This window comes from Marinobacter sp. 1-3A (assembly GCF_016597775.1).
GTDB classification, from domain to species: domain Bacteria; phylum Pseudomonadota; class Gammaproteobacteria; order Pseudomonadales; family Oleiphilaceae; genus Marinobacter; species Marinobacter xiaoshiensis.
The window spans coordinates 1-56,628 of sequence record NZ_VCGZ01000007.1 but is presented as its reverse complement, the minus strand read 5'-3'; the positions used below and the strand labels follow the sequence as shown (position 1 = coordinate 56,628).

Below are 56,628 nucleotides of genomic sequence, written 5' to 3'. Positions count from 1 at the left end.
GCAAGACGGTAGGAACAGCCTTCCGGCGGCAAATAGAAATCCACGATCTCCGGAAACTGCTTTTGCAATATGGGGATAAATACTTCGTTCAGCGCCACACCCAGAATCGCCGGCTCATCGGGCGGCCTGCCCGTATAGGTACTGTGGTATATCGGGTCTTTGCGGTGGGTAATCCGCTCAACGGTGAACACCGGGAACTCGTCTACTTCGTTGTAATAACCGGTATGGTCCCCAAATGGGCCTTCCGGGGCGTTGTCATCCGGGTAAATAAAGCCTTCCAGAACTATTTCGGCACTGGCTGGCACCTGCAAATCACTGAGGCCGCACTGCACCAGCTCGGTCCGACTACCCCGCAACAAGCCTGCAAACGCATACTCGGAAAGAGAATCAGGAACAGGCGTCACAGCACCCAGAATGGTTGCCGGGTCGGCGCCAAGGGCGACGGCAACGGGATAAGGTTTGCCAGGGTTCTGTTTCTGGAACTCCTGAAAATCCAATGCACCACCACGATGGCTCAACCAGCGCATAATGAGTCGGTTACGGCCAATCACCTGCTGCCGGTAAATCCCCAGATTCTGCCGTTCTTTGTGGGGCCCACGGGTAATCACCAGCGGCCATGTCACCAGCGGCCCGGCATCCCCAGGCCAGCAATGCTGTACCGGGATTTGGTAAAGGTCGACTTTATCTTTTTCTATGACCACTTCCTGACAGGGCGCTGACCTGAGCACTTTGGGGCTCATGCGCATTACTTGCCGTAGCAGTGGCAGTTTTTCGATGGCGTCTTTGAATCCCTTGGGGGGATCAGGCTCTTTCAGGTAGGCCAGCAGTTTGCCGACTTCCCGGAGCGCAGTTACGTCTTCTTGCCCCATGCCCAGCGCCACTCTTCGGGTAGTGCCAAAGAGGTTGGCAAGCACAGGGATGTCGTAGCCTTTGGGGTTTTCGAACAACAACGCAGGACCACCTGCCCGCAGCGTGCGGTCGCAGATTTCGGTCATTTCCAAATGGGGGTCTACTTCAACTGAGATGCGTTTCAGCTCGCCCAGCTTCTCCAACTGGTCAATGAAGTCCCGCAGATCGTTGTATTTCATCGTTGGCTCCGGTTAGTTCCGGCAATATACGTGGGTTCAAAGAGATTGGTTCTGACTGAGTGCAAGAACAGGATGTGCGCGCACAAAGCTTGATCGGCAGTACCGGGGACACCCTCCCCGGACCGTGCATTGCCAGGGATGGCAATGCCGAGCCCCCAGGGATGGGTTTACGGCGTGTCCGGGGAGGGTGTCCCCGGTACTGCCAACCCCAAAATCCAGAGGCGCAGAGTTTCCAACTATTACCGGCGCTTCATCGACTGGAAGAACTCGTCGTTGGTCTTGGACTCTTTGAGCTTGTCCAGCAAGAACTCGATGGCCGCAGTGTCGTCGTCCATGGAGTGCAGCAGCTTACGCAGAATCCACACACGCTGAATATCCGCCTCGGTCATCAGCAGGTCTTCACGGCGCGTGCCGGAGCTGCGGATATTGATGGCAGGATACACACGCTTTTCAGCAATTTTGCGGTCCAGGTGAATCTCCATGTTGCCTGTACCCTTGAACTCCTCGTAGATCACTTCGTCCATTTTGGAACCCGTGTTCACCAGAGCCGTTGCAAGAATTGTCAGGCTGCCACCTTCTTCCACATTACGGGCCGCACCGAAGAAGCGCTTGGGCTTTTCCAGAGCGTGGGCATCTACACCACCGGTCAACACCTTGCCTGAGGATGGAATAACTGTGTTGTAGGCGCGAGCAAGACGAGTGATGGAATCCAGAAGAATTACCACGTCCTTTTTGTGCTCGACCAGACGCTTGGCCTTCTCGATGACCATTTCAGCAACCTGAACGTGACGCGCAGGTGGCTCATCAAAGGTGGAAGCAATCACTTCGCCGCGCACCGTGCGCTGCATTTCGGTAACTTCTTCCGGGCGCTCATCAATCAACAGAACAATGATGTGACACTCAGGATGATTACGCGCAATAGACTGGGCAATACTCTGCATCAGCAGGGTTTTACCAGCCTTGGGTGGCGATACAATCAAACCTCGCTGGCCTTTACCGATAGGCGCAACCAGATCCAACACGCGGGAGGACAGATCCTCGGTGCTACCGTTACCGGTTTCCAGTTGCATGCGCTCGTCAGGAAACAGCGGTGTCAGGTTTTCAAACAGGATCTTGTTACGGGCGTTGTCCGGCTTGTCGAAGTTGATCTCGCTAACCTTCAACAGGGCAAAGTAACGCTCACCATCCTTCGGTGGGCGGATTTTGCCGGCAACAGTATCACCGGTGCGCAGGTTGAAGCGGCGGATCTGGCTTGGGGAGACGTAAATGTCGTCTGGTCCCGCCAGGTAGGAGGCATCGGCAGAGCGAAGAAAGCCGAAACCGTCCTGCAGAATTTCCAGTACGCCGTCGCCAGATATGTCTTCGCCGCTTTTCGCATGCTTCTTCAATATAGTGAAGATAACATCCTGTTTCCGCGAACGTGCCAGGTTATCGAGGCCCATCTCTTGCGCGATTTCGAGCAATTCGGGCATGGAGTTCTGCTTGAGTTCAGTAAGATTCATAGGTTATTAGATTTTCAGGAATGGAATTAAACGGAAGTTGGTATGACAGGGGCGCCCCTGAACTGATTGTGTAATTCATTGTCGAAACAGATGCTGGCCAGATGAAACAACCGGTGCGAATGAAAGCCGGAAAAAAACAGAAGCCAGTATAGAGTGGGTACAAACGTTCGTAGGGCGAGACCGATAATCATCTACCTTGCTGGCCAATGTCAAGGCCACTGTCCAAATTAAAGCCAATTTTTCGGACGAAATGCCTTCACGCACCGCCCTGAGCCTCCCCCTGATGGGTTACTCCCTTCCATTCACCGCTTCTGAAAGGGATACTGGCAGTCAATATTTTTCCTGTGATTTTCGGAGCAGATTCTCATGAGTAGTGAACTCACCAGCAAACTCAAACCTCTCAATATCGCGATTCTTACAGTCTCCGATACCCGCGGGTTTGATGAAGATTCCTCCGGTCAGTTTCTTGAAGACAGTGTTGTTGAGGCCGGGCACAAGCTGATATCAAGGCGCATACTGCCAGATGACATCTACCTGGTTCGGGCGGCTATGTCGTCCTGGATTGCAGATGCGGATGTTCACGTGGTGATCATCACCGGTGGCACCGGATTTTACGAGCGTGACAGCACCCCGGAAGCGGTTGCTCCACTGCTGGACAAGCGTATTGAAGGATTTGGCGAAGAGTTCCGGCGCCTCTCGGCATCTGAAATCGGCTCCTCGACGATCCAATCCAGAGCTTTTGGCGGCCTTGCGAATCACACGGCTATTTTCTGCTTGCCCGGTTCCACTGGAGCCTGTCGCACGGGCTGGAATGGCATTCTGAGCTCCCAACTCGACAGTCGCCACGGCCCCTGCAACTTTTCATCACTGGTCGGCCGTAAACCAGAGCGCGCTATTGAGCGCCTCCAGGAAGTCATTGGTAATCGCGCCGAACGCTAATCTGAACACGGAGAGAAAACCATGGCAGGCAATCTGACACCGGTTGATGAGGCTATCGCTCACCTACTGAGCAAAGCGCCGGTGATTACGGAAACCGAGCTTTTGCCCCTCACAGAGAGCCTGGGCAGAATACTGGCACAGGATTATCGAGTGCCGGCGGATGTGCCGCCAGCGGATAACAGTGCGGTAGACGGCTACGCTCTGCGGGCTGAGGATTATGTGCAAGGGCAGGCTATTTCAGTATCTGACCGCATCCCCGCTGGCTCAGCTCCCAGCCCTCTGCAACCCGGGACTGCTGTTCGCATCTTCACCGGCTCCGAAATTCCAGCTGGTGCGGACACAGTTGTCATGCAGGAGCGGGTCGAGGTTACAGATAGTGGCATTCTCATCGACGGTGAAGTAAAGGCAGACCAGAATATACGCAGGCGTGGCCAGGATCTGGCCCAAGGCAGCCTGGGCCTGGAACAAGGCATTAAGATCCGACCCCAGGAAATGGGTCTCCTGGCCTCCATCGGTGTCGCCGAAGTAACTGTGGTGAAAAAACTGCGGGTGGCGATTCTGTCAACAGGTGATGAACTTGTAGAGCCGGGGCTTCCCCTGGGCCCAGGCCAGATTTACAACTCCAACCGCTTCACCCTACTCGGTCTTTTGGCAGAAGCCGGCTGTGAGGTGGTGCTGTGCGAAACCCTCCGGGATACTCGCTCTGCTACCCGGGAAACCCTAGAACGCGCAGCTGCAGCGTCGGATCTCGTTATTACGAGTGGCGGTGTCTCTGTCGGTGAGGAAGACCACGTGCGAGCCGTGCTGGAAGAATCCGGCCAACTGTCTCTGTGGCGTATGGCGATCAAACCTGGCAAGCCGCTGGCATTTGGCTCGATCAAAGGTACGCCTGTATTCGGCCTGCCAGGAAACCCGGCTTCAGTGCTGGTGACCTTTATGATGGTGGGGATGCCTTACATCCGTACCTGCCAGGGGCGTCTGCAAATTCACCCGGTGGGTCAGCAGGTACCTGCTGCATTTAATATTACTTCACCCTCGGCGCGCAGAGAGTTCTTGCGTGCGCGTACAGAATCCGTTGACGGCAAAGTTCAGATCGCCGCGTATGCAAATCAGAGTTCTGGCATGTTGAGCTCTGCCTGCTGGTCCGCTGGGCTTGCGGTGGTTCCGGAACACGCCTTGGTTGCAGAGGGCGACTTGCTGACTTATTACCCATTCACTGAATTGTTGAGCTGACATGACTGACCAGACCCTGACCGTTCGTTTTTTTGCCCGCCTCCGGGAAGAGTTGGGCACTGAACAACTCACGCTGCCGGCAGAAAAGAATCAGACAGCTGGCGACCTGCTTGCAGTGCTGGCAAGCCGCGGCGGTCCCTGGGCACAACTGCAAGGCAACCAGCCGGTGATGATTGCAATCAATCAGGCTATGGCTAAGCCCGCCGCAGCCGTGAAGGCCGGCGATGAGGTTGCTTTTTTCCCACCGGTAACCGGGGGTTAATATGATAAGCATCCAGACTGACGATTTTGATGCTGGATCTGAATATGCCGCACTGCGCGACAGTGGCGCGGGCACTGGAGCTATTGCTACGTTTACCGGGCTAGTGCGGGACCACGGCGACACACCGGATGTATCGGGGTTGTTTCTGGAGCACTACCCGGGCATGACAGAACAGGTGATTGCCGGCCTTATTGAAGAAGCCTCCCTGCGCTGGGATGTGCGTAAAGCGCGGGTAATTCATCGGGTTGGCAGGCTGTTACTGCAGGAGCAAATTGTGTTCGTCGGTGTGTGTAGCGCTCACAGGGCAGATGCATTTGCAGCTTGCGAGTTTATTATGGATGCCCTGAAAACTTCGGCGCCTTTCTGGAAAAAAGAGCTTGCTGAGGCTGGCGAACATTGGGTAGAGCAAAAAGCTTCAGATGTTGCTCGTGGTGAGGCTTGGGACAAGTAGTCCCGAACCTCGCTCAAGCCAGACAGATACAATAACGGATAACCCCCGCATCCTCTTCCCGAACCCATTCGATCCTGTGGCCTGCGATATCGCACAGCGCCTGCAAATCCTTGCGCGCCGTGGGATCATCCGCAAGGAATTCGACCAGTGTCCCGCAAGACAAACCCTGAACCCGCTTTTTAAAGCGTAAAACAGGAAGGGGGCACACCAAACCGATAGCATCGATTTGGTGTACTTCTGATCGCTCAGTCAAGGCGCACGCTCGTTGCGCTGCTGCCCTGCTCAGCCGATGACCACCCAAACTGACCGAGCACCATCGGGGCAGCGGTGGCAATCAACAGCGAGGCGACAAATGCAGAAATCATAACCTTCACGACGCTTCTCCTTTACTTTGCTTGGCCTCCACCTCAGCCACCCACAAATCGTGATGCTGGCGCGCCCATTCCACATCAACCTGGCCGCTACCCATCGCGTCGAATGCACCTTCCATGCCTACGGTACCAATGTAGATGTGAGCAATAATGGCTAGCATCATTGCGAATGCCACGACCGAGTGCCAGATGTTGGCAAACTGCATCTCTTCATGCGGTGTCAGAACCGTAGCGAACTCTGTCCCCAGGACACTGTTTATCACACCAAAGGTATCGGCAAACATGGGTAACTGAAATGGGAACAGCAACGACAGGCCCGTCAGTGAAACCGAGAAACCCAGCACCATAACGGTCCAGAAAACAATTTTCTGCCCAGCGTTGAATTTCTTTGCAGAAGGGTGGGTTTTGGTGAAAATACCGCCGCCCGCCTTGATCCACTGCCAATCAAGCTTGTCAGGAATATTGTGAGCTACCCACATAACAAACGTCATCACCAGACCAATCATAAAGGCCCAGGAAATATTGTTGTGAACCCACTTGGAGCCAGCGGCCAAAGTTGCAAATACCTCGGGGCCCAGTACAGGGATCAGGAAGCTCCGCCCCATCAAAGTGATGAGCCCGGTTATAGCCAGCGCAATAAATGAGCCCGCCAATAACCAGTGGCCAAACCGTTCGACAGCTTTGAATCGCTGAATCGTGGTACCTGCAGGGCCGCCATCGATCATGATTTTGCCGCGAATAAAGTAAAACACCACAAGCAAGGCAAGAAAACACAAAAGCGCGCCGCCACCATAATTGATGACAGGCCCTTCGCGAAGCTTCAGCCAGGTCATGCCACCATCCTGGATCATAACGTCAGCTGCAGGCCCTCGAGCCTGTGTGCGGGCGTCAAAATTGTTATAGCGAATGGCACGATATGTGTCTGACCTGGAAACCCCGCCGCGCGTACCTAAATGATCGCTGATCGGCGCCGCATTGGCCGGGTTACCCAGATTTTCAGACCGGAAAGCCCCGTCAACTTTCAGCTTCTGCTGACGAGCCATAATATCTTCCAGGGTTTGAGCACCCCCGGTTGCAGAGCGGTCAATCCCCGGGCTCTCTTGTGCCCAGGCATGACCGAACGAAAGCGTCACCAATACCAGAAAGGCGGCGCCCAATAATTTTATATTCATCAGAGCACTCCAGCGAAAGCCACAAGAAGAAGTTCGTGCCTCAAGAAGTTCCAGGGCCCTTTCGGGCCCTGAACACTCAGGCCAGTTTATGCACCCTTCTTCTCATAGGCTGTGCCCCATCCCCAGGCGCCGGAGCCAAAACCACGGCTCACGACACGCTGGCGATAGATGTCCGCCACCTCGTTACCGTCACCGGCCAGCAGGGCTTTGGTCGAACACATTTCCGCGCAGAGGGGAAGTTTGCCCTCGGCAATACGGTTGCTTCCGTACTTGGCGAACTCGGCTGCCGAATTGTCTTCTTCAGGACCGCCTGCACAGAAGGTGCATTTATCCATCTTGCCCCGGCTGCCGAAATTACCCGCTTGCGGGAATTGAGGCGCACCAAAGGGGCATGCGTAGAAGCAATACCCACAACCGATACAAAGATCCTTGGAGTGCAAAACAATTCCGTCTTCGGTCTGGTAGAAGCAGTCAACCGGGCAGACAGCCATACAAGGCGCGTCTGAGCAGTGCATGCAGGCAACCGAGATCGAACGCTCGCCCGGCTTACCATCTTCGATGGTTACCACGCGTCGACGGTTAATACCCCAAGGGACTTCATTCTCATTCTTACAGGCCGTTACGCAGGCATTACATTCGATGCAGCGTTCGGCGTCGCAAAGGAATTTTGCGCGTGCTTGTCCTTCAAGTGCCATGGTCTACACCTCTTGTTATGCCGGCATGATCGAACACAGGGTGGCTTTGGTCTCTTGCATCTGCGTGACCGAGTCATACCCGTATGTTTGAACAACGTTTGTAGATTCACCCAGAACGTAGGGGTCAGCGCCTTTGGGATACTTATCCCTCAGGGATTTACCCTCCAGGTGTCCGCCGAAGTGGAACGGCATGAACGCTACGCCTTCGCCGACACGCTCAGTTACCAAGGCCTTGACCTTGATACGACCGCCCTCCGGCCCGGATACCCAAACGTCGTTACCATCACGAATGTTCAGGTTATTCGCATCACGCGGATTCACCTCAATGAACATGTCCTGTTGCAATTCGGCCAGCCATGGGTTGGAGCGCGTCTCATCGCCACCACCTTCGTACTCGACCAGTCGGCCGGAAGTCAGAATGATGGGGAAGTCCTTACTGAAGTCCTTCTTCTGAATGGACTCATACAAGGTCGGCACGCGCCAGAACGTCTTGTCCTCATAGGTTGGATAGTCAGCCACCAGGTCGCGACGTGTTGTGTACAGTGGCTCGCGATGCACCGGCACCGGATCCGGGAAGTTCCAGACCACGGTGCGCGCTTTGGCATTACCGAAAGGCGCACATTCGTGCTTGATGGCCACGCGCTGGATACCGCCAGACAAGTCGGTCTTCCAGTTGGTTTCAGGACCGGCCACAGCATCAATGCTGGCCCGCTCTTCAGCGGTCAGATCACCGTCCCAACCCAGATCCATCAACATCTGCATGGTGAACTCGGGATAGCCGTCCTTGATGCCCGAATTTTTCGAGTAAACGCCTTCAGCCAGCAGGCTCTCACCGTTGCGCTCTACACCAAACCGGGCGCGGAAAGTGAGGCCACCCTCGGACACCGGCAGGGACATATCGTAAAGGTTCGGTGTTCCCGGATGATTCATCTCTGCTGTACCCCAGCATGGCCAGGGCAAACCATAGATATCCCCATCACAAGGCCCACCATTTGCACGGAGGGTGGTCCTGTCGAAGTGATGCTGGTACTTCATGTGCTTCTTGAGACGCTCAGGCGATTGGCCTGTGTAGCCGATGGTCCACATGCCACGGTTGAATTCACGAGTGATGTCTTCAATAACTGGCTCATCACCTTCAATCGCAATGTTACGAAACAGGCGATCGGTGAACCCGAACTTGTCTGCAAACAGCTTTATGATTTCGTGATCAACCTTCGAGTCGAACAGTGGTTCAACCACTTTTTCGCGCCACTGGAGCGAGCGGTTGGATGCGGTTACAGAACCACGGGTCTCGAACTGAGTAGTTGTTGGAAGCAGGTAGGCGCCGTCTTTGCGATCGTGCAACACCGCTGAAACGGTCGGGAAAGGGTCCACTACAACCAGCAGGTCGAGCTTCTCCATAGCCTCCTTCATTTCCAGCATACGAGTCTGTGAGTTTGGCGCATGGCCCCAGAGCACCATGGCCCGGGTGTTGTCCGGCTGCTCGAGGTTTTCCTTTGCCTCCAGAACACCGTCGATCCAGCGAGACACCGGAATACCCTTCTCGTTCATCATGGCTCTGGATTTGCCGTTTTTGTCCCACACAGCAAATCGGCCTTTCAGCCAATCCTTATCTTCTTCCCAGACTCGCGCCCAGTGGGCCCAGGCACCAGCGCTCAGGCCGTAATAGCCAGGTAAGGTGTCGGCCAGTACACCAACATCGGTGGCGCCCTGAACGTTATCGTGACCGCGAAAAATGTTAGTGCCGCCGCCAGAAGTGCCCATGTTGCCCAATGCCAACTGCAGAATGCAGTAAGCACGCGTGTTGTTATTACCGTTACTGTGCTGGGTACCACCCATACACCAGATCACTGTGCCAGGGCGGTTATTAGCCAGGGTGCGGGCTACACGCTCAAGCTGCGCGCCCCGGACGCCAGTAACGCGTTCAACCTCTTCCGGATCCCAGCGTTTCACTTCTTTGCGGATTTCGTCCATACCCCAGACGCGGGTGCGGATAAACTCTCTGTCTTCCCACTTATTCTCGAAGATGTGCCAGAGGAGACCCCAGACCAACGCCACGTCTGAACCAGGGCGGAAACGCACAAACTCATCAGCATGAGCTGCGGTACGTGTGAAGCGCGGGTCGCAAACGATCAGCGGTGCGTTGTTTTCTTCCTTAGCTTTCAGGATATGCAGCAACGACACAGGGTGCGCTTCGGCGGGATTACCCCCAATGATGAAAATCGCTTTCGATTTGTGAATATCATTGTAGGAGTTGGTCATCGCGCCGTAACCCCAGGTATTGGCTACGCCGGCGACCGTTGTCGAGTGGCAAATCCGGGCCTGGTGATCAACGTTATTGGTGCCCCAGTACGCCGCGAATTTGCGGAAAAGATAGGCTTGCTCATTATTGAACTTGGCGCTGCCAAGCCAGTAGACAGAGTCGGGTCCGCTTTCCTCGCGGATCTGAAGCATCTTGTCGCCAATTTCGTTGATTGCCTGGTCCCAGGGAATTTTCTGCCACTGGCCATTGACCATTTTCATGGGGGACTTGAGGCGGCGTTCGCCATGGGCATGCTCACGCACTGAAGCACCTTTCGCACAGTGTGCACCCAAATTGAAGGGGCTGTCCCAGCCAGGTTCCTGACCGATCCATACGCCACTTTGAACTTCAGCTTCGACGGTGCAGCCTACCGAGCAGTGCGTACATACCGATTTTTTACGAACGACTTCGCTGCCACTGGTCGATGGAGCTGCAGCTTCAACTCTCCCCGACGTCAGCGATAAAGCCGCCATGCCACCCACCGCAACACCGGAAGCCGTCAAGAATTGACGGCGATCCAACGTCTTCGCAGCGAGAGATGAAAGCAAAGAGCCTGCACGGGAGCGTTTCGCTACCCCGTTGGTCTTCTTCCTTAACATGTCTCTTACCTCTCTCTTTATTATTCTCGTTTTCTCTGGAGGTGTGGTCATTCAAGAGCATCACGCAACCTTGAATGATTCACGCATCCTTAAAAGCGAGCCGATTCGAAATACTTACGTGTGTGTTCAGTGCTACGCAGGCCGCGGCTTTTCGGTACGTTTTGGTTAACGACCTCGGCTGCGGCATTCGGTGCAACCGCCATTGCAACGGCAGCCGGAGCTGCAACTGCTGCCATTTTCAGGAAATGGCGACGGCTGTTTTCACGCTTCGGGTTGTCCATAGGACACCTCCCCACGGGTTAAGGAATCGCTCAGATTCCGGTTACTGAATTGCAAAAGCATCTGCTTCTATAGCCATAAAGGCCCGCCCGAGCGAGCCCACAGGACCATAGAAGATGGCGCTTTGCGCTTCTTCCAAATCCGTAAAAAATAGTTCCGCCCACTTTGCCAGGTGTGCGTCAAAAAAAGCTTTTTGCGATGGCAGGTCACTGTCGCAGGGAAACTCGCCGGTAATGATACCGGCCATGATTTCGCACAGGGTTCCGATATGATCTTCAGGCTCTTTTACATCGCTGCGGGCTTTGATACCCCTTGCCATGAGGTCAGCACGCAGTTCCGCAAGCGGCTTTTCGTTCAAAAAGCCAGTCAGATAGTAACTGGTGTAAGGAAGTAATTCACCGCGGCCAAGCCCGACAAAAAGATTATTGTACTCACGTTCAGCGTCATAGGGATTTGTCCGCTCCGCAAGCACTGCCAGGTTTTTGGAAGCCCCGCCCAAAGGGGTGTCATCACCCTGCAATGACGCCAACCCTTTCAGTAGCTCACTCGAGGGTGGGCCGGAAAGCAAAACCCCAAGCAACTGATAAATCTGAGCGCGGGCACGATCTTCATCAGTTATCGAACGCGGGCACTGTATTTCTGCAGTGTTAGTCAAATCGTGTTCCTTTAATTTTTATCTGCAATCTGCACTATCAGTCTAGTACACACAATGAGCTAGTGGAGAATTTTGCTGTAGCTCGCCAATAACTGAAATCTTTGCCGTTAATCGTCGAAACGCATTCGGGGCCGAAAGCGTGGCGTTTGACTCTCATCCAATTGATTCGGTTCGTTTTTCACCTGTCGCGCCACAGCAACCTCTGATTGAGCAGAAGCGTTCCCGGTTTCAAGGCGAACGTCTGGCTTAGGGGGTTTGACAACCTCTGGAGGTCTGACATTATCCACAATGCCAGCCGGCTCTTCAGCCTGATCCTCAATTGATTCGTCGGCTTTTTTGGCTCTATCGATGAACCCCTGTCCAACCTTGTACAGGGTCTTCGCGCCTTTTATCGTAGGACCTGATGCAGTGAAGTCTTCATCGTAATCATTAAGGCCATCCAGCACCGCAAGCACAGGGTTGGATTTCCATAGCGCCCGGAGGGCTTTGCGACGCAAGAGATCGGGGATTTCTTTTCGCATGAATCCGGTGATGTCGGTGCCCAGCTTGATGGCGTCCGGGTCTGGCAATCCGTACTTCGCAAGCACTTCATGCTCTGGCAGGGCCTCATTGATAGCGAGTTCCTGCGCCTCTGGTGATGGCTCGGTTGCAACGACCGGAGTAGCCGAAGACTCCGGTTGCCTGGCAGCTTCTGCTTTTTGACGCGACCAACGCTGTAAACGTGACTCGGCCATTACTGAAGCCTCGGTTTTTTGATGTTGGCAGGTGCGCGATAGACATCACTCTGCTGACGGATACGTGGATCGCCTTTCGCATCTTCAGACCCATCAACACGAACCTCGTCTCGGCGGCGTTTCTTGAAAGGCTCCTCTATATAGTGCATGTCGACAAACTCCATAATCCAGGCCGCAAGAGACTCTGGAATGGGAACTGCTTCGACAATACTTTCGCCACTATCGAGAGAATCCAGCGCTTCATGGGCACTGGCGGTGACGGTACTGACAACCCAGCCAGATGGCGATTGGCTCGTGACATCCCTGTCCATTACGATCCACACAGAAGGAGTCGCCATATTCAGGGATACCAGGTAACCCTCAACATCGGCGCGAAACAGCTCCATCGTGACTGTGCCAGCGTGATAATCGACCACTTCCCCTTCGCGCACCAGCTCCTTCCAGAAGGCTTCCGGCGCACCCGGGATCACAGCTACCGGTTTCCAGATCTCTCGCACCCAGCGCGTCACCCCCGGTGACCTGCGAACAACGGCGCCTACCTGTAATTCGCGTCTCCAATGACCTGTCCGACTACTCATGGCAATTCTCATTGTTTTCTTGTAAGCCCAAAATAGCAGGGCCCCAGCGATTATCCAACTGTCCAAAAGTAAATGGCTGTGGCATGCTCGATTAGCAAATTCGGTGAGAGCATGTAAAAAACAACGAGAGAGTCAAACTCCTGATGACGGCATACAAGACCCTACTTTTATGTAGTTGTGACAAGACACAGTCTTTTGATCCAAAGGCACTTCAGAAGGCCGCCGCTGCGACGCAGGTGATTGCAGTGGATCAACTGTGTGGCACAGAATTAGGCGTCGCCGCTGAACATCTCGGTGCAGACAATGAGGTGCTCATTGCATGCAGCCAGCAGTCAGCCCTGTTCGAACGCCTGTCTGAAGACCTGTTCGCCGAACATAATCATGCCGCGCCTTTCCATACTATTGATATCAGGGACAGAGCCGGCTGGAGCGCCTCCAATGCAAAGCCAGAGCGCCAGCATGCCAAGCAGGCCGCTCTGATTGCCGCTGCCCAACTGCCGTCGCCCATAGCACCGTCGAAAACCATTGAGTCCAACGGCATCTGCTGCATTGTCGGCCCCACCGAGCAGGCCATCAGAATGGCCGAACTGGTTCAGGACGAGCTGGGAGTTACCTGCATTGTTAATGATGCCGGTCCGATTCAACTGCCCTCCGCGGCTTACGATGTTGCAAAGGGTCAACTGACGAGCGCCTACGGCGCACTTGGCAATTTCAAACTGGAGTTTGCCCGCTTGCAAACCCTGAACCCGGCCGGGCGGGGTGAATTGGGTTATGGCCAAACAAAGCCTACCGCCCGCAGCGAATGCGATGTATTTATCGACCTGAGGGGCGGTGCCCCGGCATTTCCGAGTCATGAGAAACGCAACGGCTATTTCTGGGCTGACCCTAAGAAGACTGGCGAACTGGAGCGCATAGCCCTGACAGCCCGGGAACGGGTTGGTGAATTCGAAAAGACCGTATATTTCAGATTGGAAGAATCCCTGTGCGCCCACTCCCGGGCCAGCAAACCCGGTTGTACACGCTGCCTGGATGTGTGCTGCACAGAAGCCATTTTTTCTGCAGGCGACCATATCCAGATCGATTCGGATATTTGCGCCGGCTGCGGAGCCTGCGCTGCCGTTTGCCCCACTTCCGCAATTACCATGAACGAAACCTCATTCGAGGCGATCACCAAGGTCGCGGAGGTGATGGCAAAGGTCTATCGGGAACATACCAGCGAATCTCCGCGACTGGTGTTTCATTCCCTGGATGCTGGAACAGAAGCCATTGCCAACCTGGCGCGATACGATGACGGGCTGGCAGATGACCTGCTGCCGATTGGGCTGGAGCATATAGACCGGATTGGCCATGCTGAAATAATGGCGGCATTCGGCGCCGGCTATGCCGAGGTGCTCATCCTGGCGGACAACGAACTGGATGAGCGGATGGTGGCTGCGGAAGTCGAACTGGCCCAGGCGCTGCTTCAGGGCACTCACAACTCGCCAAGCCGGGCACGGGTTATCTCCGCAATTGAACTTTGTGATGCCGGTGCCAATGCGGGGCGGGTGAGTGATCCTGTATTGCTGGTCGGCGGTCGCCGTGACATCACGCGAGTGACGGTCGCAGCCATGTCAGACAAAATTGAAGAGCCGATTCCGCTCCCGGCGGGCGCACCTTATGGAGCAATCGAAATTGATTCGGATAAGTGCACGCTCTGTCTGGCCTGCGTATCACTGTGCCCGACCGGCGCACTTGGCGATCACGGGGGCCGCCCGGAGGTTCAGTTTACGGAAAACGCCTGTGTTCAGTGTGGTATCTGCGACAGCACCTGCCCGGAAACGGCTATTACCCTGCAGCCCCGGCTGGATGTGTCCAAGGCAGCATTGAGCGCCCGGGTTTTGCACGGAGAAGATCCTTTCGAGTGCATTAAATGTGGCACTCCATTTGGCGTTGCAAGCACCATCAACCGAATCATCGAGAAGCTGGAAAACCAGCACTGGATGTACAAGAACTCTGACAATGTCCAGCTCATCAAGATGTGTGACGACTGCCGGGTCAAGGCTCAGTTCCATGGAGACAGCGCTCCCATGGCGGGCGGTGAGCGGCCGCGAATCCGAACCAGCGATGACTATCTGGACAGTTGATAACAACGGGATACACCATGGTCGAGTACACCGAAGTTGGTAAAAAACCGAATCTGATTGGAACGGACGCACCCCGGCCTCAGGACAAAAATCCCAGAGGCGTTGATCGCATCATCGCCATTGCTTCAGGCAAGGGTGGTGTTGGCAAGTCCACGGTTTCGTCCAATCTGGCCGTTGCCCTGGCGTCAAAAGGTCTCAAGGTTGGCCTTCTGGACGCCGACGTATACGGCCCCAGCCAACCCCGTATGCTGGGTGTTTCCGGTCGTCCTTCCAGCCCGGATGGGAGCACCATTCTGCCTTTGAGAAATCACGGGGTTACCCTGATGTCCCTGGGACTGATGGCACCAGAGGATGAAGCCATAGTCTGGCGGGGGCCCATGTTGATGGGTGCGCTGCAACAGATGATGAACCAGGTAGAGTGGGGGCGACTCGATGTGCTGTTAGTCGATCTGCCGCCGGGTACCGGCGATGTTCAGATGACTCTGAGCCAAAAGTTTTTCGTTGCCGGCGCGGTTGTCGTATCAACACCCCAGGATATTGCACTGATGGACGCTCGCAAGGGCATTGATATGTTCAAGCGAATGGACGTGCCGCTATTTGGCTTGATCGAAAACATGGCCTCTTTCATCTGTGACGGGTGCAATAAAGAGCACCATCCATTCGGACATGGTGGTGCGCGGGCAGAGGCTGAAAAACTGGGTGCGCCTTTCCTTGGCGAGATTCCATTGGATCTGGATATCCGAATCGGTTCGGACGGCGGCGTTCCGATTGTGGTATCAAAGCCAAATAGTCCTCAAGCGATGAGTTTCCAGCGCATCGCGGATGAAATTGTTGCCTCCGAATTATACGCCCGGGCTATCCAATGACTGTATCACCCCAGTTCCCTCCTTTGCTCACCGGAGAAGTAGTGCCCAGGCATATCGATCCCTTTAACAAGGCGGTCAGCCGGGCCATCGCAGGTGTTGATTCAGGCATGGTATTTTACTCTGAGGCAGCCGACACCTTGCGGGCGGCGTTGGTGCTGGCACCGGAAACGACCCTGGAAGAGGCCGTTCAAGCAGTCTACGTTGCCCAGATAGGCCTTGCCGAGAGCCTTGGCGCTCTGGCACCACCTGAAGTACCGGTGCATTTTCAATGGCCTGACCGAATCAAGGTCAATGGCGCCCTCTGTGGCAGCATTCGATTCGCTGCGGATGTTTCAGACCCTTTGGCTCATCCAAACTGGCTGGTCATCGGCATCACTGTGCCTTTCATTCAGGAGGCTAACGAGCCTGGAGATAATCCGGACGAAACCTGTCTTTACGAGGAAGGCTGCGTTGATATGACGCCCATGGCATTGCTGGAGAGCTGGTCCAAGCACACGCTTTTATGGTTGACGTATTTCATGGACAGTGGCTTTGAGCGCGTGCACAAGGAATGGCGGCCGCGTTGCGACACGCTGGGCAAGTCGGTCGAGCGGCCAAGGCCGGGCCTCTTTGTTGGCCTGGATGAAAAAGGCCGGATGCTGTTGCGTCAGGATGTGATGACCGAAACATTGAGCTTGATTGAATTCGCGGAGCACGTATGAAACTGGCCAGAACCCTGCAGCTGGATATATCCGACGAAAACGTATTTGAGAAACCTGCACCCAGCGGCGAATGGGCGATCTCCGGCGGCTTTGAGTTCTCTAACTGGTCTGAAGCGGAACTGAAGGGCAAAGCGCGCCAGGCCTTCAGTAATGGCTGGTACAGCATTGAGTCTGGCGGTCGCGCCAGCTTTGTTGGCGTGTGTAATATTACTGACGCGGAGCTTGAGCAGATTCGGGCCGCCCTGGCCCAGACATTTGTTGACCACTACGGAGCACCGGATTTTGACGCGGCCTACACTGTGGCCTGTGATGAGATCGATCAGATGCGAGCTATGTGCGAGGACTTCGAGGACAACACTCTGCTGATGGTCAGCCGCACGCTGACCGAGCTGGGTGTAGAGGAAACCTACCGTTCCCGAGCACCGCAAGATGCCTCACTCGAGGCATTTGCGGTCCATGGCAGCGTTGACTGATTAAAGCCCGAAGCTGCCGTATGGAATAAACCGTACAGGGGTGCCCGGCTCAATTTGCATGGCGGCCTCATCCAGCTCTACCAGGCCTTCAGACCAAGCCAGTCCGGTTACCCGACCAGAGCCTTCAGATCCGAATACCTCAACCTGCCCTTCCCGAATCCGGGCCCGCAGCATCTCACTGCGGCCTCGTTTTTTGTTCTTCGAAAAATTGGCCGGCACAAGATAACCCTGGGGTTCAAACCACTCCGCCCCTGCCAGCAAAGCCATCGCCGGTGCGCCAAACCTCAGCGCACAAACCCAGGCAGCCACAGGGTTACCCGGCAAGCCTACCACAGGTGTTCCTTGGTACATGGCAAGTGCCAGCGGTCTTCCGGGCTTGATAGCGATGCGCCAGTTGCTGATTTCGCCGTGCTCTTTCAGGGCTTCAGAAACCCGGTCTTCGTCACCGGCAGACACTCCCCCGCTGGTCAGGACCAGATCGCACTCCTCCGCTCCCCGCACCAACGCGGCCTTCACTTCTTCCGGGCGGTCAAGCACATGGCCAAGATCAACCAACTCATAACCAAGCTGCGTAATCAAAGCGCTCAGCATCGGGCGGTTGGCGTCGTATATCTGCCAGTCCGTAACCGCTGCGCCTACCGGCTTTACCTCATCACCCGTTGATAGCACGCCAACCCGTAGCCGGTTATACACATCAACTGATTCGACCCCCACACTTGCGAGCACCGAAATATGGGTTGGGTTCAGTCGGGTTCCCGCAGTGAGAATCTTGTCCTGAACCTTGATGTCCTCACCCGCTCTGCGGGCATTGGCACCGGCTTTCAAGGTGCCGTTCAGGTGCAACCGGCCATCGGTGATTTCGCTGTCTTCCTCCAGGACGACCGTATCCGTACCGTCCGGAATGACCGCGCCGGTCAGAATCCGTATAGCATACCCCTCGGGCACTCGCTCCTTATAAGGCTCTCCGGCGGCACTGCGACCTTCCACGAGAGGCAGAATGCTGGGCACCTCCGTTAGCGGGCCGGCAAAGGCATAGCCATCAACCGCAGAGTTATCACTTGGGGGGTGAGCTCGCGGCGCATAAACGTCGCTTGCCAGAATACGTCCATTAATTTCTGCCAGCGGAACTGAGCGTTGCACATCCACTACGGGGTGCAAGCGTGACCGCAGCCGCTCCAGCGCCTCTTCGACCGGCGTCCAGTTAACTCCAGGGGGGAGTGCAAAACAGTCGTTACGAAGCATACTCATGGATTTTGTGCATCCGATGGTTTGGTATCCGAGGATACCGACGGTGGCTTTTCACGGCTCAGAACAAAGTCTGCAATAGCGGTTACATCGTTTACGTCGAGCACGGGTCCCTGAAAGTCAGCCGGGTAGTCTGCAGCAACAGCCACAATGCTTTTATCTTCTCTAAAAAGAGGCGAGCCCGAACTTTCCCGGCGATGAACCTCGATTTTAGGGTGTGTGTGTGTTTTGAAACCCTCTACTACTACCCAGTCACACGGCCCCAGGCGAGCCAGCAATACATCCAGCGTAGGCTCTTTGGCTCCCCGGAGTTCGTGCATGATGGCGAAACGCTGACCACCGGCCAGGATGACCTCCCGGGCGCCAGCTTCGCGGTGTTTGTAGCTGTCAGTACCAGGCTGATCCACGTCCACCATGTGATGGGCGTGCTTGATCGAGTTGACGGTTAACCCTCTGCCGGAAAGCTCACGAATTAATGCACTGGCCAGAGTGGTTTTTCCGGAGTTTTTCCAGCCCACGATGCCGATAACATTCACTTGAGATTTTTCTCCGCCCAGGCCAGGTCTTCTGGCGTATTGATGTTGAAAAAGTCGCCTTCATTAAAAACCACCAGAGTTTCGCCCTGGGTTTGAGTCCACTGACGGATCTTGCGCACTCCGTCGTTCAGCGCTGCTCGCAATTCATCCCGCAACGAGACCCGCCAGCGGCCAAAGGTCGGCTGGGGCAGTCGACCGCGCACCGGGTCTGGCGTGGCAGCCAGCACCACAGGCGTATCGTACGCGGCCAGCCGGTCTGCCAGATTCCTGGGGAACGAAGGAGTATCAGCTGCAACGCTGATCAGCCATTCATGGCCCTGCTCCGCTGCCCAATCCATTCCCGCGAGAACTCCGGCCAAAGGCCCCGGAAAGTCGCCGATAGAGTCGGGCACCACAGGTAAATTCAGGTCGTCGAACCGGCTCAGATCCCCGTTGGCATTCAGCACAATAGCCTCAACCTGCGGAGAAATTCGCTCAATGACACGGTCAATTAATGACTTGTCGCCCAGCATCAGGCGACCTTTGTCGCCACCGCCCATCCGATTTGCCTGGCCACCTGCCAGAATAACCGCGCACTCAGTCATGCACTGCCCCTTTTCGACGCTGTTTTTTGTCTTCGTCCGGCACCAGGGACAAATCCTGGTCAAACACCAAGCGATGCTGGCCACTGAGGCAGGTAAATTTCTTGCCTCGCATCCGCCCGATCAGCGTCAACCCGACCTGCTGTGCAATATCGACACCCCAGGCCGTAAAGCCCGACCGGCTGATCAGGGTCGGGATGCCCATCAGCGCCGTTTTGATCACCATTTCAGAGGTTAAGCGCCCGGTGGTGTAGAGAACTTTGTCTGCTGCCGGGACACCGCTCAGGTACATCCAGCCTGCGATCTTGTCGACCGCATTGTGGCGCCCCACGTCTTCCATGTAGGCAAGGACTTTGCGGCCCTGACACAAAGCCGTGCCATGAATGGCGCCGGTTTCCATGTACAGGCTGGGCGTGTGGTTAATCTGGTAGGACAGATCGTAAAAGGTGCTGGTGTGTACTGGCGTGTCCGGCAGTGTCAGCCCCTCGAGCCCAGCCATCATGTCACCAAAAACCGTACCCACAGCGCAACCCGAGGTACGGGTTTTCTTTTCCAGCTTATCCTCGACATCGGTAACGCCCGCCGTACGAACCACGACAACTTCAAGTTCTTCGTCGAAATCAATCCCGGTGATCTGGTCGCTCTTTTTCAGCATACCCTGATTCAACAAAAAGCCGAGCGCCAGATACTCCGGGTGATCGCCGATGGTCATGGCCGTGACGATTTCCTGGCTATTCAGGTAGATAGTCAGGGGCCGCTCTTCTATTACCCTGATTGATTTGCCCTGGCCGTTTTCATCAACACCCTCAACGGCACGGGACAGGCGAGGATCTTCAGGATCTGGAAGTATGAGGTCAATCGTCATGTTTGCTAAAGCCGCCTCATGGACGGCCCCGAGTGGAATGTGTTCGGATAATGCCAGAGATTAGCCTATTTGGCATTCGGGAAAAACAGCTGCTGCCCGTCCACCTTGAAGTCGGCAATCGCCTGCTGGCCGTCTTCGGAGATCAGCCAGTTATGCCACTGTTGTGCAAGGTCATGCTTGAGATGGGGATGTTTCTCTTCAGACATCAGCAAGCTGCCATACTGATTGAACAACACCTTATCACCTTCGAAAAGCAGGGTCAGGTTCTGGCGGTTACCAAAAGCCACCCATGTAGCGCGATCCGACATTACATAAGCATCCATTGCAGCTGCAGTATTGAGCGTTGGCCCCATTCCACTGCCCAGTTCGCGGTACCAGTCGCCGTCAGGATCAACGCCGGCGTTTTTCCAGTGCCTCAACTCGGCACGGTTGGTGCCGCTGTCATCACCGCGTGACGCAAACGGTGCCTCGGCCTTGGCGATCGCTGCAAAAGCCTCCTTTGCGCTCTGGGCCTGCCTGATATTGGCAGGATCATTGGCGGGGCCAATCAATACGAAGTCGTTGTACATGACATCGGCCCGCTCGGTGGCAAAGCCATTCTCGACAAAGCGTTTTTCGCCTGCGGTGTCGTGCACCAGAAGGCTATCGGCATCACCGCGACGAGCAATTTCAAAAGCCTGACCAGTACCCACGGCAACCACGCGAACCTGAATGCCAGTGGTGTCTTCAAACTTCGGCAAAATGGATGCGAACAGCCCTGAATTCTCGGTTGATGTGGTTGATGCCAGAGTGATGTAATCCTCAGCGCAAGCGGCAAACGCGAGGCCCATGCTGGCTACACCCGCGAGCAACAAATTTAACGTCTTCTTCATCTTGTTTTCTCCTTTTTTATTGAAGGGCCGAATTATTCGACCAGTTCTCCTGCCATGTACGCCTGCGCCTCTCGCGAGACGGGTTTTTCAAAAAATGCTTCGGCCGGGCTGTGCTCACGCACCTTCCCGCCCGACAGAAAAAGGATGTCCCCGGCGAGTCGCTTTGCCTGATGCAGATCATGGGTGGTCATCACAATGCGGGTTCCTCGCTGATGAAACTCATGTACGGCCGCCTCCACGGCTTTAATCGCCGCCGGGTCGAGCGCGGAGGTGGGTTCATCCAAAAACAGCACCTGTGGTGAAAGTACCCAGGCCCGCGCCAGTGTCAGGCGCTGTTGCTCACCGCCAGAAAGTACCCGAGCCGGCGTATTACAGCAGGCGGTGAGGCCGAAACGCTCAAGCGCATCGTGCGCCAGCTTTACGCGCTCTCTGCGGGGCACGTTATTAACTGCCAAAGCGTGAATCAGATTAGCAACAGCCGAACGACGCAAAAGCACAGGTTGCTGAAAGACCATCGCCTGACGAGGCCGAATCTCACCTGACCATGTAATCTGCCCCTGGGTCGGCAGAAGCAGGCCATGTGACAGCCGCAACAGAAGACTTTTGCCCGCTCCATTAGGACCCATCACAAGAGTGGGACCGGCGCCTTTGAGGGTAAATGAGCAAGGCCCCAACAGCACCTTGTCCTCATGGCTGAAGCTGACATCCTTAAAGCAGAGCTCCGGTGACGGAGACAGGATGGACGACGCGAGACGTGGAACCTGAAAGGCCGTCACCCTACCCGCCTCCTGGTCAACTCACCCACCAGATAGGCGCCAGCATTGATCAGCATCACCAGCGTGAGCAGGACAATGCCCAGACCCAGTGCAAGAGGCAGGTTACCCTTGCCGGTTTCCAGGACGATGGAGGTGGTCATTACCCGAGTAACGCCATCAATATTGCCGCCCACCATCATTACAGCACCCACCTCGGCACTGGCGCGGCCAAAGCCGGCAAGCAGTACGGTTAGCAGCGCAAAACGTGCGTCCCACAACAGAGTGGGCATCATGCGTGAGTGTGACATGCCCAGTGAAACAAACTGCTCCCTGTATTCACCCAGAAGCTCCTCCACTTTCTGCCGGGAAAGTGCTGCCAGAATAGGTAATACCAGCACCACCTGCGCAAATATCATAGCGCCTGGAGTAAACAGCAGCCCCCACTCTCCAAGCGGGCCAGCGCGCGATAGCAGCAAGTACACCATAAGCCCGGCCACAACCGGTGGCAGTCCCATCAGTGCGTTGAGGGCAACAATCATTCCGCCGCGCCCGGGGAAACGCCATATCGCCACCGCAGCCCCCAAAGGGAAACCCAGCACTGCCGCAATCAGCACTGCGAGAAGTGAAATCTGAAGTGAGAGCGCCACGATCTGAAAGAGCGAAGCGTCGAGATTTAACAGTAGCGATAGTGCTACGTAAAACGCATTATTTTCCACAGCTGCGACTCCTTGATCTTGAGCATCGTGGCGCTTATGGATACGCTTTGCACAGCGTATTGAAAAATATGCAGCCCAAAACAGCCTTACGCTGTATTTATCCTGCAGGAGAGATAGATGCCCCTCCCCGCCTACCTCACCACGGCTGAAGCTGCCGAGTACTTGCGCCTGAAAGAACGCAAGGTCTATGACCTGGTCAGTCAGGGCGTTATCCCCTGTGTGCGTGTAACGGGGAAGCTTCTGTTCCCACGGCAGCGGATTGATTTATGGCTGATGAACCATCTGGAGGGCGACGATGCTGTCAGCTCTCCCATCCCTCCCGTTCTTGCCGGTAGCCAGGATCCATTGCTGGAATGGGCTTTAAAGGAGAGCAACGCAGAACTGGCTTTGTTATGCCAGGGCAGCGGCGATGGCGTGCAAAGACTGGTTGACGGGCGGGCAATGCTCGCGGGCATGCACATCTGGCATGCTGACAGTCAGAATTACAACGATCCTGACACCTTGGGCTTGAGCGGTATGCGTGATCTGGTGCTGATTCGCTGGGCAAAGCGCCAACAAGGGCTCCTGCTGGCAGCCGATAACCCACATGGACTCGAGCGGCTTGGGGATATAGCACGCCCAGGCATACGCGTAGCGCACCGACAGCCAGACGCGGGCGTCAGTCACTTGCTGCAAAGCCTGCTGACTCAACACCGCATCGATGCCCGCCAACTTACATGGGCCCCTCACCCATCACTCAGTGAGGACGATCTGGCCTTGGCTATTCGTCAGGGCGAGGCAGATATCGGGATAGGGATAGAAGCAGCGGCGCGGCGCCAGGGATTGGCATTTATTCCCCTGCAACAAGAGCACTTTGACCTGGCGATGCGTCGACGCCATTATTTTGAATCGGCGATCCAACATTTGCTGGCGTTTGCCCGCAGTGCCCGCTTCAGACAACGCGCTGAAACACTCGGTGGTTACGATATCAGTGAACTGGGGAAAGTCGTCTATAACGCTTGAACAGCGCCCATAACAACAATACAGGCGGATTAATCATGCCTTCCGTGCATAAAAACCTGGTGAAAAACGCCAGTGGAGCCTTGGGGGATCTTGGCACTCTGATTCCCTTGGGTCTCGGAGCTGTTGGGGTGGCGGGGCTGGCACCGGTTCCAGTGCTGCTGGGTTTTGCCATTTTCTATATCGCGACGGGACTGTATTACCGCCTGCCGGTACCTGTGCAGCCTATGAAAGCAGTTGCTGCGCTGTTATTAACCACTCAGGTGAGCCCCCAGAGCCTGGTAGCCAGCGGTGTTCTCATAGGGGGCATATTGCTGATTCTCGGTGTGACCGGCTGGATTAACGGGGCCGCGCGCCTGATACCTCGATCAGTATTGAGCGGGCTTCAGTTGGGTCTGGGGCTGATGCTGGCCCACATGAGCGTCGGCCTGATGGCCACATCCTTGCCCTTGGGCATCGTCACGCTGGCATTACTGGGTGCTACTCTCAAGCTGTTGCCACATTGGCCTGCAGCGCTGATAGGGTTAATTGGTTCTGTTGCGCTCGGTACTTTGCTGGGCGCCCAAGGACTCATTTTTCCTGCGGCAGATTCGGTTGCTTTTTCATTACCGGAACTACCGGGCTTTAAAGATTGGCAGCAAGGGCTCTCAACGCTGGTCCTGCCGCAATTGGCCCTTACGTTAACCAACGCCATCGTTCTGACGGCTTTGGTGGTTGGGGATTACTTCGGTGAGCAATCCCATCGCGTCACGCCCGCCCGGCTATCCATCTCTACCGGCCTGGCCAATCTCTTTCTGGTCCCCTTCGGCGCTTTACCCATGTGTCATGGAGCCGGCGGCGTGGCAGCTCACCACCGCTTCGGCGCTCGAACCGGCATGGCGCCGGTACTGCTGGGCACAAGTTTGCTCCTGATTGCCTTGATACCAGGCGGCCTCGCAATGATTGCGGCGATTCCGATGGCAGGTCTTGGGGCTTTGTTGTTCGTGGCAGCCGCTGAACTAGCCTTGTCCAAGCGCCTGTGGACGGCGAAACCCTCCTGCTGGCCGGTTATCGCCATAACAGCCGTGATAACCGTATGGACCGACCCGTTTTTCGGGCTTCTGGCCGGAGTCGCTGCGGAAACTGTTCGGACTGCCTTGCTGCGCAGGCGAAAGATTGCCTAGACGAAAAAACCGCCCAGGAACATAGCTCCGGGGCGGTTTTTGGCAACCAGGATGCAAATCAGAGATTGCTGTCCAGGAATGCCGCCAGCTGGGATTTGGACAGTGCGCCCACTTTCGTAGCGTCGACGTTGCCGTTTTTGAACAACATCAGGGTCGGGATACCACGGATATTGAACTTGGGCGGAGTCTGCTCGTTTTCGTCGATGTTGAGCTTGCAGACTTTCAGCTTACCAGCGTATTCGTCGGCAATTTCTTCGAGTACAGGCGCTATCATTTTGCAAGGTCCGCACCACTCCGCCCAGTAATCTACCAGCACGGGCACGTCAGACTGAAGTACGTCCTGCTCAAAAGATGCATCCGTTACGTTTACAATATTTCCGCTCATTTCATTTTCCTGATTCATGCACTACAACAGGCTTTCGGCGGTTACACCGGCACCTGAATGCTCGTGCAGTTGACTGTTTTTAGGGGTGCCGTTGTTCGAAAAACACCCTTTCATCCCCATCACTTTATCGACTACTTTACGCGATTGGTCCCGCGTATGTGAAGCAGTAGATCCACAGGCTTGAATCCCTAATCTTCTGACCTCAATCAAATTGATCACCTTTCCGCTTGTGGCGCAACAGTGTATTGACTGACATATCCCGGAATTATCGCTTATAGTACGCGCAAGTTCTTACCAAAGGATCCTGATCACCGTGACGGACACTTCTTCCGCCGAAAACCTGGCCGCGCAACCAGACATGCTTGCGTCCATTGATATGGGCTCAAACAGTTTCCATATGGTTGTGGCCCGGCTAGTACAGGGCGAAATCCGAACCATGGAAAGAATGGGCGAGAAAGTTCAGCTGGGCGACGGCCTTGATGCCGACAACTATCTGACGGAAGAAGCCCAGCAACGCGGCCTCGACTGCCTGCGGCGCTTTGCCCAACGACTTAACGGTACGCCCCCTGAGGGAGTTCAGATTGTAGGTACAAATGCGCTCCGGGTGGCACGCAATGCCAATCAGTTTATCGCACGGGCAGAGGAGGTTCTGGGCTATCCGGCGGAGATCATTGCGGGGCGGGAAGAAGCTCGCCTTATCTATCTGGGGGTTTCGCACACACTCTCTGACGACGCCGGGCGGCGCCTTGTGGTCGACATAGGTGGCGGCAGTACCGAGCTGATAATTGGCGAACGCTTTGAGCCCCAGGAGCTGGAAAGCCTGCACATGGGCTGCGTATCCTTCCGGAACCGGTATTTTGCCGACGGCCGAATTACCCGCAAGCAAATGGATAATGCTATTACCCATGCCGAGCAGGAACTACTGGGAATTCGCAGGCGTTTTCGCTCAGTGGGATGGGAAAGCTCTGTCGGTGCATCCGGCTCAATCAAAGCCATTTGCAACGTACTGGCAACCCTGAAAATCACCGATGGCACCGTCACCTGGAGTGCCATGGAGGAGCTGCGTCGGCGATTGGTGGATATGGGCAGCGTCGAAAAACTCGGCGAATTGGGATTACGGCCTGATCGACAAAATATTTTCCCTGCCGGCTTTGCCATTCTCATGGGTGTGTTCCAGTCCCTTAACATTCAGGAAATGACCTATACCGACGGTGCCCTTCGGGAAGGCCTGTTGTACGGAATTGCCGGTAGAATCAAGCATGAAGATGTGCGGGAGCGCAGCATCTCAGCACTGCAAGAGCGGTATCAAGCTGACCAGAGCCACGGGGCTGCTGTGGAGGCAACGGCCGTTGCTGCATGGGGGCAGATTGCCGAGCATTGGGGGCTGAACACCCCTGCCGATGAAGAGGCACTGCGCTGGGCCTGCCGGCTGCACGAAATTGGCCTGGCCATTTCCCACAGCCAATACCATAAACATGGTGCCTATCTGCTGCGCTACTCTGACCTGGCGGGCTTCACACAACAGGCACAAATGGAGCTGGCGATTCTGGTGCGCGGCCATAGACGCAAATTCAGCTCATCCATTTTTGACGGGGTCGACCCCGGTGATCTGGAGCGACTCAGGCATCTCTGTATTCTTGTGCGGTTGGCCGTGCTGATCCAGCATTCACGAAATCTGGAGCCGCCACCCGCCTTCACGCTGGAGCCACGAGAAAACGGCCTGCTGCTGACGTTCCCGGAATGCTGGTTTGATGAGCGCCCGCTCACCTATGCCGATCTGATGAACGAACAGGAATATCTCGCAAAGCAGAACTTTGTACTCGAACTGGCGGGCGGCTAACCTGTTGCTGGGAGAGGTACAGCTACCCTCCCAGCTCCTCTTCCATAGCCTCGACCGTTTCACTAACCTCCAGCCATTCTGCTTCTGTGTCTTCGAGTTTGCCTTTCGCATCTGACTGTTTGGCCAGTAACTCCTTCAAACGGGCTTTCGAGGCATCACTGTACACTGCAGGACCGGCAAGCTCCGCTTCAAGATTGCTCAGCACCTCATTCAGGGAATCCATCTGCTTTTCCAGTGCAGTCTGGCGCTTGCGGTATGGACTCAGTTTTTGCCGCAAGGCTGCTTCTGCACGCTTGCGGGCTTTCCTGTCGTCGGCACTTTCTCCCACAGCAGCGTCTGGCTCAGCCCCTGCAATACCTCCAGGGTTCATGGTGCCGGCCGACTGCCGCTTTGGTGCTTCAGTATCGTCTTTTCGGCGATCTGCCAGCCAGCCTTCGTAATCTTCAAGGTCGCCCTGGTACTCCACAACGCGGCCATCATTCACCAACCAGAATTCATCAACTGTGTTACGCAGCAAGTGCCTGTCGTGGGATACCACCACGATGGCACCCTCAAAGTTCTGCAAGGCCATGGTCAATGCCTGGCGCATTTCCAGATCAAGGTGGTTGGTGGGCTCATCCAGCAAGAGCAGGTTAGGCTTTTGCCAGGCAATAACCGCCAGGGCCACCCGGGCCTTTTCACCACCGGAGAAGGAGCGAATAGGGCTTAGCGCCTCATCTCCGTGAAAATCGAAGCCACCCAAAAAATTACGAATGCTCTGTTCAGAGGCTTTCGGGGACAGGCGCTGCAAGTGCAGAAAGGGGCTGGCATCAAGATCCAGGGATTCCAGTTGGTGCTGAGCAAAGTAGCCTATCGCCAGATGCTCACCGCAGGTTCGCTCGCCCGACATCAGGGTGCTTGAACCGCCCTGCTCACCCTGCCCCAGCAAGGCATCCATCAAGGTGGACTTACCGGCACCGTTTGGTCCCAGAAGCCCTATGCGGCTGCCCGGCAACAAAGTCAGATTGATGTTGCTGAGAATGGTGGTGTCACCGTGCCCCGCCTGCCCGTGCCTGATCGATAGCAGAGGGTTAGATACTTTGTCTGCCATTGGAAATTCGAAACTGAACGGCGAATCGATATGCGCAGGGGCAATCTTCTCCATCCGCTCCAACGATTTAACCCGGCTTTGCGCCTGACGGGCTTTGGTGGCCTTGGCCTTAAAGCGATCAATGAAACGCTGTATCTCCGCAATTCTCGCTTGCTGCTTTTCAAAACCTGCTTGTTGTTGCGCCAGCCTTTCGCTGCGCTGAAGCTCAAACCCGGAGTAATTACCCGTATACACCTCCAGCTTACGCTGATCAAAATGCACCACGTGGGTGGCAACCCGGTCCATAAAGTCCCGGTCGTGAGATATGAACAACAGGGTGCCATCGTAGCGGCGCAGCCAGTTTTCGAGCCAGAGGCAGGCATCGAGGTCCAGGTGGTTGGTGGGCTCATCAAGCAACAGAAGGTCTGAGGGGCGCATCAGCGCCTGTGCAAGGTTCAGGCGAATGCGCCAACCGCCAGAAAACGCGGATACAGGTCGGTCTGCGTCTTCATTCTGAAAGCCCAGGCCCCGCAAAAGGGCTTCTGCGCGTCTTGCTGCTGACCAGGCTTCATGTATATCCAGCTCGCCGTGGATGTGCGCAACGGCATTGTCGTCGCCGCGGGCTTCAGCCTGCTCAAGTTCTCGTTCAAGCCGGCGCAGATCAATGTCGCCATCAAGAACAAAGTCTCTGGCGCTTCGCCCTGTCGCTTCAACTTCCTGCGCCATGTGGGCAATACGGGTACCGCCAGGGAGTGACACATTACCCTGCTCGGGTGACAACTGACCCAGTAATAACTGAAACAGACTGGATTTACCGGCACCATTGGCCCCGACAATTGCTACGCGCTGGCCGGATTGCACTGTCAGAGCGACAGAATCTAGCAACCAGACGCCACCCCGTTGTAAACTGAGATCGGTTATCGTTAACATGCTGTCATATAATCAACGTGAAATTGTCAGAGTCGGTTCATTGCCCATGCCAGCCAGTTTTCAAGCCAGCCAGGGTTTATCTATACAAACCATGGAGTTGCCGGCAGACCTGGAGCCAGACAACCCGCTTTGGCGATTTGCGCTGGCATTCTGGCAGCACTCGCTGGCGCAAGAAACGTGTCTGGCCTTACAAAATGAGGGCTGGAGCGTAACACGAATTTTATGCGCGGGATGGCTTGCACTCAACGGCAGGGCATATACCGGTATCGAAGAGGCTACGGTAACAGAGTGGCGCGATCGTGTAACCGGCAGCTTGCGAGCCATTCGCATGTCGGTACCCAAGGCGCAGATAGCCTACAAGATCCTGCGCACAAACCTTGCCAGCCTTGAATTGGAGGCTGAGCGCATCGAACTGGCTTTAGCCTGGCGGTCTTTTGCGGACCCGAAACCGGAACAACGCAACATGTACGTATGTGACGAGCTCATCCAGTCCAACCTTGCCGCTGCAGCACCGGCTCCCGGTGTAATTCCGGAGTCCAGGCAGTTAATTAACGCGTTAGGCGACATTATGTCTGCCTTTGCCTCGGGAGATACTCAGCCATGCTGATCAAATGGCTTGTCCGGCTGGCTTTCCCTGCCCTTGGGCTGCTGATGCTGCTTATGTTCTTTGGCCTGAATGAAGCAGAGCAAGCATCGGAGCCTGTCGCCAAAGAAACGCAGTCAGGAATACCTGCATTTGAAGGCCTGGTTCCCTCTCCAATACCAACAGAAGGCCCCGACATTGTATTCAAGTGGAAGGATACCGATGGCAATTGGCATTACGCCGACCAACCACCGGAACAGGGTCCCTGGAACACGCTGGCCATTGAAAGAATAGACAAGCAAAGATCACCCTCGAGAATCTCCAATCCTGAGACCGACTGGCAATCTCCTTACAGCGCGCCCTTCTCTCTGAGCCCTCCTGGCGCTGTTAACAATGAAAGTTGAGGGCCTACAGGCTCCAACAAAGAACAATCTGTAGCGCCTTAACATATGTTCAGTGGAATCTGCGCCCAGAACCCGCTACCTTTTCTCACCTGATTAAGCACAACTGCTGGGCCGCTGCCCACTGCGCCACAAAACTGTCACAACCCAAAAGGATGATGTAATGAAAAAGACGCTGCTTGCATTGGCGATAACCGGCTTGGTTGCCGGCTGCTCAACGCCTCCTGAAACTCCGGCGGACCCACAGCTGGAATCCACCGACCAGAAAGTCAGCTACGGCATGGGCCTGGTGCTGGGCGAGCGCATGGGCAATGACCTGCCCAGCCTGCAAATGGATCAATTCCTCCAGGGTATTCAGCATGGACACGCTGGCGATGAAGAAGCGAAGCGCATGAGCCGCGAAGAAATCCAGCAAGCGCTGATGGAGTACCAGCAGACACTGCAGGAAGAGCAGAGCAAGCAAATTGAAGAGCTGGCCCAGAAAAACCGCGAAGCCGGCGATACCTTCCTTGCCGAAAATGCTGAGCGCGACGGCATCGAAACAACCGAATCCGGCCTTCAGTACGAAATTCTGGAAGAAGGCAATGGCACAAAACCAGGCGCAACCGATATGGTGCAAGTGCACTACACCGGCGAACTGCTCTCTGGTGAGGTTTTTGATAGTTCCCGTGAGCGGGGCGAGCCTGTGACCTTTGGTCTGAACCAGGTCATTCCCGGATGGACCGAAGGCCTGCAGCTAATGAGCGAAGGTGCCCGCTACAAGCTGTATATCCCTTCTGACCTGGCTTACGGCCCGGGCGGAAGCCGCGCAATCGGCCCCAACGAGACCTTGGTGTTCGATGTGGAGCTACTGGCCATTAACCCGGATGAAAGCGAAGAAGACTCTGCTTCCGAGTAATATGGCAAGCCGTCTTCAGCTGGGCTGAAGCCACAAAAAAGCCTCAGAGCGCTAACGCTACTGAGGCTTTTTTTATCCCTTTCTATTACCTGATCAAATCAGGCCGATGCTACTTTGTCTGCATGCACCGTGTGGAGATGCTGTATCAGGAAGTCTTCCATTTCAAACCGGCTTTCCAGCGTTTCGCCCAGATGAGAAAGCTGCTCAAAAAGGGCAGCGATGTCCTGTTCGGATAAATCACCCTCCCCCAGCTGATCGTTAAAATTGAGCGCTACTTCTGTGGTTTGCTCAATACGGGGGTATACCTTGCCGGCCAACTCCAGACCTCCATCATTGAACTCTCGGGCCTCCCTGACGAGCTGCTCGTATATTTCAAAGTGACCGGTCGAAACATAGTCCACCAATACTTCACACAAGCGGACAAACTTTTGCTTCAGGGCTTCTGTTTGCGAGAAGTCGCTTTCTCCGGACAACTCGCAGTAATGAACCAGCAACTCCTGACGATCCTTGAGCCAGCGGTCAATAAGTTCGCTGACACCACCCCAGCGCTCCCTGGCATTTCGGCAATTTTCCAACATGACACCTGCTCTCCGCTTGGAAATCCTGACATTCAGCCCCGGCGCTGATATTGGTTAAGTCCACGTCAAGTTACCCCATGCTGGCTGCCGCTCGCAACCGTTTCAGCCCACCAGCCAGTTTTTCACGCGACCCCGGTGAAAGAGCATCGTCAGACCCATAATCACCAACAGGACGAAAAACACAGCGCTCCATCCCGGAATGCTCAAACCAAGGAAGCGCCAAACCACGGCGGCGCAGTCTCCTGTGCCTTTGAGAGCCGTAGACAAGACTTCCATAAACGGCAGCACCTCAAGCATATAGTCCACAGAGGGACCACAGGCAGGCACCTGATCAGCAGGCAAGTTCTGCAGCCACAACTGTCGACCCGCCACGCCCAACCCGGCACCTGCCGTTACTGCCAACAGCAAGCCGTATACACGCACCCCCACTTCTCCGGGGCCATGTAACGCCGCCAGCAAGCTCACCAGACCCACACCCATAAAGCCAAAGCGCTGGAGCCAACACAAAGGACAGGGCTCAAGCCCCATTACGTGCTCCATATAAAACGCCACACCCAACAACCCGGCGCAGACAATAAAAACGAGTGCAAAGATTGCTCTTACTTTCACAAAGTTTCCTCAGTTTTACACAAATACGTTGTCCGGCCTGCTATTCTCGGATTATCCGGCGGAAACGCTGCTGATTTTGTCACTAAACCCTAAACCATAACGAACTGCAAGCCTATGACACCTCAGCCAAAATTCGTTCTACTCAGTATCTTCCTACTATTTTCAGTATGTTCTACAGCCTCAGCTGAAGAAGCTGCCAATGGAGAAGGGGACGCCACAGACAAAGCGGGTATCACCGATTATATTGCCATGGATCCACCGTTTGTAACCCACGTTGGCAGCCCGGGTGGCAAGCTGACCTATCTGAAGGCAGCGGTAAGCCTCAGGGCCTCTCAGCAGACAACTCGACCCGCAGTAGAAGCGCACATGCCACGGCTTCGGCATGAGCTTGTGATGCTTTTTGGCGAACAGACAGATACGGATAAGCTGACCACCATGGACGGCCAGCAGGCACTACGGGAAGAAGCTAAATCAAGAATAAACGGGGTACTGGAAGAGCAGCAAACCGGTGAGGCTATTACCGGCGTGCTGTTTACGGAATTTGTTGTACAGAAATAGTAAAAGTAAAGCGCGAACTGGCACGGGACCAGTGCGCTTCAGGCAATCCGGGAATACAGGCCACTATCCACGTTGGCGTTTTCTTCCTGGATAACCTCACCGGCATCCTCCCAACCAGACTCCCAGGCGGCTACAACAACTTCGCCACGATAGGGGCAACGGGTTTTATCCATTCCCATGGACGCTGCCATATACCCCTGACGATAGGCTTTGTTCAGCGCCTCAACATCCCAGCCGAGCTTTATATCCCTTGCCATGCCAATTCTCCCTTAAGCCAATGCTAATGAATTTAGCACCAGCGTCAGAAAGTGACAAACATTTGCACACCTTCTGTGAAGCAGGCCCGCGGATTTTACAATTCTGTAAAATCCGCCTGATTCAAAACAATAGCCTATTCCGGTCAGGAGCGCAGATACTGCTCCAGAAAATCACTGAACGCCACGGTGTCTGACGCTTCAATCTGTTGTTGCTGCGCCAGCGAGTCCTTGGCCGCGGCAATAAATGAAGCATTTACAGCAGCGTCCATGCCTTCCTTGCGAAGTGTATTCTGGTGTTTGAGCGCCATCTCCATTGTCCAGTCCCGGTGGCCAAGCCCAGACGCCTGCATCGCATCAACAACCCTGGCAGACGGCACCTGGCCATCACCCGACAGAACACCTCTCTGGGCTGAAAGAGCCTTGCGGTAAACCTCTCCGCCACTCCAGCCGTCCAGTATTTCTGCCAACGGCTCAAGGCCATCCAGTATTGCCGTTGCAGCATCACCAATAGGCGTACGCTTGCCAGCCTGGCAAAGCGTTAGCGCATGATCTCGCCCTTTAGCGACAACATCTTTGTAGTTGTCATCCAACATGATGCACTCCTCATCACCGATACGCGGCGACTCGGATAGCAGACAGTCCAGCAGGAAGAGATCAAGGAAGTCGACCTGAGCCTCACTGACCCCTACTGGAGAGAATGGGTCGAGATCCAGACAGCGCACCTCGATGTATTCCACACCACGGGATTCCAGCGCGTGAATCGGCTTCTCTCCACTTCGGGCAGTACGCTTGGGGCGCACCGCACTGTAGTACTCATTCTCAATCTGCAAAATGCTGGTGTTGATTTGAATAAACTCGCCATCACGCTGAGTACCAATCGCCTCATAAGCCGGCCAATTGGTGTGAATGGCTCTATCCAATGTCTGGGTATAGGTGCTGAGCTTGTTGAAACAGATATTCAACGACGACTGGGCGTTGTTGTGGTATCCCAGATCGCTCATGCGCAGGGAGGTGGCATTTTCGCCAAACCAGCTCCGCTCACCCAGCCGGGTCAGGTCATGACGGACTCCGTCTACAAAACTCGCATCCAGGGCCGGCGAGGCACCGAACAAAAGTATCAGCATCCAGCTTCTACGGCGAAAATTGCGAATCAGCCAAAAATACTGATCAGACTTGAAGTCTTTCATGCTTTGCTGGTCACCCAGCGCGCGCTGCCAGATTTCCATAAAGCTGTCAGGTAACGAGAGGTTGTAGTGGGTGCCGGCGATGCTTTGCATCATGCGCCCGTACCGCACTGCCAACCCCTGACGATATACATGCTTCATCCGGCCGGTATTGGACGAGCCATATTCCGCAATAGGGATACTGGCGTCGCCATTTAGCTCGCAAGGCATGCTGGCCGGCCAAAAAACCTCATCGCCCAGGTTCTGTTGTACGAACCGATGGGTATTGCGAAGAGACTCCATCATCTCGGACGTGCTGCTGCACACAGGCGTTATAAGTTCCAGCAAGGCTTCGGAATAGTCCGTTGTAATGCTCGGATGCGTTAGCGCAGAGCCCAGGGCCTCCGGATGTGGTGTTTGTGCAATGAAACCGTTGCGGTCAACGCGCAAACCTTCTTTCTCTACCCCTTTCAGAAATCCGTTCCAGTCGCTGGCTGCGAACTGGCGGAATACAGAGTGGCGGGATTCGGCCATGATTGACTCCTGCTGCAACCGGCTGTGCCTTGTGGGCGGTGCCGGCTGTTGAAAATAGTTGAAACGGCTTAACGCTTGTCTTTGCGAGCCGATGCAAATGCCTGGGCCAGTGCGCCTCCCATGGCACTCTGCCCGGCACCCGAACCTGCATTTTTATTCTGACCCTGCGGCGCAGAACGACCTGCCGACTGACCGCCACGATTATCAGCGGACTTGCCCGAAGCCGAGCGTTTCGAATCTGCCTTTTCACCTGGCTGGTCGTCCATCCGCATGGACAGGGCGATCCGTTTACGGGGGATATCCACTTCCATCACTTTGACCTTGACAATGTCCCCGGCTTTGACGACTTCCCGGGGGTCTTTGATAAAGGTATGGGAAAGTGCCGATATATGCACCAGCCCGTCCTGATGGACGCCAATGTCTACAAACGCCCCAAAATTGGTCACGTTGGTAACAGAACCTTCCAGAATCATGCCTGGCACGAGATCACCCAGTGTTTCCACGCCTTCTTCAAAGCTTGCGGAACGGAATTCGGGGCGCGGATCGCGACCAGGCTTTTCAAGCTCGGAGAGAATATCCCGAATGGTCGGCACACCGAACTGATCTGTTACGTAATCCTGGGGATTCAGACCACGCAGAAACGCGGAATCCCCAACAATATTCTCAACTTTCCGATTGTTCTTTGCCGCGATGCGCTCAACCACCCCGTATGCTTCCGGGTGCACAGATGAGCGGTCCAGCGGGTTCTCACCGCTGGCAATACGCAGAAAGCCTGCGGCCTGCTCGAACGTGCGTGCGCCAAGGCGGGGTACTTTCAGCAGCTGCTTGCGGTTGCGGAACATGCCGTTCTGGTTGCGGTATTCGATGATGTTCTGCGCAATGGTCTGATTCAGTCCTGACACTCGCGCCAACAAAGGCGTAGAGGCCGTATTCAAATCAACACCAACACCGTTAACGCAATCTTCAACAACGGCATCCAGGCTACGGGAAAGCTGAACCTGGGATACGTCGTGCTGATACTGACCAACACCAATGGACTTGGGTTCAATTTTTACCAGCTCGGCCAGTGGGTCCTGCAACCGTCTGGCGATGGAAACAGCACCACGGATGGTCACATCCAGGTCAGGCAGTTCTTTGGAGGCAAACTCTGAAGCGGAATAAATAGAAGCACCGGACTCACTTACAACTATTCGCGCCAGCTTGAGCTCCGGATAGCGCTTGCTGAGATCAGCCACCAGCTTTTCGGTTTCACGGGAGGCTGTGCCATTACCGATGGCCACCAACTCAATTTTGTATTCACGACACCAGGCCGCGAGTTTCTCAATGGAGCTGTCCCACTGGTTCTTGGGCGCATGGGGGAAGATAGCCCCATGCCCTGCCACCTGGCCAGTACCATCAATGATGGCGACCTTAACGCCGGTGCGTAACCCGGGGTCCAGGCCAAGGGTCGGACGGGGCCCAGCAGGCGCCAGCAACAGCAAATCTTTCAGGTTGGCAGCAAATACGTTGATGGCTTCGGTTTCAGCCGCTTCACGTACCTGGGTCATGAGATCTGTCTCGATTTGTGTGGACAGCTTTACCCGCCAGGTCCAGCGCACAACGTCTGACAGCCATTTATCGGCAGCGCGGCCGTTATCGCGGATATTCCAGCGCGCGGCAATCCGCTGCTCCGCTGGATGCGGCTGGCGACGGTCATCCTCCACATCGCCTACAACCAGGTTATAGGTGAGAACGCCTTCGTTGCGACCACGAAGTATGGCCAGCGCCCGGTGTGAAGGCACCTTTTTCAAAGGCTCTACATGATCGAAGTAATCACGGAACTTGGCACCTTCGTTCTCCTTACCCTCAATCACGGTGACCTTTAACTGGCCTTGATTCCAGATGAGGTCACGCAGTTCACCCAAAAGTTCTGCATCTTCGGCGAAGCGCTCCATCAGGATAAAGCGGGCGCCATCGAGCGCGGCTTTGATGTCTGCAACACCGGCATCAGCATTGATATAGCCTTCAGCGGTTGCTTCCGGCTCAAGGGTGGGATCGCCGTAAAGGGCGTCGGCCAGAGGCTCAAGGCCTGCCTCCCGGGCAATCTGAGCCTTGGTACGGCGTTTTGGCTTGTAAGGAAGGTACAGGTCTTCCAGCCGGTTCTTTGCATCCGCACTTTCAATGCTGCTGCGCAGTTCGTCGGTCAGCTTGCCCTGTTCTTCAATGCTCTTGAGGATGGTGCTGCGGCGGTCCTCCAGTTCCCGGAGATAGCGCAGGCGCTCTTCAAGCGACCGCAACTGGCTGTCATCCAGAGAACCCGTCACCTCTTTACGGTAGCGGGCAATAAACGGAACGGTGGAACCTTCGTCCAGCAGGGCGACGGTGGCATTAACCTGTTGCTCGCGTACGCCGAGTTCGTCAGCTATGCGCCTGGAGATACTGTTCATGCAACCTCTGTGATGCGTTTCTGATAAAGCAACAAAGGTACAGCGGCTTACAGTTGCAGGCAAGCGGACTCGCCACGCTTGTTCAGGAATTGCACAAGGTCAGCCCAGGGCATGGGGCGGGCATAATAGTATCCCTGAATTTCATCACAGTGCTGCTGGCGCAGAAACTCAAGCTGGCCTTCTGTCTCGACACCTTCAGCCACCACACTGATCTGGAGGCTATGAGCCAGGCTGATAATCGCGCGGATAATGTGCTCGGCATCAGCAGATTTACCGAGCGCCTGCACAAATGATTTATCGATTTTCACCAGCGAGATTGGCAGGTGCTGAAGGTTGCTGAGAGAGGAGTAGCCAGTGCCAAAATCGTCCAGCGCAAAACTGATGCCCAGCTGGTTAAGCTCCCGCAGGCAGCGTTGCGCGTACTCCGGGTCGTGCATCATGGCGCTTTCGGTCAATTCCAGTTCCAGCAAACTGGTATCCACGTTGGCATTGAAGATAATGCGGAATATGGTTTCCGTCATCTTGCGGTCATGGAACTGGCGGAATGAAAGATTCACCGCAAACACCAGCCCTGGATAACCGATTTCTGCAGACTCCTGCAAGCGTTTGCAGGCCTGTTCAATCACCCAATAGCCAATCGGAACGATCAACCCACTGCGTTCGGCAACAGGTATAAATTCATTTGGCCCCACCAGCCCTCGCTTCGGGTGATTCCAGCGCAACAGGCACTCAACGCCGCGCACCTCATTAGTGGCCAGATCGATTCTTGGCTGATAATACAGCTCCAGTTCATTGCCCCGGAGCGCATTACGAAGGTCTGCTTCCAACCTGAGCTGGTAGCCGACTGAAATGTGTAACTGCCGGTCGTAGAAACGATAACTGCTGCCCGGGTCACGCTTGGCCTCGAACATTGCCCGGTTTGCCCGGCGCATGAGATTTTCAGGGCTGTCCCCGGACTCCGGATAGGTCGCCACACCCAGGCTGGCACTGACAACCACACTCTGGCTATCTATCGATATTGGCTCATCCAGCACCTGCACAATCTTGCGAATAATCTGGGTGATATCCAGGGTATCTTCCAGTTTCTCAACAATAATGGCCAGTTCGTCACCACCAATGCGCATCAGGGAATCCACACGGCGCAATGCCTGTCGAACCTTGGCGGCCACTTTGATCATCAGCTGATCACTTTTCTGGTAGCCAAAGGACTCATTAATACTGCGGAAATCATCGATATTAAGATGCAAAAGCGCCAGCCGATAGTTCCCTCGCTGAGCCCTGTGTAGCGCTTGCTGCAGCCTGTCAAAGAACAAATCCCGGTTAATGAACCCACTTGCCACCCCTCGACCCAGCAGGCTGTGGGCGGAGTTTGCCAACTGTTCCCGATACCAGAGGCATTTTACTGCGCGGCGAAAATTCCAGGAATCAAGTTCCTGACGACTCAAATAATCGGATGCCCCACTGGACATCATGCTTGCCGCGCGCTCACGGGATGTTTCCGCACCCATTGCCAGTATGGGTCTGTCGCCGCTGGCAACAGCCAGGTACTGCAAAAATGCGGTTTCTGAGCCACCGTGGAACGCACAGTCCCAAACCAGAACATCGAACTTTGCATTGCGAATAAGATCGTCGCAATCCATAAGCTCCGGACACCAGGTTGAATCCGTGTGGATCTCCGGTTCATCCGCCAGCAGCGCATTGAGCCAGAGAAAATCGGTATAATCCGGCGTCAAGACCAGAAGACGAAGCTGGTCATGTTCGACAGTTTCCAGTGGCAAGGTCATTAAGCAGAGTCCATGGGTGCGTGAACAACAATCCTGTTCTGTTAAAAAGAATAGCTGATAGATCGACAAGGTACAGAAAGTCTGGCTGGTGTAGACTAATGTCCTAGTGAGAGAACACCCCCGTCTCAAACCATTCTGGCAATGTATTCGTGAACAAACTCAACCCGCGACAAAATGAAGCAGTCCGCTACACCGATGGCCCTCTGCTGGTGCTGGCTGGTGCAGGCAGCGGGAAGACCAGCGTAATCACCCGCAAAATCGCCTACCTGATAGAGCACCTTGGCATTCCGGGGCGCCACATTGCCGCTGTCACCTTCACCAACAAGGCAGCTCGCGAGATGAAAGAGCGGGTAGGCCGGATCGTCGACCGCAAACTGGCCCGCGGGCTGATTGTATCCACCTTCCACAACCTCGGTCTGAACATGATCCGGGAGGAGCATGCTCACCTGGGCTACCACCCCGGTTTTTCCATTTTCGATGCAGAAGATGCCAAAGCCCTGATACGGGATCTGATGCTTCGGGAAGCCAGCGCCGATGCAGGCGACGAGCTTAACGAAGTGCAGATGACCATATCGTCCTGGAAAAACGCCTTACGCGGGCCAGCTGAAGCCTACAGCAAAGCCGCAGATGAGCGGGAGCAGCGCATTGCCATCGTGTACAAGCATTATAACGAGTACCTGAAGGCATACAACGCGGTTGATTTTGACGATCTGATTCTTTTGCCAGTGCAACTCTTCCGAAACAGCCCGGAAATCCTGGCGAAGTGGCGCAAGAAAATACGTTACATGCTGGTGGACGAATACCAGGACACGAACATTTGCCAGTACGAGCTGGTGAGAATGCTGGTTGCCGAGCGTGCAGCATTTACTGTTGTTGGTGATGATGACCAGTCGATATACGCCTGGCGAGGGGCGCGACCAGAAAACCTGGCTCAACTTAAAGAAGACTTTCCGAGCCTGAAGATTGTAAAGCTTGAGCAGAACTATCGTTCTACATCGCGCATTCTGCGGGCCGCCAACACGGTTATCGCCAACAACCCACACGTATTCGAAAAAGCCCTTTGGAGCGACCACACCATCGGCGACGAAATCCGTATTGTGCGGTGCCGGAATGAAGACGCAGAAACTGAAAGGGTGGCCACAGAAATTCTCGACCAGAAGCTGAAAAAGGGTCTGGCGTTCAAGGATTTTGCAGTGCTTTATCGGGGCAACCATCAGGCTCGTCTGTTGGAAATGAAACTACAGGCCTACCAGATTCCCTATCACATCTCGGGGGGGCAATCGTTTTTCTCGAAAAACGAGATCAAAGACGCCATGTCTTATTTGCGTCTGCTGATCAATCCGGATGATGACGCTGCATTCCTCCGCGTAGTAAACGTACCACGACGTGAAATCGGCCCGCGCACCCTTGAACAGCTCAGCCACTATGCCCGTGCGCGCAACGTCAGTCTGTTTAAATCCCTGGGTGACATGGGCGCGGAATCCCACGTAACCGAGAAAGGCCTGGATCGCCTGCGCCGGTTTGCTCACTGGGTGGATGTCACCTGCGAGCGCCTGCACAGCGAAAACCCGGTGCCCGTGATCAAGCAGCTATTCACGGATATCGAGTACGAGGAATGGCTGCATCAGCACTCCGGCACGCCCAAACAGGCGGAGCGCCGCATGGAGAACATCTGGTATCTGGTGGAGTCAATCCAGCGCATGCTGGAGGACGGCAAAGGCACCGCCGATGAGTTGGGCATAGAGGATGCCATCACCAAACTGATTCTGCGCGATATGATGGAGCAGCGGGAAGAAGAGGATGACAGCGACAAGGTGCAACTGCTAACACTCCACGCCTCCAAGGGGCTGGAGTTTCCCCATGTGTTTATTCTGGGGCTGGAAGAAGAAATCCTGCCCCACCGTTCCAGCATTGAAGAAGGCAACGTAGAAGAAGAGCGACGCCTGATGTACGTGGGCATTACCCGCGCAAAAGAAACCCTGACCCTGACATACGCCGCCCAACGCAGGCAGTACGGCGAAAAGATCGAGACTATTCCCAGCCGGTTTCTGGATGAACTTCCCCCGGACGACGTGCGCTGGGAGGGTACGGGAGATCTGGATGTTGAAGCCAACCAGAAAAAAGGCAAGGCAACCCTGAGCGCCCTGCTTGGTGATTTGGGGCTATAAAATGCAAAAACCCCGCAGACGCGGGGTTTTTTAGGGTGTGAGCTCAGGAATTACTGGCTCTCTGCCACCATGTGTTCCACAGCAGCCGTGATTTCCTCATCAGCGCAGCTTGCACAGCCGCCTTTGGCGGGCATGGCATTGAAGCCGTTAAGAGAGTGGTTGAACAGTGTTTCCATGCCTTGAGCTATACGCGGCGCCCAGGCTGCAGAATCACCAATGACCGGCGCACCTGCTGCACCTGTGGTATGGCAGGCCATGCATACGGCGTTATAAACTTCGCTGCCTGAGCGAGGTCCGGCACTGGCCGTTTGGGTAGCGGCTGCGGCTTCGCCACACTCTTCACCCTGCAGACACACTTCGCCAACCGGCTGAATGCGCGCGCGGATTTCATCATCAACACTTGCCATGACGGCACCGGCAGTAATGCCGAAACCAAGCAGTACGACAGCCAGGACTCTCTTCATCTTCACAATGCACCTCGCATTTGAGCGTTATAATCTTTTGGTTGCCGCATTATAGCGACTGAATCCCGGCAAAAAAACCGAATAGCAAAATCATAAATTGATTTCCACCATTTTTATTGCCATTTCGTAAGCGTGGAGACTCTTTCGGGCCATCCGGTTACCATGTCGCAGCTTACTCAGAACTTCCAGGATCCGACCCATGAATAACCCGGAGAAACCCTCCCCACATCCCCTGCGCAAAGCGCTGCTGATTACAGAGTTCAGCGCCTTGGCAGTGCTGCTGATATCTATGGGCTGGTTCTCGAGTCAGACAGACACCGGCCATAGTATCAATCCGGCGTGGCTGCTGATACCCGCTCTTGCAAGCCTCGGTGTTTTCATCAGCTTTATTGGCCTTATGTACCTGCGCTGGGTAGTGGCAGTGAGCGCCGCGAACCAGTTCCGGCATAAAATTGTTTTCTTCTTACTCGCCCTTACCCTGCTGGGTGTCTGGGTTTACGGTATCGCCAGCACATGGCTCAGCCTCAATGCAGCATAGAGAGATTAGAAGGATGTACAAACGCCCCAACCAGGTTCTGAAGACCGCCATACTTTTGGTTTTGTGGCCAGCAGTGGCGATTGCCCAGGAACCCACTCCCGCAGAGAACCGACAGGCTACCTCTTCTGATGAATGCCCCCTGATTCAGGATGGCGTTCAGCGTTTGGCCTGTTATGACTCTTTTAACGACCCAAAGGCAGCCCGTACGCAGGCAAGTGAGCAGGCTGTAGAAAAAGCCGAGCAGGCAGCCGACACACTGGCCCCGAACAGGGAAAGTCAGGAACGATTAGCTGAGGTCATTGACGAGGATGATCCCGACAGCGGGGTGATGACCAATATAGTGGATCAGTATCTAACCGCTGAGAGGGCTTTGTTTTCGTTCTCCGGCAGCTTCATCAGTCATCGCCCCACGTACATCATGCCGATCACCTGGGTCGATAATCCCAACCCGACACCAACAAGCCCCAGGCTGGGTACAACTGGTTATGATTACGGGCTTGAGAACGAGGAAGCCAAGTATCAGATCAGTTTCAAGGTACCAATGCTGACAGGCTGGCTGGATAAGCGCACCACATTATGGTTCGGGTATACCCAGCGCTCTTTCTGGCAGGTCTACAATCAGGATGAGTCTGCACCTTTTCGTGAGACCAACTACGAGCCTGAGATTTTTCTTCGGCACCAGACCAACTGGAATATGGGCGGGGTGACGCTTAGCGGTTTGACGATTGGCCTCAACCATCAGTCCAACGGCCAGTCGGAGCCCCGGTCGCGGAGCTGGAACCGGATTGTGGCGGGTGCTGCCGTTACTTACGATCGCTGGCTGTTTGCGGTAAAACCCTGGTACCGGATTCCGGAGAGCAGCAGCGAGAATGATAACGCAGACATTGAGAAGTATCTGGGCTACGCGACCTACAATATGGTTTACAAGCTTGCGGAGGATCGGACGTTTTCGCTGCAACTGATGAACAATTTGCGTTCAGATAACCATACGTCGGTGGAGTTTGGTTACAGCTTCCCACTGGGGGATACGATTAAGGGGTTTTTCCAGTATTACAATGGCTATGGAGAGAGCCTGATTGACTACAACCACCGGATTGAGCGGTTTGGGCTTGGGATTATGCTGAACGATTGGCTATGATTTTTCTTTAGTTTTGGAGTTCGCCGGGGTGCCGGCACCCCGGCCCCAACTCAGGAATAGCTTTCCACTACCCCCCCTCGCCTTTATTTATTCAACCGCTCCATTTCTGCAAGCAGCTCTTCAGTTTTAGCCTTCATCAGCGGTATGTCAGCACGGGATTCCACGTTCAAGCGAACGACGGGCTCGGTGTTGGACATGCGCAGGTTGAAGCGCCAGTTGTCGAACTCAACGCTCAGGCCGTCTACGTAGCTAACGCTTTTTGCGTCGGCGCCGTATTTTTCTTCAATCGCAGCGATTACCTTGGGCGGGTTATCGATGGTGCGGTTGATTTCGCCGCTGGCCGGGTAGGCTTCGATTCGGGCGTCAATGAGGGATGAGAACGGCTTGCCGGACTGGCACAGGCGCTCGGCTAGCAGTAGCCAGGGGATCATGCCGCTGTCGCAGTAGGCGAAGTCTCGGAAGTAGTGGTGGGCGCTCATTTCCCCGCCGTATACGGCATCTTCGTCGCGCATGCGCTGTTTGATGAAGGCGTGGCCGGTTTTGCTTTCAATGGCTTCGCCGCCGGCGGCTTCTACCAGGTCCTGGGTGTTCCAGATCAACCTCGGGTCGTGGATGACTTTGCCGGGGCCGGTTTTGCGCAGGAACTGATCTGCCAGCAGGCCGACTATGTAATAGCCCTCAATAAAACGGCCGTTTTCGTCGAAGAAGAAGCAGCGGTCGAAATCGCCGTCCCAGGCGATACCCATGGCGGCACCATGCTCGATGACTGCGTCGGCTGTAGCCGCGCGGTTTTCTTCGAGGATGGGGTTTGGAACGCCGTTAGGGAAGTTGCCGTCTGGCTGGTGGTGCACCTTGATGAATTCGAAGGGCAAGTGCTTTTCGAGTTGGTCGATCACCAACCCAGCACCACCGTTGCCGGCGTTGACGACAATTTTCATGGGTTTCAGAGCTGCGGCATCCACATATCCCAAAAGATGATCTATGTAGGCACTGGTGACTTCCAGTGGCTCATATCGCCCTTGCACCGGTGCATCCCCGAAGGGTTCGAGCACCCTGTCGCGAATGTCGTTCAGGCCATTATCAGAACTGATAGGGCGGGATCCCGGCCCAACCATTTTCATTCCGTTGTGATTTTTGGGGTTGTGGCTGGCGGTAACCATAATGCCACCGTCCATTCCATAATGGTTGGTAGCAAAGTACACGTGCTCCGTGCCGCACAAGCCGATATCAAATACGTCCGCACCTGCCGCCATCAGGCCCGAGCTCAAGGCTTCGGTGATTTCGTGGCTTGAGAGGCGAATGTCGTATCCAACAATGACCTTCCTGGCGCCGGTGACTTCCACGTAGGCTCGCCCTATGCGCTCTGCCAGAGCAGGATTCAATTGCTCTGGCACACTGCCGCGCAGGTCATAGGCTTTAAAACAGGACAAATCCATTGTCTGATTTACTCCGAAGCAGAAGACTGAAGTTGAATATAGTTTTGAATGCCCATCTGGTTGATCATCTCAAGCTGGGTTTCCAGCCAGTCAATGTGCTCTTCTTCGCTATCGAGGATACTGCGGAACAACTGACGACTGGTGTAATCCTGAACTTCTTCGCAGTAAGCAATGGCTTCTTTCAGATCAACATGGGCGATGTGTTCGATTTTGAGGTCACAGGCAATCATCTCCTCAACGTTCTCGCCGATCATGAGCTTGTTCAGATCTTGCAGGTTGGGCAGGCCTTCCAGGAACAGGATGCGCTCAATCAACTGATCAGCGTGTTTCATCTCATCGATGGACTCTTCGTATTCCTTGGCAGCGAGCTTGGTAATGCCCCAATCCTTGTACATGCGCGAGTGCAGGAAATACTGGTTGATGGCCGTCAGTTCGTTGGCAAGAACTTTATTCAGATACTGGATGACTTTTTTGTCGCCTTTCATTGCAGCACTCCTTGATCTCAGCCGGCTACTTCGCCTTTCACTGTCGAAAGGTCTGCCTGGCTGGTTGATTCGGGTTCGGTGAGCTCTCAACGCTCTGTTTGAATAACTCTCTAGTCACCCGACAAGGATAGCGCGTTAGGGCGCATTACAAAATTGCGGAAAGGAAATAAACGCTCAAGGTGTCAGGCGGGGCTTGCCAACATGTTCGCAAGAGCCAGGTAATCCGGTGAGCGGCTTTCGCGCAGTATGCCCCGCGCCATGCTGGCGCAGCGCCCGCACTGGGTGCCTACGCCCAGCTCTTTACCAAGCTGGCGCATGGAGGAAACACCATTTTCTGCGGCTGCGCGGATGTCTCTGTCTGTCACTCCGTGGCATAGGCATACGTACATAATGCAATCTCACCATCAACACTAAAGTTAATGACAATTATTATCATTAGCATCAAAGATTGCAAGCTTGTTGTGTTAATTTTGTGCAACAGGATGTTTCAGGCTTCGACCTCCCGGGTAAGGTTTCGATAACCTGATTCGGTCACCACCACGTTGTCTTCTATGCGTATGCCACCACAGCCCTGCAATTCATCAAGCAGGGAGCGGTTAATGTGATGCCCCAGTGGCCCAGAAAGTATCGGCTCCAGCAAGGAGGGAATGAAGTACAGACCGGGTTCAATGGTTACTACCATGCCCGCCTCCAACGTGCGCGTCAGGCGCAAAAAAGGCGCATCGTCAGGCGGCGCTACCGGCTTACCAGCAACATCGTGCACTTGTACGCCCAGGAAATGACCAATTCCGTGGGGGAAAAACGCTCGGGTTATGCCTTCTGAAACCTGTTCCTCATCGCTCAAACCCTCCACCAGCCCGGCGGCACTCAATAGTGCAGCAATGCCGAAGTGGGTTTTCCGGTGTATGTCCAGGTAATCAACACCCGGAGCTACCATCTTGCAAAGCCGGAACTGCAATTGCTCAAGCCCATGCACGAGTGCCGCAAATCGCCCTTCCCCCACACCTGCAGTGGTGCGTGTTATATCAGAACAATAGCCCCGATAACGCACGCCGGCATCAATCAGCAAGCTACGGGATTTAGCCGGTGCTGCCGTGTCGTAATACTGGTAGTGCAAGATGCCCGCATGCCCGTTCACACCAATAATGCTGTTATAGGGCGCATCTACCTCGCGCTGTTGAGTCGCACGCTGATAGGCCAGGTTGATTTCAAATTCACTAGCTCCCGCCAGAAAGGCATCGCGGGCTGCATGGTGACCTGCGATTGCCAGTTTATTGGCCTGGGCAAGACAGGCTATCTCGTAGGCAGTTTTATGCACCCGGGTTTCGTCTAGCGCGTTGCACAGCGCGCCCGGGTTTTCGTCTCCGGGCAAGCCCGCAAGCAAAGCGGGATCACCAATAACTGCTAGCTGGCTTATTCCTTCCAGCTCAGGCGCCGAAGGGCTTTCACTGAAGCGTAGATCGAACTTCTCCAGCCACGGCTCCTGCGGGACTTCCAGGCTGGCATGCCAGAAATCAACGGGTTGATGTAATGAAAGCTGTGGTTTCTTGCCTTTGCGAATCAGCAGCCAGGCGTGCTCAAAGCCAGCAAGCCCTGTCCAGTGCAGGAAAGGTCCATAGCCCTGAAAGTGCCAGGACTGATCATCGCCATAACACATGGGCGCTGCACCAGAGCTAATTAGCAGGCCGTCGTATCCGTGATCCTCCAGAACCTGTTCGTAGCGGCTCTGCAAAATGCCCAAGTGATCAATCTGAAGAGAGAGCAAGTCGGTATCAGGCATGTTGGTCTTCCAGTGTTTTCCAGAGGGTTAATAGGTCTTCTGAACGGGGCTCCCGCAATCGAATCAAGCGGATTTCCAGCGGCACATCCCAGCGTTCATCGCCAGCTCGGGTCAGGCTACCGAACTGCTCGCTCTTTTCCGTCATCCGGCCGGGCAGCCAGCCCATTCCATAGCCCTGTTTCACCAGTGCCTTGATACTTGCCGACTGAGTGTTTTCATTGAGCGGTAAAAGATTTACAGACTCCTTGCTACGGGACAGGTGCGCCTCAATAGCAGACTGCAAAAAGCCCCGGGAGTGATAGGCAATCAGCGGCACCGATTGGCCTGCTGCTCCCGGTAATGGGAATCGGGGCTCACCGTTATCCGCCACAACGCTCATGGGCACCAGCCGCTCACTCGCGATCGTGATGGTCTCGTAGTCACCGCGACTCAGGCGGCCGCACCATGGCAAATCCTGATGCCAGTAACACAGCACCAAATCGCATTCGCCGTTATCCAGGGCATCCAGAAACTGCTCCCCTATCCAGCTGGTCGCTTTCAGGTTGAGTTGCAGCCGTTCTGCAACGCCAGCCTCACTGGCCCAGCCCTGGTAAAAATGAGAAAACAGTCCCTGGGTTGAGCCAACACTGATACGGGCAGATACCTCTGCTTCCATACTGGCAATCTGAGCCCGCACGTCCCGAACATCCCGGGTCACCCGCTGGCACAACTCGAAAAACCGTTCTCCGGCGGGGGTAAGGGACAAGGGGAGAGTTTGCCGGTTAATCAGCGTGGCCCCCATAGATTCTTCAAGCAGCTTTATGCGGCGACTGAAGGTGGGCTGGCTTACATGCTGCAGTTCAGCCGCGCGGGAAAAATGGCGGGTACGGGCCAGTGCCATAAAGTCTTCCAGCCAACGTATTTCCATGGGCTCCCCAGCGAATGACAGGTAGATGTGCGGTAGATGGATTTTAATAAGGCTATGTCGCTCGGCGCATCATAGCCTATTGCTACCGCACTCTTAAAACCTGCTCGCTTACAGTCGCCCTTCCTCTACCGCATGGCATGCCACCTGGGTACCATTGTCTGTAGCAATCAGTTGGGGAATTTGCTGGCGGCAACGGTCATTGGCATATGGGCATCGGCCATGGAACACACAACCAGATGGCAAGTTCACTGGCGTTGGTACTTCACCCTGCAGGCGAATGTAGTTAGGCCGGTCGTCTTCCAGCTTGGGTATAGCCGAAAGCAGCGCCTGGGTATAAGGGTGGCGCGGCTCGGCAAACAGGGTTTTGGTGTCCGCCAGTTCACACACCCGCCCTAAATACATCACCGCCACCCGGGTACCAAAGTGTTCTACCACAGCCAGATCGTGGGTAATGAACAGATACGTCAGATTGCGGGTTTCCTGCGCCTCCATCAACAGGTTCAACACCTGAGCCTGAATGGATACGTCCAACGCCGAAATAGGCTCATCCGCCACAATAAACTCGGGGTCTACCGCCAGAGCGCGGGCAATAGCTATACGCTGGCGCTGGCCACCGGAGAACTCGTGGCCAAACCGGCTACCCCAGTCCGGGTCGATACCCACAGACTCCATAACCTCCTGCACCTTGCTGCGCACCTCGTCGCGGGACAGCTCGGGACGATGGAACTGTATCGGCTCTTCCAGCGTTTGCTGAATCGTCATACGCGGATTAAGGGAGGCATAGGGGTTCTGGAAAATCATCTGCATTTTGCGGCGGTACGGCAGCACGTCTCGACCTTTCAGGTTGTCGATGCGCTTACCATCGTAATGCACTTCACCCGCGCTGGGTGACAACAGCCCCATCACAGTACGGGCCACCGTGGATTTACCGCAGCCCGACTCGCCCACTACGCATAGAGCCTCGCCCCGCTGCACCTGCAAATCAACGCCGTTGATGGCATGAACTGCTTCCTGCTTACGCTGGAATCGGCCGCCCTTGAAGGTAATCTGCTCAAGCAGACTGCCAGACAAATCAAACCGCTTTTCCAGCCCGCGAATCTCTACCAACGGGGAGGTCATGATCCGGCCTCCTGCATGCGTTTCTCCTGCGCAATCAGGTTGCTGACCTCGTAACACGCTACATCCACATTCCCGGAGCGAACATAGTCCGGCATGGTTTGACGGCACTGATCGGTGGCAAAGTCACAGCGTGGATGGAAAGGACAGCCAGAGGGTACATTTTTTAGAGACGGCATAGAGCCGGGAATCTGGAACAAGCGCGCACCAGGCTCTCCCATCTGTGGCAAGGCATTGATCAGCCCTTGAGTATAGGGGTGCTGAGCATCGTTGATGATTTCCCGGGTGGGACCTTGCTCGATAATACGGCCCGAATACATCACCAGCATGCGCTGGGTGACCTGGGAGACTACGCCCAGATCGTGGGTAATCAACATCAGTGCAACGTTTTCCTGCTCACACAAGTCCAGCAGCAGCGCCATGATTTCTGCCTGAATGGTCACATCCAGCGCAGTGGTTGGCTCATCGGCCACGATGATTTCCGGGTCCAACAGCAACGCTATGGCAATTATCACTCGCTGTCGCATACCCCCCGACAATTCGTGTGGATACTGATCGAGGCGTTTCTCAGGGGAGGGAATCTGTACCTTGCGCAACTTATCCAACGCTATGTCCCGTGCAGCCTTGGTGCTGATACGACGGTGCGCCTTGATGGCCTCGACCATCTGGGTGCCAATGCTCAGGACCGGGTTGAGGGTCATCATGGGGTCCTGGAAGATCATGGCAATGCGATTGCCACGGATCTTGCGCAGTTCGCGCTCGCTCATGGCGGCCAAGTCCTTGCCTTCAAGCAAAATCTGCCCGCCAGCAATATAACCGGGGCGGGCAATCAGGTTGAGAATCGAGAAGGCTGCTACGGATTTACCGGCACCAGATTCCCCCACCAAGCCCAGCCGCTCGCCTTTATCAAGGCTAAAACTGATCCCGCGCAGGGCCGTGAGGTCGCCGCCGCGAACGGCAAAGCGGACATCCAGATTCTTTACTTCCAACAGTGGCGTGTGGTTTTTCATATCTAGCCCTTGTACAGCCGTGGGTTCATCACATCCCGCAACCAGTCACCCAGAAGGTTGATGACAAGCACGAGCACGACCAGCACCAGGCCAGGAATCAGCGTAATCCACCAGGAACCGCTTTGAATGTAATCAAAGCCGGATTTAATCAGCGAGCCCAGAGACGGTTGGGTTTCAGGCATACCCAAGCCCAGGAACGACAGAGCCGCTTCGGAAATAATCGCGTTAGCAATTTGAACGGTGGCGATAACAAATATCGGCGACAGCGTGTTCGGCAGAATATGGCGGAACATGATGCGGTTTGTGCGAAAGCCCATTACCTTGGCCGCATCCACGTATTCCTTCTTTTTCTCCGCCAGCACAGACGCCCGGACGGTTCGTGCAATTTGCGGCCATTCGGCTACACCGATAATAAAGATCAGCATGTAAATGGCGATTTCACCAAACATCAGGTTGCCGAAACTGGCCTTGAACACCGCGCCCACAATGATGGCAACCATCAAGGTGGAGAAGGAAAGCTGAACATCTGCGATCCGCATCAGGATAGAGTCAACTTTGCCGCCCATATAGCCCGCCAGCAGGCCGAACAAAATACCCAGCGCCGCCTGCAGCACTACCGCACCAAAACCAATCAGCAAGGACACCCGCGTACCGTAAAGAATGGTAGAGAGCATGTCCCTGCCCTGGGCATCAGTACCCAGCGGGAAGGCCGGATCAGCCCCGGACATGCCCACTGGTGGCAGTTCCGAGTTCATGATATCGATCTGCGCCAGGTCGTAAGGGTTCGTTGGCGCGAACAGAGGCGCGAACACAGCTGCAAACACCATCAGAAGCAATACGATAAAGCTGGCAATCGCCACCTTGTCGCGCTTGAAGCTGTACCAGAGGAAGGATTCGCGAAAGCGATTCCAGCGGGAAAGGGTCGCCGTTGTCATGCTTTCTTACCTGTCAGTTTCACCGTGGGGTTCACCAGCCCGTAAACCAGATCCACCAGTGTGTTAGTGATCACGAAAATCAGACCCACCACCATCAGGTAGGCAACAATCAGCGGAATATCGCTGCGGGTAATGGCCTCAAGGAACATCAAACCAACCCCGGGCCACTGGAATACTGTTTCCGTAAGAATTGTGTAAGCCACCATCACCCCCACCTGCACACCGCCTACGGTGATAACCGGCAACATGGTGTTCTTGAGGGCATGAAGGAAGTTAATGCGGGCAGAACTCAGGCCTTTGGCCCGAGCATAGCGAATGTAATCGCTTTGCAGCACCTCCATCATCTCCGCCCGAATCAGACGGATAAACAGCGGTAGCATGATGGACGCCAGAGACACGCAGGGCAGCACCAAGTGCATCAACCCAAGCTCAGAGAAAAAGCCTGAATTCCAGGTTCCAAAAAGATGCGTCAGATCATCGCCACGGCCGTAAGATGGCATACCGCCGTCGGTACTCAGGGCACCGTTCAGCCACTGGCCCCAACCGGTGTCTGCGGGGAACCACTCAACGGTAATGCCAATGGAATATATCTGGATAAGAACAATGGCGGTAAGAAACACGGGAATGGAAATTCCAACCGTGCTCACGCCCATGAAAAACTTGGCCAACCAGGCCTGCGGCCGGATGGCGGCATAAACGCCGATGGGTACTGATAACAGCATAATGATCAGGCTGGCACCAATCACCAACTCCAGAGTTGCCGGCAGGTGCTCGGCTATTACTGTGAGGGTTGGTTTGCCGTAAAAATAAGAATTGCCCAGATCCCCCTGTATGGCTTTACCTGCAAAACGCAGGTACTGAACTACCATGGGGTCGTTCAGCCCTAATTGCTCCCGAAGAGCTTCCCGCTCCTCCATAGAGACGGACATACCCACCATTTCCTGAAGTGGGTCACCAAGACCATCCTGGATAGCAAAGGCGATCACGCTGATCACGAACATGACCAGAACGGCCTGGGATATGCGCTGTACCAAAAACGCTAACATGCAGGAATTACCACTGATGAGTATTTAAAAAGCCTCTCTCCCTTTACCTGAAGGAAGGCGGGAGAGAGGTTGGAGAGAGGGGGCAGTTTGCCCCGTTACTCGACGACCAAATCACCCAGATAAGGGAAGTTCATCACGTTCAGAATCGGTTCAATCTTCACGTTCTTCTTGCTGGCCCAAGCCAGGTCCTGCCAGTGCAGTGGAACAAATGCTGCGTCGTCATACAGGCGCTTCTCTACGTCCTGCAGCATGGCGGCACGCTTTTCTATGTCAGTTTCAACATTAGCTTTCACAACCAGCGCATCAATTTCCGGGTTGCAGTAATTGCCTGCGTTGTACTGGCCTGCGCCACTACCCGCTTCCGGACAGAAGGTCAGGAACTCAAAGAAGTTGGCAGAATCTTCAGTATCCGCGTGCCAGCCGATCAGCATCATGTCTGCTGCGCGGTTGTCGAATTCAGGCCAGTACTGAGCTTTTGGTAGAGTTTTCAGATCAACTTTGATGTTGATACGAGCCAGCATAGCTGCCGCTGCCTGAGCGATTTTGTCGTCGTTCACGTAACGGTTGTTCGGCGCCATCATGGTGATGGTGAAGCCGTCTTCATAGCCAGCTTCTTTCATAAGCTGTTGGGCCTTTTTCACATCGTAACGTGGCTTCAGGGATTCGTTGTACCCCTGGTAACCCGCAGGCGACAACTGAGCCGCAGGTGTGGCAAAGCCTTTCATGATTTTTTCCGCGATGCCTTCCTGGTTGATCGCGTAAGCAATGGCTTGGCGAACCTTTGGGTTTTTGAAGGCTTCAACCCGCTCCTGGTTCATGTGGAACATGATAATGCGGGTACCGCTCATGGTAACCAGATCCGAGTTCTTGTCGCGCTTGATGCGATCAAGATCGGTGGGGGGAACCGGTGCGATAAAGTCCACGCCGCCAGACAGCAGAGCAGAAACCCGAGTGTTGTTCTCTTTGATTGGCGTAAGAATGATTTTCTTTACGTTACCTGGGGACTCTTCATCCCAGTAGTTAGAAAAGCGCTCAAACTCCAGACGTACGCCCTGCTGGCGGGAGACCACTTTATACGGACCAGTGCCTGAAAGGTTTGCGGAAGCATAGGAGTTGCCGTGCTTCAGGATTGCACCCTTCATCTTGCCGTCTTTTGTCTCGCCGGTGTAAAACTCGCTGTCCAGCGGGAAGATGTAAGTAGCCGTATTGAGCAGCAGCGGGAATGGCTCGCTGGTTACCAGCTCAAAGGTGTACTCATCAATAACGTTAATGCCACTGAACGGCTGGAAAATAGCCTTGAAGTCCTGGCTTTCTTTCAGGCGCTCGAAAGTGAACTCCACATCTTTAGTGGTGAGCTCGTTGCCTGAGTGGAACTTAACCCCTTCGCGGAGTTTGAAGCGCATGGTTTTGTCATCCACGCGAGTCCAGCTTTCGGCCAAGCGGGGCTCAAAATCCAGATCTTTTGTCCAACGTACCAGCGGATCAAAAGACATATGAGATAGCTGCAGGATGCCACCTGAGAGCTGCTCGTGAATATCGAGGGTGACCGGATCGGCGTCGTACGCCATTTTGAGTTCTTTCGTCGCCTCAGCAGACAGAGCGACTGGCGCGCTAGCCAGCGCCAGGGAACCAATAAAAGCTGCAAGTAGTTTTTTCATTGCGTTTTCCGTCGTTGTTTTACGAGTTTTTACGGCACACCGAACCTCAGACGCACCGGACGCCTGTTATAGAAACTAGTCCCGGAAACTACTTACGGCAATCGAAATTACAACTTGCGGCTATTCGTGAACTGAATGACGGCTCCTAAAAGCCGCCACCAACCCCCTTAAAGACGGAACACCAAAGGAAGGATTAACGCGGTAAATACGCCCGTAAGCCCCATGCCCAAAGAAGAGAATGCGCCAGCGGTATGGCTGATCTCGAAGGCTCTGGCTGTACCTATCGCATGGCCGTTAAGCCCCAGCGCAAACCCAAGAATGCGGTCGTCTTCTACCGGCAGCCATTTTGCCAGCAGATCGACAAACAAGGTGGCCACCACGCCGGTAATCAATAACCCGCCCATCATCAGCGCCACAGACCCACCCAACTGTTCTGTGATACCTATGGCAATCGGGGCGGTTACAGATTTGGGAGCAAGCGATGCCAGCACCTCAGGCGTAGCACCTAATGCCCAGGCGATCACCACGGCATACACCGCCGCCATTGTGGCCGCCAGCGGCAGCGTAACCACTATCGGCAGCCACAGTGCCCGGATATGGTGGATTTGCTGATACAGGGGAATCCCCAAAGCTACCGTTGCCGGCCCAAGCAACACCGTGATCCAGAGTGCCCCTTCCTGATAGCGAACATAATCGATGGATAACACCGCGATCACCGCCGACAAAATAACTGCGGAGAGCAATACGGGCGGCATCCATAGTGGCTTGCCAAGGCGTGCAAATAGCCAGTTCCCAGCAAAAAAGGCGCTTAGAGTAAGCCCGATTGCAAGTATCGGGCTGGCTGACAACACATCAGGAATAGCCAATAAGCGGCCGGCCAGCTCAGTCATTAGAGCGCCCCTGCGCCGATAAACGAAGCACGCCTTTCATAACCAGCAATGTTGTAAGAACACTCAGAAAGGTGCCCAGCAACAAAGCTGCAGCGACCGCCAGCCACTGACCGGAGAACTGCGAGGCCAGGAAGAACACCCCTACAACACCCGGCATGATCAACAACACCAGAACGGAGATCAGAGCTTGGCTTGCGGTTGTCAGATCATCGCTCACCCTACCCCTCAGCATTAGCGAAAGCGTCATGAGAATCATGCCCAGCACGCCACCACTCACCGGCAACATAAAAAGCACCCGCAAAGCTTCGCCAAGCAGGAAAAACAGAACCAGAATCAGAAAACCACGCAACATCGGCATGTCGTCATACTCACCACTCACAGAATTGCTTTACACTACCGCAAATCAACATCTTGATACCAATGCAGGACAGCCATGGCGCTCAAAGCAACTATATTAAAAGCGACGCTCAATATCGCCGACATGGACAGGCATTATTATGCGGACCATCAACTCACCATAGCGCAACACCCGTCAGAAAATGACGAGCGCATGATGATTCGCCTGCTGGCCTTTGCCCTGAACGCCAGTGACGATCTGGAATTCACTAAAGGGTTGAGCACAGACGACGAACCGGAGCTGTGGCGAAAAAGCCTGAGTGATGAGATTGAACTCTGGATTGAACTGGGCCTGCCCGAAGAAAGCCGCCTGCGCAAAGCCTGCAACCGGGCGCGCCAGGTTATCCTCTACGCTTATGGCGCCCGCGCTGTTCCCGTATGGCTGGAGAAGCACAAAAGTAAACTGAGCCGTTTCAAGAATCTGACGATTATTGAACTGCCGAGCGAATCTACTGAAGCCTTGGCCAAGCTGGCGGAGCGCAACATGAGTTATCAGGTAACTATTCAGGATGGCGAGGTGTCGTTCAGCAATGAAGGGGCGCTGGCAAACATAACGCCAGCCCCACTGTTCCCCTAGCCCGAAGCAGCTCCGGCGAACGCACCGAGGGCTGGACAGCACAGGCTTGCGCACGTAAGATTGCGCTCTCGAAATTGACGCACAGCCGTTAGCTTCGAATGCGCCCGTAGCTCAGCTGGATAGAGTACTGCCCTCCGAAGGCAGGGGTCACAGGTTCAAATCCTGTCGGGCGCGCCATATTTTTCAAGGCCTTACGTGAAAACGTAGGGCCTTTTTATTTGGCTGTGCCCAAATGGTGCCTTGGGTGTGCCCACGGTTTTAAACTGCTTTTTATAGCCGTAATGATTTTGACCTTTGTCCTGATGTGGGCACACTGCGGTTTGGGCGCAGATATAGGGGTCTCAAGCGCTCATTATAACCCTACCCTTACTTCACCTTTCATGAGTAAACCACGGCCGCCAGATTTATCTGCCCTCATCTTAAACGAGTAAGAACCTAACTCTAGCCACACGGTGCATGCTGCTCTCCATCCGCATGCATTGTCGTTATCGAAGCCTCTCTAGTTTATGTCGTACTCTTCTGTCTGTGCACAAATCACAGACGTTAGGTGATTACGTGGCAGCCCGCAGAATGTTCAGCTAAGCTGTTGTTTTATTGACTTATAGATGTGCATTCTGGGGATGCAGAATCCGTAATCATGAAGTAGTCAGATTTCTGCAAGATTGAAGGGGGACATCAAGCAGTTGTTATGTTGCTGGGCTACCCATGAATAGTAGGCATTTAAAGTGAGCACATTTTGATTGAGCGGCTAAAGATTTGGGTGAGTTCTAAGCCTTTGTTTTGGTATTTCAGGACATGGCTCAGAAATGTTAGTTTTGTGTTGGAGCGCAGCGTCTACAAAAGTAGCGCCTCAGCCACCGAAGCAAGGACAAACGCCAGCATTTTAGGCTCTATTGCTTGGATCGGAGCAAAAAGCCTATTTGGGGTCGTTTTGGTTTTGATTGCACTAAATTTTGTTGAGGGTTATGTCAGAAGCAAACTCGCTTGGCTCCCGCCAATGAGTGCAAACGATAAAGATTTTAACATCGATCAGCTCAGGCTGTACGCCCAGTTGCTCACCGCAATATTCTCGATCTACTTCGCTACAATTGGCATTATACTGAGCGCCGGTTATACCAAGCTTCGCCGGGATATTATCCGAATGCTCACCAATGAGCAGGTGGGTAGTGTGTATTCTAGGGTTTTGGTGCTTACCCGCTCTGGCAGGATAGTTGGCACTACTTAATTTTTAACCAGTTGGGCGGTACAGGTGTTGATAGTGCCTCGTTATTCGGATGAACGTAAAGCCGCAGTGCTGGCGAAGTTATCGCCGCC

Annotated in this window: 59 protein-coding genes and 1 tRNA gene (1 of these 60 only partly in view); 21 read left to right on the top strand and 39 right to left on the bottom strand. The window is 54.7% G+C overall.

Going from position 1 to position 56,628, the window contains the following annotated elements; genetic code table 11:
• A protein-coding gene (ubiD, locus tag FE848_RS12230) for a 4-hydroxy-3-polyprenylbenzoate decarboxylase (RefSeq protein ID WP_200203297.1) crosses the window boundary here: on the bottom strand, positions 1-1,088 show its 5' portion. The gene continues 400 nt to the left of window position 1, outside the view; only the first 1,088 of its 1,488 coding nucleotides appear in the window; the start codon lies at positions 1,086-1,088; the stop codon falls past the left edge of the window.
• Between the two features lie 239 nt (positions 1,089-1,327).
• Positions 1,328-2,590, bottom strand: a complete 1,263-nt coding sequence (rho, locus tag FE848_RS12225) for a transcription termination factor Rho (protein ID WP_200203295.1) — start codon at positions 2,588-2,590, stop codon at positions 1,328-1,330.
• Between the two features lie 366 nt (positions 2,591-2,956).
• On the opposite strand from rho, the gene moaB reads away from it, so the two are divergent.
• The 4 genes from moaB to FE848_RS12205 are packed head-to-tail and all read left to right on the top strand — an operon-like array spanning position 2,957 to position 5,475.
• Complete coding sequence (gene moaB, locus FE848_RS12220) at positions 2,957-3,529, top strand: molybdenum cofactor biosynthesis protein B (protein ID WP_200203293.1); 573 nt, start codon at positions 2,957-2,959, stop codon at positions 3,527-3,529.
• A gap of 21 nt (positions 3,530-3,550) precedes the next feature.
• Complete coding sequence (gene glp, locus FE848_RS12215; RefSeq protein ID WP_200203291.1) at positions 3,551-4,762, top strand: gephyrin-like molybdotransferase Glp; 1,212 nt, start codon at positions 3,551-3,553, stop codon at positions 4,760-4,762.
• A 1-nt stretch (position 4,763) separates the two neighbouring features.
• Entirely contained in the window at positions 4,764-5,024 is a 261-nt protein-coding gene (moaD, locus tag FE848_RS12210; RefSeq protein WP_200203289.1) for a molybdopterin converting factor subunit 1, read from the top strand.
• Position 5,025: 1 nt separating this feature from the next.
• Positions 5,026-5,475 carry a molybdenum cofactor biosynthesis protein MoaE gene (locus FE848_RS12205; protein WP_200203287.1) on the top strand — a complete coding sequence of 150 codons (450 nt, stop codon included), beginning with the start codon at positions 5,026-5,028 and terminating at the stop codon, positions 5,473-5,475.
• Between the two features lie 13 nt (positions 5,476-5,488).
• Here the strand turns inward: FE848_RS12205 and FE848_RS12200 are convergent, their stop codons facing one another.
• From FE848_RS12200 to FE848_RS12165, 9 genes are all read right to left on the bottom strand, one after another.
• The gene (locus FE848_RS12200; RefSeq protein ID WP_200203285.1) at positions 5,489-5,728 is read right to left on the bottom strand and encodes a sulfurtransferase TusA family protein; all 240 of its coding nucleotides are present in this window, start codon (positions 5,726-5,728) and stop codon (positions 5,489-5,491) included.
• Positions 5,721-5,849 (bottom strand): hypothetical protein, encoded by a 129-nt coding sequence (locus tag FE848_RS18885; protein ID WP_265091936.1) that lies wholly within the window; start codon positions 5,847-5,849, stop codon positions 5,721-5,723. The genes FE848_RS12200 and FE848_RS18885 overlap by 8 nt, the downstream gene beginning before the upstream one ends.
• Positions 5,846-7,018 carry a formate dehydrogenase subunit gamma gene (locus FE848_RS12195; RefSeq protein WP_200203283.1) on the bottom strand — a complete coding sequence of 391 codons (1,173 nt, stop codon included), beginning with the start codon at positions 7,016-7,018 and terminating at the stop codon, positions 5,846-5,848. Before FE848_RS12195 ends, FE848_RS18885 begins: the two co-directional genes overlap by 4 nt.
• A gap of 86 nt (positions 7,019-7,104) precedes the next feature.
• A complete protein-coding gene (fdh3B, locus tag FE848_RS12190) occupies positions 7,105-7,713 on the bottom strand; it encodes a formate dehydrogenase FDH3 subunit beta (RefSeq protein ID WP_200203280.1) in 609 nt (202 codons plus the stop codon).
• A 15-nt stretch (positions 7,714-7,728) separates the two neighbouring features.
• Positions 7,729-10,614: a molybdopterin-dependent oxidoreductase gene (locus FE848_RS12185; protein WP_227715321.1), complete on the bottom strand. Its 2,886-nt coding sequence runs from the start codon at positions 10,612-10,614 to the stop codon at positions 7,729-7,731.
• Positions 10,615-10,703: 89 nt separating this feature from the next.
• The gene (locus tag FE848_RS12180) at positions 10,704-10,895 is read right to left on the bottom strand and encodes a twin-arginine translocation signal domain-containing protein (RefSeq protein ID WP_200203278.1); all 192 of its coding nucleotides are present in this window, start codon (positions 10,893-10,895) and stop codon (positions 10,704-10,706) included.
• Positions 10,896-10,936: 41 nt separating this feature from the next.
• Positions 10,937-11,548: a molecular chaperone gene (locus tag FE848_RS12175; RefSeq protein ID WP_200203276.1), complete on the bottom strand. Its 612-nt coding sequence runs from the start codon at positions 11,546-11,548 to the stop codon at positions 10,937-10,939.
• Positions 11,549-11,655: 107 nt separating this feature from the next.
• Positions 11,656-12,282: a DUF3306 domain-containing protein gene (locus tag FE848_RS12170; RefSeq protein ID WP_200203274.1), complete on the bottom strand. Its 627-nt coding sequence runs from the start codon at positions 12,280-12,282 to the stop codon at positions 11,656-11,658.
• The gene (locus FE848_RS12165) at positions 12,282-12,860 is read right to left on the bottom strand and encodes a DUF3305 domain-containing protein (RefSeq protein WP_200203272.1); all 579 of its coding nucleotides are present in this window, start codon (positions 12,858-12,860) and stop codon (positions 12,282-12,284) included. Before FE848_RS12165 ends, FE848_RS12170 begins: the two co-directional genes overlap by 1 nt.
• 245 nt (positions 12,861-13,105) lie before the next feature.
• Here FE848_RS12165 and FE848_RS12160 point away from each other — a divergent pair, with 245 nt between their 5' ends.
• From FE848_RS12160 to FE848_RS12145, 4 genes are read left to right on the top strand one after another with little or no spacing between them, the layout of a single operon-like run.
• Positions 13,106-14,983 (top strand): 4Fe-4S binding protein, encoded by a 1,878-nt coding sequence (locus tag FE848_RS12160; RefSeq protein ID WP_310965304.1) that lies wholly within the window; start codon positions 13,106-13,108, stop codon positions 14,981-14,983.
• Between the two features lie 17 nt (positions 14,984-15,000).
• Complete coding sequence (locus FE848_RS12155; protein WP_200203268.1) at positions 15,001-15,849, top strand: Mrp/NBP35 family ATP-binding protein; 849 nt, start codon at positions 15,001-15,003, stop codon at positions 15,847-15,849.
• Complete coding sequence (locus FE848_RS12150; RefSeq protein WP_200203266.1) at positions 15,846-16,550, top strand: biotin/lipoate--protein ligase family protein; 705 nt, start codon at positions 15,846-15,848, stop codon at positions 16,548-16,550. Before FE848_RS12155 ends, FE848_RS12150 begins: the two co-directional genes overlap by 4 nt.
• Positions 16,547-17,023 carry a DUF6505 family protein gene (locus FE848_RS12145; protein ID WP_200203264.1) on the top strand — a complete coding sequence of 159 codons (477 nt, stop codon included), beginning with the start codon at positions 16,547-16,549 and terminating at the stop codon, positions 17,021-17,023. The genes FE848_RS12150 and FE848_RS12145 overlap by 4 nt, the downstream gene beginning before the upstream one ends.
• Here FE848_RS12145 and FE848_RS12140 read toward each other — a convergent pair whose 3' ends face one another.
• From FE848_RS12140 to FE848_RS12110, 7 genes are all read right to left on the bottom strand, one after another.
• On the bottom strand, positions 17,024-18,271 hold the full coding sequence (locus tag FE848_RS12140; RefSeq protein WP_200203262.1) for a molybdopterin-binding protein: 1,248 nt from the start codon (positions 18,269-18,271) through the stop codon (positions 17,024-17,026).
• The gene (gene mobB / locus FE848_RS12135; protein WP_200203259.1) at positions 18,268-18,804 is read right to left on the bottom strand and encodes a molybdopterin-guanine dinucleotide biosynthesis protein B; all 537 of its coding nucleotides are present in this window, start codon (positions 18,802-18,804) and stop codon (positions 18,268-18,270) included. The genes FE848_RS12140 and mobB overlap by 4 nt, the downstream gene beginning before the upstream one ends.
• Positions 18,801-19,388 carry a molybdenum cofactor guanylyltransferase MobA gene (gene mobA, locus FE848_RS12130; RefSeq protein ID WP_200203256.1) on the bottom strand — a complete coding sequence of 196 codons (588 nt, stop codon included), beginning with the start codon at positions 19,386-19,388 and terminating at the stop codon, positions 18,801-18,803. Before mobA ends, mobB begins: the two co-directional genes overlap by 4 nt.
• Complete coding sequence (gene fdhD, locus FE848_RS12125) at positions 19,381-20,250, bottom strand: formate dehydrogenase accessory sulfurtransferase FdhD (protein WP_200203252.1); 870 nt, start codon at positions 20,248-20,250, stop codon at positions 19,381-19,383. Before fdhD ends, mobA begins: the two co-directional genes overlap by 8 nt.
• 65 nt (positions 20,251-20,315) lie before the next feature.
• Positions 20,316-21,122, bottom strand: a complete 807-nt coding sequence (locus FE848_RS12120; RefSeq protein WP_200203250.1) for a substrate-binding domain-containing protein — start codon at positions 21,120-21,122, stop codon at positions 20,316-20,318.
• Positions 21,123-21,154: 32 nt separating this feature from the next.
• Positions 21,155-21,898: an ATP-binding cassette domain-containing protein gene (locus tag FE848_RS12115; protein WP_200203248.1), complete on the bottom strand. Its 744-nt coding sequence runs from the start codon at positions 21,896-21,898 to the stop codon at positions 21,155-21,157.
• Positions 21,895-22,593, bottom strand: coding sequence for an ABC transporter permease (locus FE848_RS12110; protein WP_200203246.1), 699 nt, complete (start codon positions 22,591-22,593; stop codon positions 21,895-21,897). Before FE848_RS12110 ends, FE848_RS12115 begins: the two co-directional genes overlap by 4 nt.
• A gap of 117 nt (positions 22,594-22,710) precedes the next feature.
• On the opposite strand from FE848_RS12110, the gene FE848_RS12105 reads away from it, so the two are divergent.
• Positions 22,711-23,595, top strand: coding sequence for a helix-turn-helix transcriptional regulator (locus tag FE848_RS12105; RefSeq protein WP_200203244.1), 885 nt, complete (start codon positions 22,711-22,713; stop codon positions 23,593-23,595).
• 35 nt (positions 23,596-23,630) lie between these two features.
• Positions 23,631-24,755, top strand: a complete 1,125-nt coding sequence (locus FE848_RS12100; protein ID WP_200203242.1) for a putative sulfate/molybdate transporter — start codon at positions 23,631-23,633, stop codon at positions 24,753-24,755.
• A 58-nt stretch (positions 24,756-24,813) separates the two neighbouring features.
• Here the strand turns inward: FE848_RS12100 and trxA are convergent, their stop codons facing one another.
• Positions 24,814-25,140 (bottom strand): thioredoxin TrxA, encoded by a 327-nt coding sequence (gene trxA, locus FE848_RS12095; protein WP_100639177.1) that lies wholly within the window; start codon positions 25,138-25,140, stop codon positions 24,814-24,816.
• Positions 25,141-25,498: 358 nt separating this feature from the next.
• On the opposite strand from trxA, the gene ppx reads away from it, so the two are divergent.
• On the top strand, positions 25,499-26,980 hold the full coding sequence (ppx, locus tag FE848_RS12090) for an exopolyphosphatase (RefSeq protein WP_227714996.1): 1,482 nt from the start codon (positions 25,499-25,501) through the stop codon (positions 26,978-26,980).
• A gap of 22 nt (positions 26,981-27,002) precedes the next feature.
• On the opposite strand, the gene FE848_RS12085 is transcribed toward ppx, so the two are convergent.
• Positions 27,003-28,979, bottom strand: coding sequence for an ATP-binding cassette domain-containing protein (locus tag FE848_RS12085; protein WP_200203237.1), 1,977 nt, complete (start codon positions 28,977-28,979; stop codon positions 27,003-27,005).
• A gap of 46 nt (positions 28,980-29,025) precedes the next feature.
• Here FE848_RS12085 and FE848_RS12080 point away from each other — a divergent pair, with 46 nt between their 5' ends.
• The 3 genes from FE848_RS12080 to FE848_RS12070 all read left to right on the top strand — a co-directional run bounded on the left by FE848_RS12080 (position 29,026) and on the right by FE848_RS12070 (position 30,861).
• Positions 29,026-29,586, top strand: coding sequence for a DUF2390 domain-containing protein (locus FE848_RS12080; RefSeq protein WP_227715320.1), 561 nt, complete (start codon positions 29,026-29,028; stop codon positions 29,584-29,586).
• Complete coding sequence (locus tag FE848_RS12075; RefSeq protein WP_200203228.1) at positions 29,580-29,966, top strand: DUF4124 domain-containing protein; 387 nt, start codon at positions 29,580-29,582, stop codon at positions 29,964-29,966. The genes FE848_RS12080 and FE848_RS12075 overlap by 7 nt, the downstream gene beginning before the upstream one ends.
• A 160-nt stretch (positions 29,967-30,126) precedes the next feature.
• Positions 30,127-30,861 (top strand): FKBP-type peptidyl-prolyl cis-trans isomerase, encoded by a 735-nt coding sequence (locus FE848_RS12070; RefSeq protein ID WP_200203226.1) that lies wholly within the window; start codon positions 30,127-30,129, stop codon positions 30,859-30,861.
• Positions 30,862-30,959: 98 nt separating this feature from the next.
• Here the strand turns inward: FE848_RS12070 and rsd are convergent, their stop codons facing one another.
• Together rsd and FE848_RS12060 are read right to left on the bottom strand one after the other, a co-directional pair.
• The gene (rsd, locus tag FE848_RS12065) at positions 30,960-31,439 is read right to left on the bottom strand and encodes a sigma D regulator (protein WP_200203224.1); all 480 of its coding nucleotides are present in this window, start codon (positions 31,437-31,439) and stop codon (positions 30,960-30,962) included.
• Between the two features lie 102 nt (positions 31,440-31,541).
• A complete protein-coding gene (locus tag FE848_RS12060) occupies positions 31,542-32,048 on the bottom strand; it encodes a disulfide bond formation protein B (protein ID WP_200203222.1) in 507 nt (168 codons plus the stop codon).
• 96 nt (positions 32,049-32,144) lie between these two features.
• Here FE848_RS12060 and FE848_RS12055 point away from each other — a divergent pair, with 96 nt between their 5' ends.
• Positions 32,145-32,606, top strand: a complete 462-nt coding sequence (locus tag FE848_RS12055; protein WP_413785011.1) for a flagellar basal body-associated FliL family protein — start codon at positions 32,145-32,147, stop codon at positions 32,604-32,606.
• Between the two features lie 38 nt (positions 32,607-32,644).
• Here FE848_RS12055 and rmf read toward each other — a convergent pair whose 3' ends face one another.
• The 4 genes from rmf to FE848_RS12035 form a co-directional block, all read right to left on the bottom strand.
• Complete coding sequence (rmf, locus tag FE848_RS12050; protein ID WP_200203218.1) at positions 32,645-32,863, bottom strand: ribosome modulation factor; 219 nt, start codon at positions 32,861-32,863, stop codon at positions 32,645-32,647.
• A gap of 143 nt (positions 32,864-33,006) precedes the next feature.
• Positions 33,007-34,560: a glutamate--cysteine ligase gene (gshA, locus tag FE848_RS12045; RefSeq protein WP_200203216.1), complete on the bottom strand. Its 1,554-nt coding sequence runs from the start codon at positions 34,558-34,560 to the stop codon at positions 33,007-33,009.
• Between the two features lie 68 nt (positions 34,561-34,628).
• Positions 34,629-36,986 (bottom strand): Tex family protein, encoded by a 2,358-nt coding sequence (locus tag FE848_RS12040; protein ID WP_200203214.1) that lies wholly within the window; start codon positions 36,984-36,986, stop codon positions 34,629-34,631.
• Positions 36,987-37,033: 47 nt separating this feature from the next.
• Complete coding sequence (locus FE848_RS12035; protein ID WP_200203212.1) at positions 37,034-38,770, bottom strand: putative bifunctional diguanylate cyclase/phosphodiesterase; 1,737 nt, start codon at positions 38,768-38,770, stop codon at positions 37,034-37,036.
• 149 nt (positions 38,771-38,919) lie between these two features.
• Between FE848_RS12035 and rep the strand changes: the two genes are divergently transcribed.
• Entirely contained in the window at positions 38,920-40,938 is a 2,019-nt protein-coding gene (gene rep, locus FE848_RS12030; RefSeq protein ID WP_200203210.1) for a DNA helicase Rep, read from the top strand.
• 50 nt (positions 40,939-40,988) lie between these two features.
• Here the strand turns inward: rep and FE848_RS12025 are convergent, their stop codons facing one another.
• Positions 40,989-41,402, bottom strand: a complete 414-nt coding sequence (locus FE848_RS12025) for a c-type cytochrome (RefSeq protein WP_200203208.1) — start codon at positions 41,400-41,402, stop codon at positions 40,989-40,991.
• A gap of 199 nt (positions 41,403-41,601) precedes the next feature.
• On the opposite strand from FE848_RS12025, the gene FE848_RS12020 reads away from it, so the two are divergent.
• Positions 41,602-41,940 (top strand): hypothetical protein, encoded by a 339-nt coding sequence (locus FE848_RS12020; protein ID WP_200203206.1) that lies wholly within the window; start codon positions 41,602-41,604, stop codon positions 41,938-41,940.
• 13 nt (positions 41,941-41,953) lie between these two features.
• Entirely contained in the window at positions 41,954-43,078 is a 1,125-nt protein-coding gene (locus FE848_RS12015) for a phospholipase A (protein ID WP_200203203.1), read from the top strand.
• An 83-nt stretch (positions 43,079-43,161) separates the two neighbouring features.
• On the opposite strand, the gene FE848_RS12010 is transcribed toward FE848_RS12015, so the two are convergent.
• From FE848_RS12010 to FE848_RS11955, 12 genes are all read right to left on the bottom strand, one after another.
• Entirely contained in the window at positions 43,162-44,514 is a 1,353-nt protein-coding gene (locus FE848_RS12010) for a phosphomannomutase (RefSeq protein WP_200203201.1), read from the bottom strand.
• Between the two features lie 8 nt (positions 44,515-44,522).
• Positions 44,523-44,999, bottom strand: coding sequence for a bacterioferritin (bfr, locus tag FE848_RS12005; RefSeq protein ID WP_200203199.1), 477 nt, complete (start codon positions 44,997-44,999; stop codon positions 44,523-44,525).
• 182 nt (positions 45,000-45,181) lie between these two features.
• Entirely contained in the window at positions 45,182-45,388 is a 207-nt protein-coding gene (locus tag FE848_RS12000) for a bacterioferritin-associated ferredoxin (RefSeq protein WP_200203197.1), read from the bottom strand.
• Between the two features lie 98 nt (positions 45,389-45,486).
• Complete coding sequence (gene pepQ, locus FE848_RS11995; RefSeq protein WP_200203194.1) at positions 45,487-46,779, bottom strand: Xaa-Pro dipeptidase; 1,293 nt, start codon at positions 46,777-46,779, stop codon at positions 45,487-45,489.
• Complete coding sequence (locus tag FE848_RS11990) at positions 46,772-47,686, bottom strand: LysR family transcriptional regulator (protein ID WP_200203192.1); 915 nt, start codon at positions 47,684-47,686, stop codon at positions 46,772-46,774. The genes pepQ and FE848_RS11990 overlap by 8 nt, the downstream gene beginning before the upstream one ends.
• A gap of 108 nt (positions 47,687-47,794) precedes the next feature.
• Positions 47,795-48,805 carry an ABC transporter ATP-binding protein gene (locus tag FE848_RS11985; RefSeq protein WP_200203189.1) on the bottom strand — a complete coding sequence of 337 codons (1,011 nt, stop codon included), beginning with the start codon at positions 48,803-48,805 and terminating at the stop codon, positions 47,795-47,797.
• Positions 48,802-49,812: an ABC transporter ATP-binding protein gene (locus FE848_RS11980; RefSeq protein ID WP_200203178.1), complete on the bottom strand. Its 1,011-nt coding sequence runs from the start codon at positions 49,810-49,812 to the stop codon at positions 48,802-48,804. The genes FE848_RS11985 and FE848_RS11980 overlap by 4 nt, the downstream gene beginning before the upstream one ends.
• Positions 49,813-49,814: 2 nt before the next feature.
• On the bottom strand, positions 49,815-50,747 hold the full coding sequence (locus FE848_RS11975; RefSeq protein ID WP_200203174.1) for an ABC transporter permease: 933 nt from the start codon (positions 50,745-50,747) through the stop codon (positions 49,815-49,817).
• Positions 50,744-51,793, bottom strand: a complete 1,050-nt coding sequence (locus FE848_RS11970) for an ABC transporter permease (protein WP_200203172.1) — start codon at positions 51,791-51,793, stop codon at positions 50,744-50,746. Before FE848_RS11970 ends, FE848_RS11975 begins: the two co-directional genes overlap by 4 nt.
• A 95-nt stretch (positions 51,794-51,888) precedes the next feature.
• A complete protein-coding gene (locus tag FE848_RS11965; RefSeq protein ID WP_200203169.1) occupies positions 51,889-53,451 on the bottom strand; it encodes an ABC transporter substrate-binding protein in 1,563 nt (520 codons plus the stop codon).
• 167 nt (positions 53,452-53,618) lie between these two features.
• Positions 53,619-54,341: an LrgB family protein gene (locus tag FE848_RS11960; RefSeq protein ID WP_200203166.1), complete on the bottom strand. Its 723-nt coding sequence runs from the start codon at positions 54,339-54,341 to the stop codon at positions 53,619-53,621.
• Positions 54,334-54,699 carry a CidA/LrgA family protein gene (locus FE848_RS11955; protein WP_200203638.1) on the bottom strand — a complete coding sequence of 122 codons (366 nt, stop codon included), beginning with the start codon at positions 54,697-54,699 and terminating at the stop codon, positions 54,334-54,336. Before FE848_RS11955 ends, FE848_RS11960 begins: the two co-directional genes overlap by 8 nt.
• Before the next feature lie 75 nt (positions 54,700-54,774).
• Between FE848_RS11955 and FE848_RS11950 the strand changes: the two genes are divergently transcribed.
• The 3 genes from FE848_RS11950 to FE848_RS11940 all read left to right on the top strand — a co-directional run bounded on the left by FE848_RS11950 (position 54,775) and on the right by FE848_RS11940 (position 56,539).
• A complete protein-coding gene (locus FE848_RS11950) occupies positions 54,775-55,314 on the top strand; it encodes a YaeQ family protein (RefSeq protein ID WP_200203164.1) in 540 nt (179 codons plus the stop codon).
• Between the two features lie 100 nt (positions 55,315-55,414).
• Positions 55,415-55,491: transfer RNA gene (locus FE848_RS11945), tRNA-Arg, on the top strand.
• A 559-nt stretch (positions 55,492-56,050) separates the two neighbouring features.
• Entirely contained in the window at positions 56,051-56,539 is a 489-nt protein-coding gene (locus FE848_RS11940; protein WP_200203162.1) for a hypothetical protein, read from the top strand.
• The last annotated feature ends 89 nt before the right edge of the window (positions 56,540-56,628 follow it).

Coding starts and splice junctions, on each gene's coding strand:
- rho (WP_200203295.1), bottom strand. CDS start 2,590: ATGAATCTTACTGAACTCAAGCAGAACTCCATGCCCGAATTGCTCGAA.
- moaB (WP_200203293.1), top strand. CDS start 2,957: ATGAGTAGTGAACTCACCAGCAAACTCAAACCTCTCAATATCGCGATT.
- glp (WP_200203291.1), top strand. CDS start 3,551: ATGGCAGGCAATCTGACACCGGTTGATGAGGCTATCGCTCACCTACTG.
- moaD (WP_200203289.1), top strand. CDS start 4,764: ATGACTGACCAGACCCTGACCGTTCGTTTTTTTGCCCGCCTCCGGGAA.
- FE848_RS12205 (WP_200203287.1), top strand. CDS start 5,026: ATGATAAGCATCCAGACTGACGATTTTGATGCTGGATCTGAATATGCC.
- FE848_RS12195 (WP_200203283.1), bottom strand. CDS start 7,018: ATGAATATAAAATTATTGGGCGCCGCCTTTCTGGTATTGGTGACGCTT.
- fdh3B (WP_200203280.1), bottom strand. CDS start 7,713: ATGGCACTTGAAGGACAAGCACGCGCAAAATTCCTTTGCGACGCCGAA.
- FE848_RS12185 (WP_227715321.1), bottom strand. CDS start 10,614: ATGTTAAGGAAGAAGACCAACGGGGTAGCGAAACGCTCCCGTGCAGGC.
- FE848_RS12180 (WP_200203278.1), bottom strand. CDS start 10,895: ATGGACAACCCGAAGCGTGAAAACAGCCGTCGCCATTTCCTGAAAATG.
- FE848_RS12170 (WP_200203274.1), bottom strand. CDS start 12,282: ATGGCCGAGTCACGTTTACAGCGTTGGTCGCGTCAAAAAGCAGAAGCT.
- FE848_RS12165 (WP_200203272.1), bottom strand. CDS start 12,860: ATGAGTAGTCGGACAGGTCATTGGAGACGCGAATTACAGGTAGGCGCC.
- FE848_RS12155 (WP_200203268.1), top strand. CDS start 15,001: ATGGTCGAGTACACCGAAGTTGGTAAAAAACCGAATCTGATTGGAACG.
- FE848_RS12150 (WP_200203266.1), top strand. CDS start 15,846: ATGACTGTATCACCCCAGTTCCCTCCTTTGCTCACCGGAGAAGTAGTG.
- FE848_RS12145 (WP_200203264.1), top strand. CDS start 16,547: ATGAAACTGGCCAGAACCCTGCAGCTGGATATATCCGACGAAAACGTA.
- FE848_RS12140 (WP_200203262.1), bottom strand. CDS start 18,271: ATGAGTATGCTTCGTAACGACTGTTTTGCACTCCCCCCTGGAGTTAAC.
- mobA (WP_200203256.1), bottom strand. CDS start 19,388: ATGACTGAGTGCGCGGTTATTCTGGCAGGTGGCCAGGCAAATCGGATG.
- fdhD (WP_200203252.1), bottom strand. CDS start 20,250: ATGACGATTGACCTCATACTTCCAGATCCTGAAGATCCTCGCCTGTCC.
- FE848_RS12120 (WP_200203250.1), bottom strand. CDS start 21,122: ATGAAGAAGACGTTAAATTTGTTGCTCGCGGGTGTAGCCAGCATGGGC.
- FE848_RS12105 (WP_200203244.1), top strand. CDS start 22,711: ATGCCCCTCCCCGCCTACCTCACCACGGCTGAAGCTGCCGAGTACTTG.
- FE848_RS12100 (WP_200203242.1), top strand. CDS start 23,631: ATGCCTTCCGTGCATAAAAACCTGGTGAAAAACGCCAGTGGAGCCTTG.
- trxA (WP_100639177.1), bottom strand. CDS start 25,140: ATGAGCGGAAATATTGTAAACGTAACGGATGCATCTTTTGAGCAGGAC.
- ppx (WP_227714996.1), top strand. CDS start 25,499: ATGCTTGCGTCCATTGATATGGGCTCAAACAGTTTCCATATGGTTGTG.
- FE848_RS12085 (WP_200203237.1), bottom strand. CDS start 28,979: ATGTTAACGATAACCGATCTCAGTTTACAACGGGGTGGCGTCTGGTTG.
- FE848_RS12080 (WP_227715320.1), top strand. CDS start 29,026: ATGCCAGCCAGTTTTCAAGCCAGCCAGGGTTTATCTATACAAACCATG.
- FE848_RS12075 (WP_200203228.1), top strand. CDS start 29,580: ATGCTGATCAAATGGCTTGTCCGGCTGGCTTTCCCTGCCCTTGGGCTG.
- FE848_RS12070 (WP_200203226.1), top strand. CDS start 30,127: ATGAAAAAGACGCTGCTTGCATTGGCGATAACCGGCTTGGTTGCCGGC.
- rsd (WP_200203224.1), bottom strand. CDS start 31,439: ATGTTGGAAAATTGCCGAAATGCCAGGGAGCGCTGGGGTGGTGTCAGC.
- rmf (WP_200203218.1), bottom strand. CDS start 32,863: ATGGCAAGGGATATAAAGCTCGGCTGGGATGTTGAGGCGCTGAACAAA.
- gshA (WP_200203216.1), bottom strand. CDS start 34,560: ATGGCCGAATCCCGCCACTCTGTATTCCGCCAGTTCGCAGCCAGCGAC.
- FE848_RS12040 (WP_200203214.1), bottom strand. CDS start 36,986: ATGAACAGTATCTCCAGGCGCATAGCTGACGAACTCGGCGTACGCGAG.
- FE848_RS12035 (WP_200203212.1), bottom strand. CDS start 38,770: ATGACCTTGCCACTGGAAACTGTCGAACATGACCAGCTTCGTCTTCTG.
- FE848_RS12025 (WP_200203208.1), bottom strand. CDS start 41,402: ATGAAGAGAGTCCTGGCTGTCGTACTGCTTGGTTTCGGCATTACTGCC.
- FE848_RS12020 (WP_200203206.1), top strand. CDS start 41,602: ATGAATAACCCGGAGAAACCCTCCCCACATCCCCTGCGCAAAGCGCTG.
- FE848_RS12015 (WP_200203203.1), top strand. CDS start 41,954: ATGTACAAACGCCCCAACCAGGTTCTGAAGACCGCCATACTTTTGGTT.
- FE848_RS12010 (WP_200203201.1), bottom strand. CDS start 44,514: ATGGATTTGTCCTGTTTTAAAGCCTATGACCTGCGCGGCAGTGTGCCA.
- bfr (WP_200203199.1), bottom strand. CDS start 44,999: ATGAAAGGCGACAAAAAAGTCATCCAGTATCTGAATAAAGTTCTTGCC.
- FE848_RS12000 (WP_200203197.1), bottom strand. CDS start 45,388: ATGTACGTATGCCTATGCCACGGAGTGACAGACAGAGACATCCGCGCA.
- pepQ (WP_200203194.1), bottom strand. CDS start 46,779: ATGCCTGATACCGACTTGCTCTCTCTTCAGATTGATCACTTGGGCATT.
- FE848_RS11990 (WP_200203192.1), bottom strand. CDS start 47,686: ATGGAAATACGTTGGCTGGAAGACTTTATGGCACTGGCCCGTACCCGC.
- FE848_RS11985 (WP_200203189.1), bottom strand. CDS start 48,805: ATGACCTCCCCGTTGGTAGAGATTCGCGGGCTGGAAAAGCGGTTTGAT.
- FE848_RS11980 (WP_200203178.1), bottom strand. CDS start 49,812: ATGAAAAACCACACGCCACTGTTGGAAGTAAAGAATCTGGATGTCCGC.
- FE848_RS11975 (WP_200203174.1), bottom strand. CDS start 50,747: ATGACAACGGCGACCCTTTCCCGCTGGAATCGCTTTCGCGAATCCTTC.
- FE848_RS11970 (WP_200203172.1), bottom strand. CDS start 51,793: ATGTTAGCGTTTTTGGTACAGCGCATATCCCAGGCCGTTCTGGTCATG.
- FE848_RS11965 (WP_200203169.1), bottom strand. CDS start 53,451: ATGAAAAAACTACTTGCAGCTTTTATTGGTTCCCTGGCGCTGGCTAGC.
- FE848_RS11960 (WP_200203166.1), bottom strand. CDS start 54,341: ATGACTGAGCTGGCCGGCCGCTTATTGGCTATTCCTGATGTGTTGTCA.
- FE848_RS11955 (WP_200203638.1), bottom strand. CDS start 54,699: ATGCCGATGTTGCGTGGTTTTCTGATTCTGGTTCTGTTTTTCCTGCTT.
- FE848_RS11950 (WP_200203164.1), top strand. CDS start 54,775: ATGGCGCTCAAAGCAACTATATTAAAAGCGACGCTCAATATCGCCGAC.